The sequence below is a fragment of the Streptomyces flaveolus genome (genome assembly GCF_000716535.1).
In the GTDB taxonomy this organism is placed as follows: Bacteria; Actinomycetota; Actinomycetes; order Streptomycetales; family Streptomycetaceae; genus Streptomyces; species Streptomyces flaveolus_A.
In genome coordinates this window covers 1-47,551 of record NZ_JNWV01000052.1, presented here as the reverse complement: position 1 = coordinate 47,551, position 47,551 = coordinate 1, and the positions used below count along the sequence as shown (strand labels likewise).

Here is a 47,551-nt window from a genome sequence, read left to right as displayed (position 1 = left end):
CGCCTCCACCACGTCCACGTCCGCCGCCGACAACCGGGCGGACGCCAGCGCCTGCCGGATCACCCGCTGCTGCGACGGACCGTTCGGCGCGGTCAGACCATTGGACGCACCGTCCTGATTCACCGCGGAGCCACGCACCACCGCCAGCACCGGATGCCCGTTGCGCCGCGCGTCCGACAGCCGTTCCAGGACCAGGACGCCGGCGCCCTCGGACAGGGCCGTGCCGTCCGCCGCGTCGGCGAAGGACTTGGCGTGGCCGTCGGCGGCGAGGTTGCGCTGCCTGCTGAAGTCCACGAACGTGTCGACGGTCGACATCACGGACACACCGCCGGCCAGTGCCAGGGTGCACTCGCCCTGCCGCAGCGCCTGCGCGGCCAGGTGCAGCGCCACCAGGGACGACGAGCACGCCGTGTCGACGGTGAGCGTCGGGCCCTCCAGGCCGAGGGCGTAGGCGACCCGGCCGGAGGCCACACTGCCGAGGCTGCCGTTGCCGAGGTAGTCGCGCACGGACTCGGGGACGTGGCGGAGCCGGCTGCCGTAGTCGTGGTACATGACGCCGGCGAAGACGCCGGTGCGGCTGCCGCGCACGGAGTGCGGGTCGATTCCGGCCCGTTCCAGCGCCTCCCAGGACGTCTCCAGCAGCAGTCGCTGCTGCGGGTCCGTGGCCAGGGCCTCGCGCGGCCCGATGCCGAAGAAATCGGGGTCGAAGTCGGCCGCGTCGTACAGGAATCCGCCCGCCCGGGTGGAGGAGTGGCCGGCCTTGCCCGGTTCCGGGTCGTACAGGCCGTCCAGGTCCCAGCCGCGGTCGGTGGGGAAGGCTCCGATGCCGTCACCGCCGTCGGCGAGCAGCCGCCACAGCTCCTCGGGTGTGTCGACGCCGCCGGGGTAGCGGCAGGCCATGGCGACGATGGCGACCGGCTCGTCCGGTTTCCGCACGGATGCCTCGGCGGCCGTCTCGGCCCGGTCTCCGAGGAGTTCGCCCCGCAGGAGTCCCACGAGGGCGCCCGCGTCGGGGTAGTCGAAGACGAGGGTGGCGGGCAGGCGCAGGCCGACCGCGTTGCCGAGGCGGTTGCGCAGTTCCACGGCGGTCAGCGAGTCGAAGCCCAGCTCGCGGAAGGAGCGGCGCGGATCGAGCGTCATGTCACCGTCGTGGCCGAGGACGGCGGCGACGTGGGTGCGGACCAGTTCCGTGAGGGCCGCGTCGCGTTCGGCGGGGCCGAGGGCGGCCAGCCGGTCGGCGAACGACCCGGATTCCGCGCGGGAGGCCGCGGTACGGCGGGCGCGCGCGGGCACCAGGCCGCGCAGCACGGCCGGGACGTCGCCGGCGCGGCGCAGGACGGCCAGGCCCAGGCCGACCGGGAGCAGCAGCGGCTCGGCTGCGGCCAGGGCGGCGTCGAGCAGCCGCAGGCCCTCCTCGGTGGCCAGGGGGCGGACGCCCGCGCGGGCCATGCGGGCCACGTCGGCGTCGGTGAGGTGGGCGGTCAGCCCGGTGCGCTGCTCCCAGAATCCCCAGGCCAGCGAGTGCGCGGGCAGACCGTGGTGCCGGCGGTGGGCGGCCAGCGCGTCGAGGAAGGCGTTGGCGGCGGCGTAGCCGGACTGTCCGGCGCCGTCGACCGTGCCGGCGGCGGAGGAGAACAGCACGAACGCGGCGAGGCCGAGGTCGCGGGTCAGCTCGTGCAGGTGCCAGGCGGCGTCGGCCTTGGGGCGCAGTACGGCGTCCAGGCGCTCGGGCGTCTGGTCGGTCACCAGTCCGTCGTCGAGGACGCCGGCGAGGTGGACGACGGCGGTCAGCGGACGCTCGGCCGGTACGTCGGCGAGGAGCCGGGCCAGTTGGTCGCGGTCGGAGGCGTCGCAGCGGGCGACGACGATCTCCGCGTCCAGGTCGGCGAAGTCGTCGGCGGCGGTGCCGCCGCGCCCGGCCAGCACCAGGCGGCGCACGCCGTGCGCGGCGACCAGGTGCCGGGTGACGAGGGCACCGAGCACGCCGGTGCCGCCGGTGATCAGCACGGTGCCGTCGGGGTCGAGGGCGGGCGTCTGTCCTGCCGGGGTGGCGCGGGCGAGCCGGGGCACGTGCACGGTGCCGTCACGCAGGGCGAGTTGGGGCTCCTCGGTGGCCACGGCGAGGGCCACCGCGGCTTCGGCGTCGGCGCCGTCCACGAGCGCGAACCGGCCGGGGTGTTCGCCCTGCGCGGCCCTGACCAGGCCCCACACGGCGGCTCCCGCGAGATCGGTGACGTCCTCCTCCCCCACCGCGACGGCCCCCCGTGTGAGCACCAGCAGCCGTGCGGAGGCGGTGCGTTCGTCGGCCAGCCACCGCTGTACGGCGGCCAGCACCCGCTCGGTCGCCCGGCGCACCCCGGTGACCGGGTCGGTGTCACCGGCCGGCAGCGGGTCGGCGTCACCGGCCCGCAGCACCACCCAGGCGGGCACGGTGTCCAGCGCGACCGGGTCCTGTCCGTCCAGGACGACGTATCCGGGCGCGGGCGCCTCGGGGACGGGCAGCGCCGGCCAGTCCAGGCGGTACAGGTCGTCCGGGCGGGCGGCCGGGGTGAGGGCGGCCGGGTCGACGGGCCGGGAGACGAGGGCCTCGACCTCGGCGACCGGGGCGCCCGTGGGGTCGGCGAGCTGGAGGGTGAGCGTCTCTGCGCCCTGCAGCCGGACACGCAGGGCGGTGGCGCCGGCCGCGTACAGCGAGACACCGGTCCAGGCGAAGGGCAGCCGGGCGGTGGCCTGACCGTCGGTGGAGGGGCCGTCGGCCGGGGAGCCCTCGGCGGCGAGGCCGTCGGCGTGCAGGGCGGCGTCGAACAGGGCCGGGTGCAGGGCGAAACCCTCGCGCTCCACCGGTAGTTCGACCTCGGCGAAGGTCTCGTCGCCGCGCCGCCAGACCGCGCGCAGCCCCTGGAAGGCGGGCCCGTAGTCGTAGCCGAGGCCGGCCAGACGGTCGTAGGCGTCCTCGGCCGGTACCGGCTGGGCGCCCTGGGGCGGCCAGGCCGTCAGGTCGAAGGACGGCGGGGCCGTCTGCGGGGCGAGCAGGCCGGTGGCGTGCAGGGTCCAGGCCGTGTCGTCGGCGCCCTCGGGGCGGGAGTGGACGGTCAGCGCGCGGTGTCCGCCGTCGTCGGCGGCGGCCACGTGCAGCTGGAGCTGGACCGCGCCCCGTTCGGGCAAGGTCAGCGGTGCCTGGAGGGTCAGTTCGGCGAGGTGCCCGCAGCCGAGGTCGTGGCCCGCGCCGAGCGCCAGCTCGACCAGGGCGGTGCCGGGCAGCAGGGTGGTGCCGGACACGGCGTGGTCGGCCAGCCAGGGTGCGGTGGCGGTGGAGAGGCGGCCGGTGAACAGGGTGCCGCCCTCGGCGACCGGGACGGCGGCGCCCAGCAGCGGGTGGCCGGTGGTGTCCAGGCCGGCGGCGGTGACGTCACCGGTGGCCGCGGACCGGCCCAGCCAGTACCGCTCGCGCTGGAAGGCGTAGGTGGGCAGGTCGGCGGCGCGGACCGGCATGCCGTCGAACACGGCCGACCAGTCGACCGGGACGCCCGCGACGAAGGCCTCGCCCAGGGCGGTCAGGACACGCTCGGGGCCTCCGTCGTCGCGGCGCAGCGAGCCGAGACCGGTGACGTCGGCGCCCGCGGCGTCGGCGGTCTCCTCGATGCTGTGCAGCAGCACGGGGTGCGGGCTGCACTCCACGAACACCCCGTACCCCGCGTCGAGCAGCGTGCGGGTGGTGGGTTCGAACAGCACGCTCTGGCGCAGGTTGGTGTACCAGTAGCCGGCGTCCAGGCGGGTGGTGTCGAGCCGGGCGCCGGTGACGGTGGAGTAGAACGGCACCTCGGCGGGCCGGGCCTGGATGCCCGCCAGGTCGGCGAGCAGCCGCTCCCGGATCGACTCGACGTGCGCGCAGTGCGAGGCGTAGTCCACGGGGAGCCGCTTGGCGCGGTCGCCGCCGGCCACGACGGTCTCGCGGAGTTCGTCCAGGGCGTCGGCGTCGCCGGACAGCACCGCGGAGGAGGCGCCGTTGACGGCGGCCACCGCGACCCGGCCGTCGTAGGGCGCTATGAGCTCGCGCACCCGGGCCTCGGGCAGCGCCACCGACATCATGCCGCCACGGCCGGAGAGTTCGCGGGCGATGGCCTGGCTGCGCAGGGCGACGACGCGGGCGCCGTCGGCGAGGGAGAGCGCGCCGGCCACGCAGGCGGCGGCGATCTCGCCCTGGGAGTGGCCGATGACGGCGGCGGGCCGGACCCCGTGGGAGCGCCACACCTCGGCGAGCGACACCATGATCGCCCACAGCACGGGCTGGACGACGTCCACCCGCTCCAGCGGCTGCCGGGCCCGCACGGTCTCGACGAGGTCCCAGTCGGTGACGGGTGCGAGGGCGGCGGCGCAGTCGGCCATGCGCGCGGCGAACACGGGTGAGGTGTCGAGCAGGTCGGCGGCCATCCCGGCCCACTGGGAGCCCTGGCCGGGGAAGACGAAGGCGATCCGGGACTCCGCCGCCGGCCTGCCGCGCACCACGTTCGGCGCGGTGCCGCCCTCGGCGAGGGCGGTCAGGCCCGCGGTGAGGGCGGGCAGGTCGGCGCCGGTGACGACGGCCCGCTCGGTGAGTGCGGCACGGCCGGTGGCGAGGGTGTGGGCGACGTCGGGGACGGGGTCGGTGCCGGTGGTGAGGTGGTCCAGCAGGCTGCGGGCCTGGGCGGCGAGGCCCTGTTCGCCGTGGCCGGACAGCACCAGCGGCAGCGGTCCGGTCCAGGCGGGCTCCTGCGCGCGGGCCTCGGGGTCGGGCGCGGCCTCGACGATGACGTGGGCGTTGGTGCCGCTGATGCCGAAGGAGGAGACGGCGGCGCGGCGGGGCTCGCCGTCTGCGGGCCAGTCGCGGGCCTCCTTCAGCAGTTCGACGGCGCCCTCCTCCCAGTCGACCTGGGAGGTCGGCCGTTCGGCGTGCAGGGTCCTGGGCAGCCGGCCGTGCCGGATGGCCATCACCATCTTGATGACACCGGCGACACCGGCGGCGGCCTGGGTGTGCCCGATGTTGGACTTGACCGAGCCCAGCCACAGCGGTTCGGCGCGGCCCTGGCCGTAGGTGGCCAGCAGCGCCTGGGCCTCGATCGGGTCGCCCAGCGGGGTGCCGGTGCCGTGTGCCTCGACGGCGTGCACCTGGCGGGGTTCCAGGCGGGCGTCGGCGAGGGCGGCGCGGATGACCCGCTGCTGGGAGGGGCCGTTGGGGGCGGTGAGGCCGTTGGAGGCGCCGTCCTGGTTGACGGCGGAGCCGCGCACCACGGCGAGGACGCGGTGGCCGTTGCGCCGGGCGTCGCCGAGCCGTTCCAGCAGGAGCAGGCCGGCGCCCTCGCCCCAGCCGGTGCCGTCCGCGCCCTCCGCGAAGGACTTGCAGCGGCCGTCCAGCGCGAGCCCGCGCTGACGGGAGAAGTCGATGAAGGTGTCCGGGGTGGACATGACCGTGACGCCGCCCGCGAGAGCGAGGTCGCACTCGCCGGTGCGCAGTGCCTGCACCGCGAGGTGGAGGGCGACGAGCGAGGACGAGCAGGCGGTGTCGACGGTGACGGCGGGCCCTTCCAGGCCGAGGGTGTAGGACACGCGGCCGGAGGCGACGCTGCCCAGGTTGCCGTTGCCGAGGTAGCCCTCCACGCCCTCCGGCACCTCGGTGAGCCAGCTGCCGTAGTCGTGGTACATGACGCCCGCGTAGATGCCGGTGCGGCTGCCCTTGAGGGTGTGCGGGTCGATGCCGGCGCGTTCGAAGGCCTCCCAGGAGGTCTCCAGCAGCAGCCGCTGCTGCGGGTCCATGGCGATGGCCTCGCGCGGGCTGATGCCGAAGAAGCCGGGGTCGAACCGCGGCGCGTCGTACAGGAACCCGCCCTCGCGCACATGGGTCCTGCCGGGGGCGTCGGGGTCGGGGTCGTAGATGCCCTCGACGTCCCAGCCGCGGTCCCCGGGGAAGTCGCCGACGGCGTCCGTGCCGGTGTCGACCAGCTCCCACAGCTGTTCGGGGGTGGTGACGCCGCCGGGGTAGCGGCAGCTCATGGCGACGATCGCGACGGGCTCCCGCGCCTCGTCGGTGAGCTGGGCGTTCTGCCGGCGCAGCCGCTCGTTCTCGAGCAATGACTCGCGCAGCGCCTCGACGATCTGCTCGACGGATGTGTCCACGGTCGGTGTCGCTCCCTGTTGGTTCGGCGGCGCTGGTGACGCGGTGGAGGTGCGCCGGTACGGGGGCCCGGTGCCGGACGCGGCGCGTCGTCCGGCACCGGGGCGGGTCACTGGGTGCCGCTGCGGTCGAGCGCGGCGCGCACCAGGTCGGCGACGGCCATGGACTTGATGTCCAGGGCGCGGTCGGCGGGGGCGGGGGCCGGGGCCTGCTCGGACAGCTTCAACAGGCCGTCGAGCAGGCCGGCTTCCCGGATGCGGGCGACGGGGATGCGGGAGATCAGGGCGCGCAGTTCGTCGTCGCCGTGCGCGGCGGCCGGGGGCTCGGGGTCCGCGGTGTCCGGGAGGAGCCGTTCGAGGAGGTGGCCGGCGAGGGCCGCAGGGGTGGCGTAGTCGAAGATCAGCGTGGACGGCAGGCGCAGTCCGCAGACCGCGTTCAGCCGGTTGCGCAGTTCGACGGCGGCGAGCGAGTCGAAGCCGAGCTCGGTGAAGGCGCGGCGCGGTTCGACGGCGGCCGGTCCGGCGTGGCCGAGGACGGCGGCGACCTCGGTGCGGACCGCCTCCAGGACGGTGTGCTCGTGGTCGGCGGCGGGGAGTCCGGCCAGCCGCTCGCCCAGGGTGCGGGCCCGGTCGTCGCCGTCCGCGCGGGTGGTGAGGCCGGCGAGGGCCCGCAGCACGGCCGGGACGTCGTCGCCGCGCCGGCGCAGGGCCGCGGTGTCCAGCCGTACCGGTACCAGGGCGGGGCTGGCGGTGGCCACGGCGGCGTCGAACAGCTCCAGTGCCTCGTCCGGGTCGAGCGCGCCGATGCCGGAGCGTTCGATGCGCTGGACCCCGGCCTGGTCGAGGGCGGCGCCCATGCCGCCGCCGGACCACAGTCCCCAGGCGAGGGAGGTGGCGGGCAGGCCGAGCCCGGCGCGGTGGGCGGCCAGCGCGTCGAGGAAGACGTTGGCGGCGGCGTAGTTGCCCTGGCCGGAGGCGTCGAGGGTGCCGGCGGCCGAGGAGAACAGCACGAAGTGGGACAGCTCCCGGTCCAGGGTGAGCTCGTGCAGATGCCAGGCGGCGTCGGCCTTGGGCCGCAGCACGGTGTCCAGACGCTCCGGGGTCAGCGAGCCGACCAGGCCGTCGTCCAGGACGCCTGCGGTGTGGACGACGCTGTCGACGGGGTGTGCGGTGAGCAGGGCGGCGAGCGCGGCGCGGTCGGACACGTCGCAGGCGACGATCTCGGCCTCGGCGCCCCGTTCCGCCAGGTCCGCGCGCAGGGCGGCGGCGCCGGGCGCCTCGGGTCCGCGGCGGCTGGTGAGCACCAGGCGGGTGACGCCGTGCCGGGTGGCCAGGTGGCGGGCGACGAGCGCGCCGAGTCCGCCGGTGCCGCCGGTGACGAGGACGGTGCCCCACGGGCGGTCCTTCGCCGGGGAGTCGTCGGCGCGCGCCAGGCGCGGCGCGTGCGCGCGGCCGTCCCGCCAGCGGACCTCCGGCTCCCCGGTGTCGAGGAGGGCGGCGAGTGCGGCGCGGTCCGGTACGGGGCCGTCGGGGCCGGTCCGTACGACGAGGAGGATCCGGCCGGGGTCCTCGGCCTGCGCGGCCCGCACCAGGCCGTGCACGGCGGCGTCGGCGAGGCCGCCGCCGGTGAGGACCACCAGCACGGACCCGGCGTACCGGTCGTCGGCCGACCAGGCGCGCAGGGTCTGGAGGGTGCGGCCGAGCACGGTCCGCACGGCGCCGGGCAGTTGCTCTCCGTCGGCGCGCGGCGCGGTGACCGGCAGGATCACCACGTCGGGGACGGAGGCGCCGAGCGCGTCCAGGCCGGCGTGCACGGGGACGCCGAGACCCAGGTCGTCGTCGCCGAGCACCGCCCAGGTACGGCGGTCCGGGCGCCCGGCGGCCTCGGGCAGCGGTTCGTCGGTGACGGCGTAGAGGTGGCGCCGCCGCTGGGTGAGCCGGTCGGCGGTGACGGGCCGGGTGACGTACGACGCGACGGTGGCGAGGGGACGGCCCTCGCCGTCCGCGAGGTCGATGCGGGTGCCGTCGGTGCCGGGGGTGACGCGGACGCGGGCGGTGAGGCCGCCCTGGCCGTGCAGGGCGACGCCGGTCCAGGCGAAGGGCAGGGCGATGCCGTCGGTGCTCCCGTCCGGTTCGCCGTCCACGAGGGACGTGACGTGCAGGGCGGAGTCCAGCAGGGCCGGGTGCAGGGCGTGCCGGGCGGCGTCCTGCCGTGCGGAGTCGGGCAGTTCGAGTTCGGCGAGGAGCTGGTCGCCGTGCCGCCAGGCGGCCTTGACGCCCCGGAAGACCGGGCCGTAGTCGTAGCCCTCGGCGTGCAGGCGCGGGTAGAGGCCGGTGACGTCGAGCGGGGTGGCGCCGGGCGGTGGCCAGGCGCCGGGCGCGGGCGGGGGCGCGGTGGCGGGGCCGGTGAGGGTGCCGGTGGCGTGCCGGGTCCATCCCTCGTCCGCCGGGGCGTTCTCGGGGCGTGAGTGGATCTCGACGGTGCCGTCGGGGCCGGTGGCGACCTGGAGGTGTACGGCGGTGTCCACGGCCAGCACCAGCGGGGTCTGGAGGGTCAGTTCGTCCAGGACGGGGCGTCCGGTGAGGCGTCCGGCGTGCAGGGCGAGGTCGACCAGCGCGGCGCCGGGCACCAGGACCGTGCCCAGCACGGCGTGCTCGGCGAGGACGGGGTGGGTGGCGGTGGAGATCCGGCCGGTGAGCAGGGTGCCGCCGTCGCCGGGCAGGTCCAGGCGGGCGCTGACCAGCGGGTGGCCGGCGGCGGCGAGCCCGTGCCCGGCGGCGTCACCGACGGCGACGGCGGGCGTGGGCAGCCAGTACCGGCGGTGCTCGAAGGCGTAGGTGGGCAGCTCGACCCGGCGGCCCTCGTACGTCTGGTACAGCGCCGCCCAGTCGACGTCGAAGCCCCGGGTGTGCACGGCGGCCAGGGCGGCCAGCAGGCCGGGCAGCGGGTCGGTGTCCTTCCGGCCGGCCGGGACGAACGCGGTGTGCTGGGCGTCCGGCAGGCAGTCGGGGCCCAGGGCGGTCAGGACGGGTGCGGCACCCAGTTCGAGGAAGGTGTCGGCGCCCTTCGCGGCCAGCGTGGTGACGGCGTCGGCGAAGCGCACGGTCTGCCGCACGTGCCGTACCCAGTAGTCGGCGGAGCCGAGTTCGGCGGCGGTGGCCGGGGCGCCGGTGAGGGTGGAGACGATCGGCACGGCCGGTTCGGCGGCCTCGATGCCGGTCATGACCTCCCGGAACGCGGCCAGCATGGGCTCCATGCGGGGCGAGTGGAACGCGTGCGAGACGCGCAGTCTGCGGGTCGTCGTGAAGTGCGCGGCGACCTCGGTGACGGCGTCCTCGTCGCCGGAGACGACCACGGCGCGGGGACCGTTGACGGCGGCGACCCCGCACCGCCCGTCCAGCAGCACCGTCACCTCCTCCTCGGCGGCCTGTACGGCGATCATCGCGCCGCCCTCGGGCAGCGCCTGCATGAGCCGGCCCCGGGCGGCGACCGCGGTGACGGCGTCCGGCAGCGACCACACGCCGGCGACGTGCGCGGCGGCGAACTCGCCGACGGAGTGGCCGGCCAGCCAGTCGGGGCGCAGCCCGAAGGACTCCAGCAGCCGGTAGAGCGCGACCTGGGTGGTGAACAGCGCGGCCTGGGTGTAGGCGGTCTGCTCCAGGGTCTCGGGGTCGTCGCCGAACACGACCTCGGCCAGGGGCCGTTCGAGGTGCTTGTCGAAGAGGGCGGCGGCGCGGTCGAAGTGCTCGGCGTAGACCGGGAAGGCGTCGTACCAGTCGCGACCCATGCCGGGGCGCTGGGCGCCCTGACCGGAGAACAGGTAGGCCAGGGTGCCGTCGGTGGCGGAGCCGGTGACGAGCAGCCCGGGTGCCTCGGTGCCGTGGGCCAGGGCGTCCAGCGCGGCGGCGGCCTGGTCGTCGCCGGTGGTGAGGAGCACGGCGCGGTGCGGGTGGGTGCCGCGGGTGGTGGCCAGGGCCAGGCCGAGGTCGGCCGCGGTGGTGCCGGTCAGCTCGCGCAGGCGCCGGGCCTGGCCGCGCAGGGCCTCGGGCGAGCGGGCGGAGACGGGCAGGGCGAGCACCGGCGGGGCGGTGGCGGGGTCCGGCTCGGCGGGCTCCGGCTCGGGGAACTCCTCCAGGATCACATGGGCGTTGGTGCCGCTGATTCCGAAGGACGACACGCCGGCGCGGCGCGGCCGGTCGGGGGACGGCCACGGTCGCCGCTCGGTGAGCAGCCGCACCGCGCCCGCGTCCCAGTCGACCTGGGGGGACGGCGCGTCGACGTGCAGGGTCTTCGGCAGGACCCCGTTGCGCATCGCCATCACCATCTTGATGACACCGGCGACACCGGCGGCGGCCTGGGTGTGCCCCATGTTGGACTTGACGGAGCCCAGCCACAGCGGCTCGGCGCGGTCCTGCCCGTAGGCGACGAGCAGCGCCTGGGCCTCGATCGGGTCGCCGAGGGTGGTGCCCGTGCCGTGTGCCTCGACGGCGTCGACGTCGGATGGGCCGAGCCCGGCGGCGGCCAGCGCGGCGCGGATGACGCGCTGCTGGGAGGGGCCGTTGGGGGCGGTGAGGCCGTTGGAGGCGCCGTCGGAGTTGACGGCGGAGCCACGGACCAGGGCGAGCACGTGGTGGCCGTTGCGGCGCGCGTCGGAGAGCCGTTCGACGACGAGCACGCCGGCGCCCTCGCCCCAGCCGGTGCCGTCGGCCGCGGCGGCGAAGGACTTGCAGCGGCCGTCGGCGGCCAGCCCGCGCTGCCGGGCGAAGTCGATGAACGTGTCCGGCGTCGACATGACGGTCACGCCACCGACCAGGGCGAGGTCGCACTCTCCCTGCCGCAGCGCCTGGGCCGCCAGGTGCAGGGTGACCAGGGAGGAGGAGCAGGCGGTGTCGACGGTGACGGCCGGTCCCTCCAGGCCGAGGGCGTAGGCGACCCGGCCGGAGACGACGCTGCCTAGGCTGCCGTTGCCGAGGTAGGCGGCGAGGTCCTCGGGCACGTCGGCGAGCCAGGTGCCGTAGTCGTGGTACATGACGCCCGCGAACACGCCGGTGCGGGAGCCGCGCAGCCGGTGCGGGTCGATGGCGGAGCGTTCCAGGGCTTCCCAGGACACCTCCAGGAGCAGCCGCTGCTGCGGGTCCATGGCGGTGGCCTCGCGGGGGCTGATGCCGAAGAAGCCGGCGTCGAACTCGGCCGCGTCGTACAGGAAGGCACCCTCGCGGGTGTAGGTGCGGCCGGGGGTGCCCGGCTCGGGGTCGTACAGCGCCTCGGTGTCCCAGCCGCGGTCCGCCGGGAAGTCCCCGACCGCGTCGACGCCGTCGGCGACGAGCCGCCACAGGTCCTCCGGGGAGCGGACCCCACCGGGGTAGCGGCAGCTCATGCCGACGATGGCGATGGGGTCGTCGTCCGGTGCGGTGCGGGTGGCGACGGCGGGGGTGTCCTGCGGGCCGGTGCCGAAGAGAATGTCGCGGACGTACTCGGCGAGGGCGCGGGAAGTGGGGTGGTCGAAGACCAGGGTGGCGGGCAGCCGCAGCCCGGTGGCGGCACCCAGCCGGTTGCGCAGCTCCACGGCGGCCAGCGAGTCGAAGCCGAGGTCGGTGAAGGCCCGGCCGGGGTCGATGGCGGACGGCCCGTCGTGCCGGAGCACGGCCGCGACCTCGGTGCGCACCAGGTCCAGCAGGGCGCGGTCGCGGTCGGCGACGGGCAGCGCCGCGAGCCGTCCGTCCGTGGCCGTGGCGGGCGCGCCGCTCGCGGCGGCGCGGCGGGTGACCGGGCGGACCAGGCCGGTCAGCAGCGGCGGTGTGCCGTCGGGGCGGCGGCGTACGGCGGCGGCGTCGATCTCGACGGGCACGAGGTGCGGCGCGCGGGAGCGGACGGCTGCGTCGAACAGCTCCAGGGAGCGGGCGGCTGACAGGCCGGGGACGCCGTAGGCCGCGATGCGCTCCCGGGCGGCCTCGTCCAGTGCGGCGCCCATGCCGCTGTCGGTGTCCCACAGGCCCCAGGCGAGCGCGGTGGCGGGCAGACCGAGGGTGGCGCGGTGCTCGGCGAGGGCGTCGAGGTAGGCGTTGGCGGCGGCGTAGTTGCCCTGGCCGGGGCCGTCGAGGAGCGCGGCGAGGGAGGAGAACAGCACGAAGTGCGCGAGGTCGCGGTCCCGGGTCAGCTCGTGCAGGTGCCAGGCGCCCAGCGCCTTGGCGTGGAAGACCTCGTCCACCATCGCGTCGGTGAGGGTGTCCACGACCCCGTCGCGGACGGTGCCCGCCGCGTGGACGACGGAGTCGACGGGGTGCTCGTCGAGCAGGCGGCGCAGCGCCTCGCGGTCGCCCACGTCGCAGGCGGCCACGGTCACCTCGGCGCCGAGCGCGGTGAGTTCGGCGTGCAGCTCCGGGGCCGTGCCGCGGCGGCCGGCGAGCACCAGGCGGGTGACGCCGTGGGCGCGGACCAGGTGCCGGGCGAGCAGCGCGCCCAGCCCGCCGGTGCCGCCGGTGACGAGGACGGTGCCCCAGTCGGGGACGGCGTGGTCTCCGGAGGGCTGGGCGGTCAGTCTGGGCACGCTGAACGCGCCGTCGGCGAGGGACAGTTCGGGTTCGCTGCTGGCGAGGGCCTGGCGCAGGCCGGCCTCGCCGGGCAGCTCCTCGTGCTCGACGAGGACGTACCGGCCGGGGTTCTCCGCCTGGGCGGACCGGACGAGGCCGCGGACGGCCGCGTGGGCGGGGCTGCCGGGCGGGGTGACGACGACGAGCCGGGTGCCGGCCAGGCGCGCGTCCGTCTGCCAGGTGCGCAGCAGCCGCAGGACGTGGTGGACGTGGGCGCGCGCCGCGGTGGCTCCGGCGACCGCGGGGCCGGGCACGCGGTGCACGACGGCGTCCGGGGCGGGGCCGTCGAGCAGGGCGTCCACGGAGTCCGTGAGGACGGCGGTGCGCGGGGGCGGTGCGGTGGTCGCCGGTCGGGGGTACGGCGACCACCGCACCGCGTACAGGACGTCGCCCGCCGGTACGGGACGGGAGGCCAGGGCCTCGATGTCGGCCACCGGGGCGCCGGTGGCGTCGGCGAGGTGCAGGCCGATGGTGTCGCCGCCGGCGCGGGTGATCTTCACGCGGAGGGCGGCCGCGCCGGTGGCGTGCAGGGTGACGCCGGTCCAGGCGAACGGCACCAGGACCTCGGGGCGCGGCGGGGCGTCGAGGTCGGCGGCGTGCAGCGCGGCGTCGAGCAGCGCCGGGTGCAGACCGAACTCAGCGGCTCTGGTGGCCTCGTCGCCGGGCAGGGCGACCTCGGCGTAGACGTCGTCGCCGTGCCGCCAGGCGGCGCGCAGGCCCTGGAAGGCCGGTCCGTACCCGTAGCCCTGGTCGGCGAGGTCGGCGTAGACGCGGGCGGTGTCGAGCGGCCGTGCGTCCCGCGGTGGCCACACGGTCAGGTCGGCCGTGGCGGCGGAGGCGGTGGTGGTGAGGACTCCGGCGGCGTGCTGGGTCCAGGGGGCGGCTTCGTCGGCGCGGGTGTGGACCGTGACGGGGCGGCGGCCGGTCTCGTCGGGTTCGCCCACGGCGACCTGGACGGCGACGTCCTCGTCGGCGCGCAGCACGAGCGGGGCGCCGAGGGTCAGTTCCTCCAGGGTGTGCGCGCCGACGTGCTCGCCGGCGCGCAGGGCGAGTTCGACGAAGGCGGTGCCGGGGAACAGCACCCGCCCGGCGATGACGTGGTCGGCGAGCCAGGGCTGGGTCCGGGTGGACAGCCGTCCGGTGAGTACGACGCCCTCGGCGCCGACGGCGACCACGGCGGCCAGCAGCGGGTGGCCGGCCGGGAGCTGGCCGAGGCCGGCGGCGTCGGTGGCGGCGCGCTGCTCCAGCCAGAAGCGGCGGCGCTGGAACGGGTAGGGGGGCAGGTCGATCCGGCGCCCGCCGAGGCCGGTGAAGTGCCGCCGCCAGTCGACGGGGACGCCGCGGGCGTGGGCGGCGGCGAGCGCGCCGACGGCCGCGCGGGCCTCGGGCCGCTCGCGCCGCAGCACCGGCAGGAAGGCGGTGCCGGGTGCGTCGGTGCAGTCGGGGCCCAGCGCGGTCAGCACGGCGTCGGGGCCGACCTCCAGGAAGGTGCGGACCCCGGCGTCGGCGAGGGCGCGGACGGCGTCGTGGAAGCGGACCCGGGCGCGGACGTGCTCCACCCAGTACTCGGGGTCGCACAGCTCGGTGGTGACGGGCCCGCCGGTGACGGTGGAGACCACAGGAAGTTTGGGCTCGGCGAAGTCGAGGACGTTCACCACGCTCCGGAACTCGGCCAGCATCGGTTCCATCAGCGGCGAGTGGAAGGCGTGGCTGACCCGCAGCCGCTTGGTGTCGTGGCCGCGCGCGGCGAGTTCGGCGGCGATGCGCTCCACGTCGTCCGCGTCGCCGGAGACCACGACGGTGGCGGGCCCGTTGACGGCGGCGATACCGGTGCGCGGGGTGAGCAGCGGCGCCACCTCGTCCTCGGGGGCGCGTACGGCGACCATGGCGCCGCCCTCGGGGAGCCGCTGCATGAGCCGGCCGCGGGCGGCGACCAGGATCGTCGCGTCCTGGAGGGTGAGCACGCCTGCCACGTGCGCGGCGGCGATCTCGCCGACGGAGTGCCCGGCGAGCTGGTCCGGGGCGAGGCCCCAGCTCTCCAGGAGCCGGTGGAGGGCGACCTCCACGGCGAACAGGGCGGGCTGCGCGTACTCCGTGCGGTGCAGCAGCTCGGCCTCGGGGGTGCCGGGCGCGGCGAACAGGACGTCCGTCAGCGGCCGGTCGAGCTGGAGGTCGAAGTGGGCGCAGACGTCGTCCAGGGCGTCGGCGAACACCGGGTAGACGGCGGCCAGTTCGCGGCCCATGCCGATCCGCTGGCTGCCCTGCCCGGTGAACAGGAAGGCCAGCTCGCCGTCGACGCGCCCGCTGAGGGGCGTGACCCCGGAGGCCAAGTCCCGCAGCGCAGACCGCAGTTCGTCGCGGTCCGCGGCGACGAGGACGGCACGGTCGCCCAGGGCGGCCCGGGTGGTGGCCAGCGAGTGCGCGAGGTCCAGCGGGTCGGCCTCGTCCACGAGGGGCAGCAGATCGGCGGCACGGGCACGCAGGGCGGCTTCGCCGCGGGCAGACAGTGTGAAGGGCAGGGGGGTGCCGGGGGGCGGGGCGGGACGGGTGTCGGCGTCGGCGGTCTCGGGTGTGGACCCCTGGTGCACCGGAATGCCGGTCTCCGCGGACTCCGGCCGTCGGGAGGGGGCGCTGCCCGAGGGCTCCGGCGGACCGGAGTGACCGCCATCGGCGGGCGCCGGCACCGGAAGCCCGGAACCCGCGGTCTCCGGCCGCACCGGAAGCCCGCCGCCCGCACCCGCGTCCGTGTCGCCGTCCGCGCCCTCCGGCCGCGGAGCAAGCCCCGTGTCCGAACGCACCGAACGACCGCCGTCAGCGCCCTGTGACGGCGTCTGAAGGCCGCCACCGGCGACGCCGTCCTCGCTCCGCGACGGCACCGGCCGCGCCGGGAGACCGGCGTCCGCAGGATCCGGCTCCTCCAGGATGACGTGGGCGTTGGTTCCACTGACGCCGAACGACGACACGCCCGCTCGCCGGGGCCGGCCGGAGTGCGGCCAGGCGCGTTCCTCGGTGACGAGTTCCACGGCGCCGGAGGACCAGTTGACGTTCGGGGTGGGGGCGTCGACGTGCAGGGTCGCCGGTACGCGGCCGTGCCGCATGGCGAGGATCGTCTTGATCATGCCGGCGGCACCGGCAGCGGCCTGGGTGTGCCCGAGGTTGGACTTGACCGAGCCGAGCAGCAGCGGGGCGCCGTCGGGCCGGCCCCGGCCGTAGGTGGCGAGGAGCGCGGTCGCCTCGATGGGGTCGCCGAGCCGGGTGCCGGTGCCGTGCGCCTCGACCACGTCGACGTCGGCGGCGGTGAGGCCGGCGTCGGCGAGTGCCCGGCGGATCAGCCGCTGCTGGGAGGCGCCGTTGGGTGCGGTGAGCCCGTTCGAGGCGCCGTCCTGGTTCACGGCCGAGCCGCGCACGAGGGCCAGGACGCGGTGCCCGTTGCGGCGGGCGTCGCTCAGCCGCTCCAGGACGAGCACGCCGACGCCCTCGGCGAATCCGGTGCCGTCCGCGGCGGCGGCGAACGCCTTGCAGCGGCCGTCGGGCGCGAGGCCGCGCTGCCGGCTGAAGGCCGTGAACACACCCGGGCCGCCCATGACGGCGACACCGCCGGCGAGCGCCAGCGAGGACTCGCCCTGGCGCAGCGAACGGCACGCCAGGTGGACGGCGACCAGGGAGGCGGAGCACGCGGTGTCGACGGTGACGGCCGGTCCCTCGGCGCCCAGCACGTAGGCGACCCGGCCGGAGATGACACTGTTCGCGTTACCGGCGAGCAGATAGGCGTCGAGCCCGTCGGGGGCGTCGTGCAGGCGCGGCCCGTACTCCTGCACCTCGGCGCCGAAGAACATGCCGGCCGAGGTGCCGCGCAGCCCCGTGGGGTCGATGCCTGCGTCCTCCAGGGCCTGCCAGGACGTCTCCAGGACGAGCCGCTGCTGCGGGTCCATGCCGAGCGCCTCGCGCGGGCTGATGCCGAAGAAGTCGGCGTCGAACTCGGTGGCGGTGTCGAGGAATCCGCCGCTGCGCACGTAGGCGCTGCCGGGCACCTCGGGGTCCTCGTCGAAGAGGGCGTCCAGGTCCCAGCCGCGGTCCTGCGGGAAGCCGGACAGCACCTCGCCGCCCTCGGTGAGCAGCCGCCACAGGTCGGCGGGCGAGGAGATGCCGCCGGGGAAGCGGCAGCCGATGCCGACGACCGCGACGGGCTCGTCGGCCCTGCCGTCGGCGGCCGGCTCGTCGGGGGCGTCCGTCGTGCCGTGCGCCTCGGCGAGCAGCCGGGCCGCCAGGTCGTGCACGGTCGGGCAGTCGTAGGCGAGACCGACCGGCAGGTCGAGGCCGGTCCGCTCGGTCAGCCGCCGGTGCAGGTCGACGGCGGCGAGCGAGTCGAGTCCCTGCGCGGCGAACGGGGCGGCCGGGTCGAGGGCGTCCAGCGTGCCCGGCCGGGCCGCTTCGATCGCCTCGGTCACGGCGGTGCGCACCAGTTCGGTCACCAGCCTGCGGTGCTGGGACGGTACGGCCGTGGCGAGCCGTCGTGCCAGAGCTGAGTCGGTTCCGGGCCCGTTCATCCACGCATCTCCACTTTCGGCCGACACCGGTTTTCCTCACCTTTTTCCACACCGTAGTGACGGCCTCGGAAAGGCCACACCCTTAAGCACCCCTAGGGGCCGGCAGATCGAGCGGCCATGTGTCCTCGGGGTGGTGCCGGTCGAACGAACGGCGTACATAGGACAGCGAGTCGAGCAGTTCCGCGGAGGTGACGGACCGGGCCGGGCGCACGTCGGCGACACCGTGCAGCGGCATCTTTCCGATGTCGGCCCAGCACAGCCGGCCGTCCGCGGCGATGTAACTCCGGCTGAATCCGGCGTTGTCCGGATGCAGACAGTAGGGAACGTCGAGATATCCCTTGGCGAATGCCGCGAGCAGCGCGGCGCCGAGGTCGTCGTCCAGCTCCAGCACGGCTTTCACCAGCGCCGACGCCTCGGCGTAGGTCTGGGTGGCGGTGCCGTCGAGCGGGGCGCGCGGCGTGCGCGCGGCGACGGCCGCGGCGTGTTCGAGGGCGGCGACGTTCTCGGCGACCGACGGAATGCGGCGGGATTCCGCGACGGTTTTCACGATGAGTCGTTCGGAGCCGCTGGCGACGGCGAGTTCGGCGGCTTTTCCGAGCAACCGGTAGGCGCCTTCCTCGGTTTCCGGGAACAGCCCCATATAGGCGTAGACGACGACGTGCCATTCAGTGTCCGGCAGCAGGCGCGCGCACAGGCTGCGCAACGCGGCCACCGCTTCGGCGTCCTGGCGCGGGTCGGTCTGCTGCGCGTAACTCACCGAAATGCTCCGGATGCCGTGCCGGCGGAAGAACAGCGCCTCCAGCACGCTGACGGCGACGAGCAGGGCGGGCGGGCAGAGCTGGCCGAGGACACAGCCGCCGAAGGTCTCCAGGTGCGGTTCGGCGCCCGACTCCCGCCGCGCGGCGAGCAGTTCGCAGGAGACGGCCCAGTGGGCGACGGACTCGCGCAGCGGGACCCGGCCGTAGGGCAGGCAGTAGGAGACCGGTCCGCCCTCGGAGGCGTCGAGCCCGACGGCCGTCAGTGCCCGGAAGATGTCCTCCGGCGCGGCCGAGCCGTGCCGGACCTGGACGGGGAAGTCGGGGCCGTGGATCCCGTCGAGGACGTTCAGGGTGGTGGTCGTCTCGTGGCTCACGATCGGGTAGCCGTTGAGGGCGACGCCCTCCAGGACGGCCAGTTCGGCCGACTCCAGGTCGCCGACCCGGGTGTAGCTGTCCAGGGTGATCGTGCCGACAGTGGTCGCCGCGGCGCTCCGGGTGGCGAGCAGCCCGGCCCGCATCCGTTCCGGGCTGCTCATCCCCATCCGGGGCTGGACCACCAGGTGGCCGGCGTCGTGAGCCCGGCGCACGAACGCGCCGAACCCGACGCCGGTCACACCAGGGCCCGCTGCGGCAGCGTGTCGAGCATCCGCCGGAAGGCGGCGACGCCCTCGGCGCTGTCGTCGAACACCGCGTCGTAGCCGGCGGCGCGCAGCGCGGCCACCTCGTCGCCGCCGCAGGGGCCGGCGATGCCGAGCTTGCCGCCGATGACGGCGGGCACACCGGCGAGCCCGGGCTGTTCGCGCAGCCGGGTGACGGTCCGCATGCCGTCGTGGTAGCCGTGGCCGTTGACGCTGCTGATCACGATGAGGGCGGGCCGGTGCGCGAGGGCTTCGGCGATGAGCAGGTCCTCGGGGACGCAGGGGCCGAGGTTGACCACGCGGTGCCCGTGCTCCTCCAGGAGGAGCTGGAGGTAGACGAGGTTCCAGGTGTGGGAGTCGGAGATGCCGCCGGCCACGAGGACGGGCTGGTCGCCGGGGGCGGGGGCGGTCGGGAAGGGGCTCATCACAGGGCCTGTCCGTGGTCGTAGGTGCGGGAGTGCTGGATGCGGGAGACGGAGACGAGGGCGTCACCGCGGACGACGATCTCGGCGGGTGCGGGCCGGCCGAGGAACATCAGCAGGCTGGCCGTGGGGCCGTAGGCGCCGGCGTTGGGCACGGTGAGCAGGTCGCCGGGGGCCAGCTCGGGCAGCGGGACGTTCCGGCCCAGCAGGTCGCCCGGGGTGCACAGGGGCCCGGCGAGGCTCGCGGGCGTGCCGTCCGCGCCGGCGGACTCGTGCGGCTCGACGGACACCGGCAGGATGCGGCCGAGTCCGGACATGCCGCCGAAGGTGTTGATGCCGGCGTCGAGGACGAGGTAGCGGGTGTCGCGGCTGTCCTTGACGTTGACGACGGAGGTGAGCAGGGTGCCGCTGTCGGCGACCAGGTAGCGGCCCGACTCGCAGGCGATCCGCGGGGCGCCGTCCCGCCAGCCGGGGAAGTGCTCGTCCAGGGTTTCGGCGAGGGCGTCGCGGAGCCCGCCGTAGACGGGCCGCTCGCCCTGTACGGCGTAGGGCGCGGCGAACCCGCCGCCGATGTCGAGGACGCGGAAGGTGACGCCGAGGGCGTCCTGGAGGGCGGCGGCGGTGGCGACGGTGTGGCGGAACTCGGCGACCAGGCTGGCCTCGTCCTTGGCGTTGCTCAGCGGGAAGAAGTGGAGTCCGGCGATGCTGGTGCCGGGTACCTCGCGCAGTGCGGCGGCGAGGCCGGGCAGGGTCTCGCTGTCGAAGCCGAACTGTGAGGGGACGCCGGTCATGCGGATGCTGGTGGCGGCGGCGCCGGTGGCGTTGTTGACGCGGATCAGGCAGTCGGCGGTGAGGCCGAGCTTCAGCGCTGCCTCACCGACGCGGCGGAGGTCGCCGTAGGACTCGGTGGAGAACAGGCGGACGCCGCGCGTGAGCGCCTCGGTCAGTTCGCCGGTGGTCTTGCCGGGTCCGGTGTAGAGGATCCGGTCGCCGGGGAAGCCGGCCCGCAGGGCGGCGTCGAGTTCGCCGACGGAGCTGATCTCGGCGCGGCAGCCTCTGGTGCCACCGGACCGCAGCTCGCGCAGCAGTTCGGGGTGCGGGTTGGCCTTGGCGGCGTAGAACACCTCGACCTCGTCGGGCAGTGCGGCGAACAGGTCGTCGCGGGCCGCCGCCACCCGGTCCAGGTCGTAGACGTAGGACGGGGTGCCGAAGCGTTCGGCCAGCTCGGTGGGGCCGGTCACGGGGTGGTTCCTTCCAGGAGGCGGGCGAGCTGCTTGCGGTCGTGCTTGCCGTGCGGGGTCAGCGGCAGCTCGGCCATGACGCGGCTCACGCCGGGCACCTTGGCGGGCTCCAGCCGCAGGGACAGCTCCTTCAGCAGGGCGTGCGGGTCGATGTCGCCCTCGGCGAACACCGCGAGGTCGCGGCCGGGGGCGGGGGGCAGCACGGCGGCGGCGCGGACGCCGGGGATGTCGGTGGCGGCGCTCTCGATCTCGGTGGTGCTCATGCGCACGCCCTTGTGCTTGAACATGTCGTCGCGGCGGCCCTCGTAGTACAGGAAGCCGTCCTCGTCGACATGGCCGAAGTCGCCCGTGTGCAGCCGCAGTCCGCCGCCGGGGGCGGGGCGGAAGGCGCGTGCGGTCTGTTCCGGCGCGCGCCAGTAGCCGGGCATGACGTGCGGGCCCTCGACCACGATCTCGCCGGTCTGCCAGGGCGGCAGCGCGTTGCCCTCGTCGTCCACGACGAAGGCGCGGGTGCCGGGCAGCGGGCGGCCGACGGAGTCCGGTTTGGCGTCCTGGTGCGCGGGCGGCAGCACGGAGACGCGCTTGCACTCGGTCTGCCCGAACTGGATGACCACCTCCGCGCCGGGGAACGCGGTGCGCAGTCCGTCGGCGGTGGACTTCGGCAGCGCGGCACCGGTGTTGGTGAACATGCGCACCCGGGACTCGCGGCCGGGTTCGCGTTCGGCGAGGGCGCAGATCATGGTGGCCAGGGACGGCACGATGGGCACGATGGTGGCGCCGGTCTCCCGGATGCGGCGCAGCAGCACCAGGTCGGACTCGCCGTCGGCGAGCACGATCTCGCAGCGGCTGGCCGCGGTGAGCAGCACCTTGTACAGGCCGTAGTCCCAGGAGATGGGGAAGCGGCAGAACACCACGTCGTCGGGGCGGTAGCCGAGTTCGAGGTTGATGGCCTCGGTGGCGAAGACCATCCGGCCGTGCGGGCAGATCACCGCCTTGGGGGCGGCGGTGGAGCCGGAGGTGTAGACGAGGACGGCGATGTCCTCGGGGTCGACGTCCGCTCCGCCGGAGCGGGCCCCCCGCACCCGCAGCGCGGTGATCTCCCGCCACGCCTCGCCGAGGCCGAGGACCGGCACGCCGCCGGCGAGGGCGGCGATCCGGTCGACGGCGGGGTCGCTGACGACGACCAGCGCGGGGTCGGCGTTCCCGGCGACCGACCGCAGGTGGTAGTCCTTCATGCCGGTGTTGACGGGGACCAGGACGGCGCCCCGGCGCGCGGTGCCGTACAGCAGCGCGACCAGTTCGCGGGTGCTGGGCAGTTGGACGAGGACCCGGTCGCCGTGGCCGATGCCGCGCTCTTCCAGCCAGGCGTCGACGGCGTGGCTGTGGGCGGCGAGTTCCCGGTAGGTCCAGCGGCCCGTGCCGTCGGTGACCGCCGGGGCGTCGGGGCGCTCGGCGGTGGCCTCGTCGAGCAGGTCGTGGACCCGGGCGTCGGTACGGGCCTGGGCTGTGGGTTGACCGTTCACTGCGACTCCTGCCGCCTCTCGTGTGTGCGTCCCGCCCCGGTGGCCTGCCGCATGGCCGTGGCCCGGGAGGCGAGCTTCCTGCGGTCGGTCTTGCGGTTGGAGTTGAGCGGGAGCGCGTCCAGGTGGTGGAAGGCGCGCGGGACGACCGCGGCCGGCAGCAGCTCCCGCAGGTGCCGGGCGAGCCGGGCGGGCGGTACGGGTTCGCCGGTGTGGAAGACGGCCAGTTCCACCGTGCCGTCCACGGGCACCGCCACGGTGACGGCGTCCTCCACGCCGGGGCAGGTGCGCGCGGCGGCGTCCACCTCGGCGAGTTCCATCCGCACCCCGTGCACCTGGACCTGGGCGTCCTGGCGGCCCAGGTACAGCCAGCCGCCGTCACCGGCGCGCCGGACCCGGTCGCCGGTGCGGTAGAAGCGGTGGCCGTCGTGTTCCAGGAACCGTCCGGTGTCGTCGGCCGGGTCGAGGTAGCCGGGGGTCAACTGGGGTCCGGCGACGCACAGTTCGCCCTCGTCCCCGGCCGTGGGCGTGCCGGAGGGGTCCAGCAGCAGCGTCTCGTGGCCGGGATGGACGGCGCCGATGGGCACCATGTCGTTCAGGTACCGGCCGGGCGTCCAGCGGTGCGCGGTGACGGTGATGGTGAGTTCGGTCGGGCCGTACAGGTTCTCCAGGGTCGCGCCCGGCGCGGCGGCGACCCAGTCCTCGGCGTCCTTGCAGCTGAGCGCCTCCCCCGCGAAGAAGCTCCACCGCAGCGACGGCAGCGCGCCCGGCCCGAGCCCGCCGGTGCGGCGCACCAGGGTGATCGCGCTGGGCGTGGAGAACCACACGGTCATCCGCTGCTCGGCCACGAACTCCGGCAGGTGCGCGTACGCCCGTGCCGGGACCGGGACGACGGCGGCGCCGGCGCCCCAGGCGCAGAACAGGTCGAACATCGCGCAGTCGAAGTTGAGGTCGAAGGTCTGCGAGAAGACGTCGTGCGGTCCGAAGTCGTAGCGCTCGTCGAGCAGGCCGAAGTAGTGCGCGGTGTTGGCGTGGGTGACCGGTACGCCCTTGGGCCGGCCGGTGGAGCCGGAGGTGAACAGCACGTAGGCGATGTCGGAGGGCCGGGCCGGCATGGGCGCCTTCAGGGCGCTGTCCGGGTCGACGGCGAGCGCCGGCAGGGGGTGCCCGCCGGGTGCGAACAGCGCCGGCAGGGTGACACCGGCCTCGTGCAGCGCGGTCAGGGCTGGCAGGGCGTCGTCGTCGGCGAGCAGCGCGCCGACCCCGGCGGCCTCGATCATCTGCCGGGTGCGGGCGGCGGGGAAGGCCGGCTGGAGGGGTACGACGGTGACGCCGCTGTAGAGGCCGGCCAGCAGGGCCGCGTACGCCGTGGGTCCCTTGCCGGCCAGTACGCCCACGGCGGGCTGCCGCTCGGGGAGCCCGGCCAGCAGCGAGCCGGCCAGGAGCAGGGCACGTTCGTGCAGTTCGCGGTAGGTGAGCTCGACGCCGTCGGCGCGCAGCGCGGGCCGGTCCGGGGCGAGGGCCAGGCCGCGGGCGAACCGGCCGGACAGCGTGCCGTCCATGGTGGGGTCCACGGTGGCCGTCCCGTCAGCTCGCGGTGCTCTGCAGCATGCTCCGCACGGTGTCCCACAGCACGCCGGCGGTGCGGAAGGTGTCCATGGTCAGCGCGCTGTCGCGGAAGCGGACCTGGTAGTCCTCCTCCAGGGTGCCGAGGAGCTGGACGGTGCCCAGCGAGTCCAGGCCGAGGTCCTTCAGGTCGGATTCCGGCGTCAGCTCCTCCTGCGGCGGAAGGAACGGCAGGAAGGGGCGGAGTATCTGTTCGAACCGGTCGTCCCACATGGGGGCCTCCAACGTGTCGGGCGGGGTCAGGCGGCGCGCGAGCGGCGCCGGGGGGTCATCGCCAGCCGCGGCTGCGCGGCGACGACGTCGAACTGGCGGGTCGTGCGGGGAACCCGGCCGAAGAGGCTGTCGGGCCCGGCGACGCACAGGCGGCTGACGCCGGCGTCCTTGAGGGCCGTGGTGACGCTCGGCCAGTCCATCGGGTGGTCGAAGCCGTCGAGCAGCATGGTGCGCAGTTCCTCGCCGGTGTGCAGCAGCCTGCCGTCCTGGTCCGCGACGACGGGCAGCTTCGGGTCGGCGAAGGTGTAGCGGGACACCACCTCGCGTGCGGCCTTGTCGCGCAGCGACCGGAACGCGGATGCGTGCATGGGCGGCCGCATGGTGTACAGCGGGAGGCTGCCGATGGCGCGCAGCCGCTCCCGCATCCACTCCACGCGGCTCTCGGACAGGGAGACCATGTAGAAGCCGTCGTCGACGTGGCAGGAGATCTCGTGCCACTCCCCCGCCGCGTCGAGGTCGGCGAGGATCGCGTCGAGTCCGTCGCGCGGGGCGCGCACGAAGGACAGGGTGACCTTGTCCCGGTGCTCCTCGGCGAAGTACTCCTCCAGGCAGCGGGCGATCCCGGCGGTCAGCCGGACCGCGTCGGGCAGCTCCAGGGCGCCGGTCCAGGCGAGGGCGGCCTTCTCGCCGAAGCTGGGCCCGGCGACGATGTCGGGTTCCACGCCGAGGTGGTCCCGGGCCCAGTGGGCGCAGGCCAGGCAGTTGACGAAGAAGGCGACCTGGGCGGCCTCGGAGTAGTCGCCGGGGGAGGTCCGGAAGGCGTCCACGAGGGAGTAGCCGAGCGCCTCGTCGGCGACGGCGACCAGGTCCCGGGCGAAGGGGTTGGCCACCATGAACCTGCCGACCTCGGCGAACGGGACGGGGCCCATGCCGGGGAAGACGAGCGCGGTGTCGTGTGCCATGGCGGGATTCCCGCCCCCTTTCACGGACTCGTGGATGTCAGCGGCTCTTGTGGACGTCGGCGGGACTCGCTGGACGTCACAGGCTCTTGAGGAAGTCGGTCATCACCGCGAAGAACCGTTCCGGTTCCTCCAGGTGCGGAAGGTGGCTGGACTCCTCGAAGATCTCCCAGCGCGCTCCGGGGATCGCGTCGTGGTACGGCCGCACGACGGCCGGCGTGGCCTCGTCGTGGCGACCGCTGATCAGCAGGGTCGGCGTGCGCACCCGGTGCAGGTCGCCGACGATCGACCAGTCCTTGAGCGAGCCGATGACATGGAACTCGTTGGGCCCGTTCATGGCGTAGTAGACGGTCGGGTCGTTGTAGATCTCCATGAAGGAGGACAGGAAGTCGCGGGGCCAGGGCGTCACACGGCACACATGCCGGTCGTAGAAGACCCGCATGGCGGCGAGGTACTCCTCGCTGTCGTAGGTGCCGGCGGCCTCGTGCCGCAGCAGGGTCTCCTGCACGTCCGGCGGCAGCCCGGCGCGCAGTCGGGCCATCTCCTGAAGCCATGTCGGGTACGAGGCGGGCGCGTTGGCGATGACCAGTCCGCGCAGACCGGCCGGGGCGGTCATGGCGTGCCGGGCGCACAGGGGGCCACCCCAGGACTGGCCGAACAGGACGTAGTCGTCGCCGATCCCCAACTGCCAGACCAGATTGGCGAGTTCGCTCTCGAACAGCTCGACGGTCCAGAACTCGGGTCCCTTGTCGGGCAGATGGGTGGAACCGCCGTTGCCGAGCTGGTCGTAGTGGACGACGGGCCAGCCGTCCTCGGCGAGCCGGGCCAGCGGCAGCAGGTAGTCGTGGGTGCTGCCGGGGCCACCGTGCACGGCGACGACCGCCGGCCGTCCCGCGCCGAGTTCACCGGTCACCCGGTACCAGGTCCGGTACTCCCCGAAGGGGACGGTGCCCTTCGCACTGGGATCCGGGGACACGCTGATCACCTCTGCTCGGCTGCGGGACGCGGCGGCGGCCGGGGACGGGACGCCGGCCGGGACCGGGGAGGCCGGGGCGGTGGGGATCCGTGCCCCCGTCCGGTCCGCCGTGCCTCTGCCCGTGTTCCGCAGCCGACGCTAACCGCCGCCGCGCCGCCGCCAGACCCCTAACCGCCCCTAGGCGGGGTCCGGCCGGGAGGGCGGCACCTAGGGGTCGTGGCAGGCAGGGGGTGACGCAGGGAGCCGAAGAGAGGAATGCACGGCCGCGCATGAAAGCGCGAAGGATAATACGGCAGCCGGAGGTTTTCCGGGACCCGCGTGCGCGAATTCCGGCAGGTTGCGGAGATTTCGAAGAGGTCGGGAAATCAAGTAAAGGACTGTCCCCCCGTCCGGTCGTCCGCCTTTGCGTCATCCTTTGCGTCTGCCGCGCGCTCGGCCGGCGGTTCCGGCGGGGTGGACGGCATTCTCCGCAGGAGCGGACGGCATCCCAGGAGAAGGAGACCGGCCGGGGCCCGGGGGGTGTCGGGTCGGGACAGCAGTGTCCTCGATCAGGACGCCGCCCAGCGCCGTGGCCCCCCACGCAGCGACGCGTAGCCGCCGGTGATCCGGCCCAGCATGCCGGCCGTCGACAGCACCGCACCGGTGCTGTCGACGGCCGGCATCAGTGGCACCAGCGGCCACCGGGGCACCACCGCGACGGCCAGGCAACCGAGCGCCGAGACGGCCACCGACACCACCAGGCTGCGTCCGGTGCCCAGCCGTGCCGCCGTCCAGGGCGGCCACCCTGGCCCCCGCCAGGCTGCCGACGGCCGCCGCCACGAGCAGCAGTCTGTAGCCGTGGGCCGGCAGGCCGAGGCGTCGCTCGACGTACACCACGAGCACGCGTCCTCGGCGCTCCGTCCCTCCGCTCGCCGCGCGGGCAACCCAGTGAGCAGCAGCCCGAGCCGAGGAACGACACCGCGTCCACCGCGAACGGAAGCGGCTGCCACACCGCCCACGGCGCGGCACCCGCCGGCTGGCCCAGGAAGCCGGTGCCGGTGATCTGCGCGGCGACGATCCGGGCGTTGGCCCGTTCCAGCTCCCGGTCCGCGGCCGGGGACGGCACGATCGCCTGGGCCGCGCTGTCGAAGAAGACCTCGGCGACGCCGGTGAGGAAGGCGAGCAGTACGAGCACCGGCAGGGGCACCCGCCCGGCCACCATGTACGCGCACAACAGCTATGGCACCGCGCAGCGCACCCGCCACGATCAGGGGTTGACGAGGGGTGGGAGGAGCCAGGCCGCGCACCGCACGCCGTCGCCCACGGAGCTGATCGCGTCGGCGGCGACCAGCCGGCCGAGCGGCGCTGTGCGAAGGCGAACGAGGCGAAGGGCACAGCACGCCATGCCCCGGTACCCGGTCCACCGCCGAATCCACGTACACCGAACCGACTTTATGCTTTCTTTCCCCGGCCACCGATGAAAAGGAGCCGCGGTCGCGAACAACGGTTGACACCCAATTGCCGTGCGTGCCACATTCGTTGAGCGCCACGTCACAGAGTCTGCATTCGAGCAGGGACACCGGCATGCGACAGCCCAGTATTGTGACGCTGGCCCGGCATCCCGTCTTCGCCGATGCCGCCAGCATTCTCGACCGGTTATACGAGACGTACGATTTCCTCTTGGAGTGCGTCGCCCCCGATTCCTGGCCCGCCGCGCCGGACGGACGCCGGATCGCTCGCGACACCGCCCTCGAACCCACCGTCAGACACGGCCTGGACCAGGCCGTGCGACGCATCCGGCGCACCGAGGACTGCCGGGACGAACTGGCCGTCCTCGCGCACAGACTCGGCTCCACGAAGTATTCCGCTCAGCGGGCGACACTCGCCGCGGAGGCGGAGCGAGCCGGGGTCCGGCACGTGATCGAGGCCCCCGGCGCCCGCGTGGAACTCCTCACCGACCCGGCGCTGCCCGCGCGGACCCACCAGGACTTCTCCGCGCTCTTCCGCCGGCACCTGAGCGCCGGTGAGGGCGCGGACCACCTCGCCCCGCTCGGCCCCGAGGAGACCGCGAACGCCCGCGACGCCGTACGGCTGATGCTCGACACCGCACCGGACCTGTGCACGGGGCTGTTCCGGCACGCCCGGTACGTCGTCGCCGTCGACGGCCCCGACGCGTTCGACAGCGCCTCCACCCGCGAGATCCCGGGCGTGGCGTTCGTCGCGCGGCGCTGCATGCGCACCCCCGAGCGGTTCGCCGAGGCGCTGGTGCACGAGTTCGTGCACCTGCGGCTGTACGACCTGCAGATGACCCGGTCGGTGTTCGCGCCGGACTACGACACCGCGACCGCGCCCACCGTGTCACCGGAGTGGCACCGGCACTCGCCGGTCCCGCGCTGGCCCGTCGACCGGGCCCTCGCCGCCGCCCACGTGTACGTGCACCTGTCCGCGTGGTTCGAGGAGCGGGCCCGTGTCTGTCCGGACCCCGATCTCGCGCGGTCCGCGGAGACGGCCGCCTTCCGGGCCGCCAGCCTGCTCGACAAGGTCGCCCGGCGGGCGGAGGCCTGTCTCGGTCCGGCCGGCATGGACTTCCTGGGCTGGCTGGCGCGGGAGCACGGGCGGAGAACCGCCCCGGCCCCGGCGGCCACCGGCACGCGCCTGCCGTCGTAACCGGGCAAGGCCGTCAGGTCACTCTGCCGGCACACCCCTGCCAAGGGCGCACGACCGCGCGCCCGACGCCTCGCCACCGTGCCGACCAGGACGGAGACCCATGGAACTCGTGCTGCATCAGCCCCTCAAGAGCTGGCTGCAAGTCACCCAGTCGTGCAACCTCGAGTGCCGCCAGTGCTACGGCGACTGCGACGCCCGGCCGCGCGGGGACGAACTCAGCCGGGCCGAATTCGCCGCCCTCATCCGCGAGATGGCCGACTCAGGGCTCATCGAGGTGTTCGTGGAGGGCGGGGAGCCCCTCAACCGGCCCGACACCCTGGACGTGCTGGCCGAACTGACCCCGCACGTGATGACGCGTCTGCGCACCAACGCGACGCTGCTGACCCCCGAGGTCGCCCGCCGGCTCAAAGAAATCGGCGTCGGCGAGGTGTACGTCGACGTCATGGGGGCGACGGCCGCCACGCACGACTGGCACGTCAGGGTGCCGGGCAGCTTCGACCGGACGATCGAGGGTCTGAGGAACGCCCAGGCTGCCGGGCTCCCCGTGTCCCTCCTTGTCATCATGACCCGGCGCAACGTGGCGGAACTCCAGCAGGTGCTCGACATGGCCGCCGAGCTGCGCGTGCCCCGCGTCGGCGTGCTGCGGCTGTACCCCCTGGGCCGGGCCCGCACCCACTGGAAGGACCTCGCGCTGCGCCTGCCGGACCAGATGGCGGCGCTGGACGCCCTGCGGGTGCCCGAGTCCGTGCACCTGATGACGTCGTGGCATCCCAAGGACGGCAACTGCTGCTGGCAGAACGCCGGTGTGGACGCCACCGGCCGCTCCGTCGGCTGCGCCTACCTGCGGGACTACGCCGACTACGGCAACGTCCGCGAGGTCAGCTTCCTGGACACCTGGAACGACCCGGTGTACGTGCGCAACCGCGCCGGCCACGTCGACGGGGGCTGCGACGGCTGCGAGGAGACACAGGGCTCCTCCGGCGGGTGCCGGTCCACGGCCTATGCCTTCACCGGCCGCTGGGACGCCCCCGACCCGTTTTGCACCGAGACGAACGGAGGGACCGATGTCTCCCAGCTCCCCGACGACCTTGACGAGCGCCGTGTCCGCCCCGCCGTACCGGCGACGAGCCGACTGCTTTGAGAAGAGCTCCTCGGCCAGGTTCCGCCCGATCCCGGAGTGGAACTGCATGATCGCCTACACCCCGCACAAGCCCGCCATCCACTACCTCAACCCCGTGGCCTGGGTGGTTGTCGAGCTGTGCGACGGATCGTCCGGATCGCAGATCTACGCCGCGTTCAAGGAACTCGACAAAGGCCGGATCGGTGAACCGGAACTCAAGGAGGCGTTCGAGTCGGCCATGGACCAGCTCGTGGACGGCGGGCTGGTCGACGTGACCCGGCCGATTCGGCCCCTGGACGGGAGGGAGGTGAACCCATGACGAAGAAGACGGACCTGGAGCAGCTCATGGCCGCCGCCGGCGCGACCGGTGAGGGCCCCGCTGTGGAGGTGGTGCAGCCGGAAGTGCGTACCGGCGCGCAGTACGCCCTGCTGCCGTCGATGAAGGCCAGGCGCCCGGACACGTCCGACGCCGCGCCGCAGACGGAGGAGGAGGGCCGGCAGTGACACCGGACGTCCGGTGTCACGCCGGCCGGCACCCGGGTACGGCCCGGGTGCCGGCCGGCTCCGGGACCGGAGGCGGACGGCACAGCCGCCCGGTCCTCAGGACAGAAGGGGAACGGCACAGCCGCCCGGACCCCAGGACCGACGGGGAAGAAGATGCGGAAGAAGACCGTCCTGGTGAACCCGCCCCTGTGGAACGCCTACGCCCCGCACCTGGCCGTCCCGCTGCTCCTGGGCGACCTCAGGGCACGCGGGTACGAGGCCGTCGCCTACGACCTGAGCATCGAGTGCGTCGACTGGATGCTGTCGCCGGCCGCCCTGACCGAGCTGCGGGACAAGGCGCGCCGGCGCCGGACGGCCGGCCTGCGCGACGAGTGGGCACGGCAGCGGGCGCTGCTGGTCGCGCCGTCCGCGATCGCCGGCGTCGAGGAGGCGAAGGCGCGCTGGAAGTCGCCGGACACGCTGCGGGAGCCCGAACTGTTCCACGCCGCGCGGCGCACCCTGCGCGACGCCCTGTGGCTGATCTCCGGGGCGTTCCCGGACTGCGAGTTCGACCTGGTCTCGAACACCTCCCGGTACTCCGCCGATTCCACGGCGCAGGTGCTGGCCGCGGCCACCGACCCGGACGGCAACCCGTACCGCTGGGCATTCGACCGCATGCTCGACCGCGCTCTCTTCCTCGATCCGTCCGTCGGGGTCGTCGGGCTGAGCATGTCCGCCGACACCCAGCTCGTCGCCGGGGTCACGTTCCTGCACATGCTCCGGGAGGCACGGCCGGACGTCCATGTGGTCCTGGGCGGGAACTACGCGACCCGGCTGGTGGACCGCTGGGACCGCCGGCACCCGCTGTTCGACCTCGTCGACACCGTGGTGACGGGCGAGGGCGAGGGCGCCCTCGCGGCCGTCGTCGACGCACTGGACGGGCACCGCGCCGGCGCGGGCGACTTCCGGGAGGAGATCCCGGGCGCCGTCTGGGACGACCACGGCATCCTGCGGCGCACCCCGCGGCAGAGCGCCGACATCTCCGCCGCCGCCCCGCCCGCCTACGGCGACCTGCCCCTGCACAAGTACCTCGCCCCCGGCCCGGTCCTGCCCGTCTTCGCCTCCCGCAGCTGCCCTTGGGAGTGCGCCTTCTGTTCGATCCCCTTCGCCAGCAACTCCTTCCGGCAGCGTCCCGCCGAGGCGGTGGCCGATGAGATCCGGGCGCTGCGGGCCGAATTCGGCAGCCCCTACTTCATGTTCGTGGACGAGATCATGAGCCTGCGGACGCTGCGGAGCGTCGCCGAGGCGCTGGTCCGGACGTCCGCGGACATCCGCTGGTACGGCGAGACCCGGTTCGCGCGCGGCCTGGACGAGGAACTGGCCCGGCTGCTGTACGACTCGGGCTGCCGCCGGATGAACTTCGGCCTGGAAACGGCCAGTCAGCGCGTCCTCGACCTCATGCGCAAGGGCACCAGGATCGAGGACGCCTGCGGGAACATCGAGGCCATGCTCGGTGCGGGCGTCCCCCTCCACCTCTTCGTCATCCACGGCTTCCCCGGGGAGACGGCCGAGGAGGCGGCGCGGACGGTGGCGTTCGCCGAGGCGGTGCGCCGCCTGTCGGCGGACACCTACGGCGTCCCGCACACGACGTGGGGCGGGTCCCCGTTCGTTCTCGACGTGCACTCGCCCGTGGGTACGGACCCCGACGCCTTCGGCGTCCGCGTCCAACCCCCCGATCCAGACGACGACTTGAGCCTGTGGCGGAACTACACGGTGGGCGCCGGGATGTCCCAGGAGGACAGTGCGCGGGTCGCCGAGACGGCGGCGGGCTCCGTCAGCGACACGAACGTCTGGTTCCGTGCCGCGCGCGATCCACTGGCCCGGGAGATCGAGGAGTTCACCTTCCTGCGGGCCTGTGTGGCGGCCCCACCGCCCGGGACGCCCTCCGTCCCGCTGTTCGACTGGCCGCCGCCGGAACCGGACGCCCCGCTGAGGCTGGCACCCGAGGTGACATTCGCGCGGGTTCCCTGGCCGGCCACCGAGACGGACACCGCGCCGGCGGTGGCGCTCTACCAGCCGGTGCACGACAGGTTCCTCCAGCTCAACTGCCGGGAGGCGGACTGGACCGAGACGGACGGCCTGACGTGGCGTGAGCTGGAGGCGTGGTTGGCCCAACACGCGTGCCACTACCTGGGGGCGGACACGGCCGCCACGGCGGCGCTCCTCGTGCGCCACGGGTTCCTGGTGCCCACCCGGCGGCGTCCGGGGTCGTCGGGCGGCAGGCTCCGCGCCGAGATCGGCATCGCGGTGGACAGCCGTGACGGCGTCCACTGCCTCACCAACCCCGTCACCGGGGTGACGGTCCGGCTGCGCGGCTCGGCCGTCGACACCTGGCGGCGTTGGTCGAGCGGCGAGGAGCCGACGACGAGCCCGGACGTCAGCGACGCGCTGGCGCGCTACGGGTTCCTGTACCGCGGCGACAGCGCCGCCGTATCCTCACGGGCCGTGCACGCGATCGAGGAACAGGTGGTGTGAGCAGTGGAGGAGATCCTGATCACGGGACCGGACCGGCTGACCGTCCGGGCCCTGCGGCCCGAGGACGAGGCCGACGCGGCACGGGTGCTGAGCGCCTGCGACGACTACCTCGTCAGCGCCACCGGCGCCACGGCCATGCCCGCGGACGTGCAGAGCCTGTACTACTCCCTGCCGGAGGGAGCGGAGTTCGAGCAGAAACACCTGCTGGTGCTGGTCCACGAGGACGCCCTGGTGGGCCTGGTCGACGCCGTCCAGGACCATCCCGAGCCGGACACCTGCTCGCTGGGGCTCTTCCTGCTCACCCCGCGGGCCCGCCGGCGGGGACTCGGCACACATGCGGCACGGCTGCTGTTGCGGGAGGCCGCGGCCCGGGGGATCCGGCGTGTCACCGCGACCTGCCCGGAGAGCTGGGAGCCGGGCCTGGCGTTCCTGACCGCTCTGGGCTTCGAGATCCACGCGCCGGAGGCGGAACCGTCCGACACCCTCGGGAACCGGCTGCGCCGCCCGGCGGAGCAGCGGCTCTGCACGGCCGTACGCCACCTCGGGGAGGCCGACGGTGCCGACGGCGCGGCCCGCCTCTCCCGGGACCGGACCTCATGACGGCCGTGCCGCCCGTCCTCGCCGTCGGACCCGGAGGCGTCGAGGAGGACATCGCCGAGGCGTACGCGCGGGTCCGCGCCTTCGACGCGGACGGCCGGGGGCCCGGGGCCGGTGATCCGCACGCCGAGTTCGCGGCCCTGCGCCGGCGCGGTGGGGTGCACCGGTCCACACTGGAGCGGGTGTTCACCGGGGCGGACGGAAACGGAGCGGACGGATCCGGTGCGGAGCCGGTCGCCGCCTGGCATGTGGTGACGTACGAGGCCGCCGAGCAGGTCCTGCGCGACGAGCACGTCTTCTCGTCCTCCGCGTACGACGACAACATGGGCCGGGTGGTGGGACGGTCGTTCCTCCAGATGGACGGGCACGAGCACCGGGTGTGGCGGAGCGTCCTCCACGGCGCCTTCCACCGGCAGGCCGTCTCGGGCCGGCGGGCCCGGATCCGCCGGGCCGTCGCGGACCGGCTGCGGCACCTCGCCCGCGAGGGCGGCGGCGACCTGGTCTCCGAGGTCGCCTTCCCGCTGGCGCTCACGACGATCGCGGACATGGTGGGCTTCCCGCCCGGAACCCGCGTCGGCACCCTGTACACCTGGGCGGTCGGACTGCTCGACGACGCCGACGGGAAGATCGCCACCGGGCTGGCGGAATGGCTCGGCACACCGTCGGCCTGGCCGCCGGACAGCGTCGTGGGACTGCTGCTGCGCCACGACGACCCGGCGTTGGGCACCGGGCCCGAACTGCTGCCCGTGGTGCGCCTGTTGCTCTCCACCGGCACGGAGCCCCCGTTCCGTTCCCTCGCCACCTTGATGTACGTCGTCCTCGGCGAACGGGCGGTTTCGGACGCCGTGCGCCGGGACGCCTCCCTGGCCCCCGCCGTCGTCCAGGAGTGCTGGCGGTGGGAGTGCCCGCTGACGTGGGTGCTGCGCCGGTGCGCCGCGGACACCGAGCTGTGCGGTGAGCGGCTGCGCCGCGGCGACCTGGTCTGCGTGAACCTGGCGTCCGCCAACCGGGACGAGCGGCGGTGGGACCGCGCCGACCGGTTCGACCCCCACCGGGAGCCGCGGCCGCACCTGGCCCTCGGCACCGGCCCGCACATCTGCCTGGGCCGGCATCTCGCCGCCCTGGAGGCGGAAGAACTCCTCGACGCCCTGCTGGAGGCCACCGCGACCCCGTGGCACCCGGGCCTCGCCTTGGACACCGACGGCGTGACAGGCCGCGGCTTCCGGTCACCGAGGCGGCTGACCGTGCGGTGGTGACGGGCTCTCCGCGCGGCGGACGGCCTACGGGCCGGCCCGGGGGGCGTGGCAGCGGCCCCTAGGGGCGTCTAGGGGTTGGGACCCCGGCCGTGGCTGCCTAGCGTGCGAGGGACGGCTGACAGCGCCGTACCGGCGCCGGGCCCGGACCCGCTCCGACACCGGCGCGGCCCGCTCCCTCCGTGCGATGAGGACATGATGACTGCACCTGCCGAACCGGCCGACGAGGCCGCGCTGCCCGAGTTCCCGATGCGGCGGGCCTGTCCCTTCAGCCCGCCGGCCGCCTACGCCGAGCTGCGCGAGACCGAGCCGGTCTCCCGGGCGCGGCTGAAGGTCAACGGCAAGCCCGCCTGGCTGATCACCCGCCACGACCTGTACAAGAAGCTCCTGGGCGACTCCCGGGTCAGCGCCAACCTGAAGCTGCCCGGTTATCCGCTCCAGGTGCCGGTGCCGGAGGAGACGCTCCAGTCGGTGCCGCTGACCTTCCTCTCCATGGACCCGCCGGACCACACCGTCCAACGACGCATGCTGGCACCGGAGTTCAGCGTCCGGCGGATGCGCGAGCTGCGCGCCCGGGTGCAGCAGATCGTGGACGAGCAGATCGACCAGATGCTCGCCAAGGGCGCCGACGGTCCGGTCGACCTGGTCACCGCGCTCGCGCTGCCGGTGCCGTCCCTCGTCATCTGCGAACTGCTCGGCGTCCCCTACGAGGACCACGGCCGGTTCGAGGAGTGGGCGTGGGCCATCATGAACCACGACATCAGCGACGAGGACCGGGGCCGCGCGCACTACGAGCTGGACCGGTACGTGGACGGGCTGGTCACCGCCAAGGAGAGCGAGCCCGGCGACGACATGATCAGCCGGCTGATCGAGTTCAACCGGCAGACGCCGGCGGTGGAGCACTCCGACATCGTCAGCATGTCCAAGCTGATGCTGGTCACCGGCCACGAGACCACCGCCAACATGATCGCGCTGGGTGTGCTGGCCCTGCTGGAGCACCCCGACCAGCTCGCCGCCCTCCGCGCGGAGCCGGAGCTGATGCCGAAGGCGGTGGAGGAGCTGCTGCGCCTCTTCTCCATCTCCGACGCGGGCACCGCCCGGGTCGCCCTGGAGGACATCGAGCTGGGCGGGGTGACCATCCGGGCCGGTGAGGGCGTCCTGCCGCTGAACAACGCGGCCAACCACGACGAGCGGGTGTTCCCCGACCCCGACCGCCTCGACGTGCGGCGCGAGGCCCGCAGCCACCTGGCGTTCGGTTACGGCGTCCACCAGTGCATCGGACAGAACCTGGCGCGCATGGAGCTGGACGTCGTCTACTCGACGCTGCTGCGGCGCGTGCCGACGCTGCGCCTGGCCGCCCCGGTCGAGGAGCTGCGGTTCAAGGACGACGCCATCGTCTACGGCCTGTACGAGCTGCCCGTCACCTGGTGACGCCCCGCCACCGCCCCCGTACCCCGCTTCCGTCACCGACACGTTCCGAAAGGCAGCCATGACCCAGTCCGCCGACGCCGTACCCGAGACGGGGTCGCCGCTCCCGCGGTTCCCGATGCGGCGCACCTGCCCGTTCAGCGAACCGCACGAGTACGCCGGGATGCGCGCGAACGCCCCCGTCTCGCGTGCCGCGTTGAAGGTGAACGGCAAGCCGACCTGGCTGGTCACCCGGCACGAGGACGTCCGGCAGGTGCTGGGCGACAGCCGGGTGAGCTCCAACCTGAAACTGCCGGGCTACCCGCACCAGTTCCACATCCCCGAGGAGATGCTGGCGCAGGTCCGGCTGATGATGCTCAACATGGACCCGCCGGATCACAGCGCCCAACGGCGCATGCTCATCCCTGAGTTCACCGCGCGTCGGGTGAAGGAGATGCGCCCGCGCATCCAGCAGATCGTGGACGAGCACGTGGACGCGATGCTGGCCGGGGGCGGCCCGGTGGACCTGGTCACCGCGCTCGCGCTGCCGGTGCCGTCGCTCGTCATCTGCGAACTGCTCGGCGTCCCCTACGAGGACCACGCCCAGTTCGAGGAGTGGTCGGCGGCGATGATGAACCACGACCTGAGCCCGGCGGAGTACGGGGCCGCGGTGCAGGCCCTGGACATGTACCTCGACAAGCTCGTCACCCTCAAGGAGAACGAGCCGGGCGACGACCTCATCAGCCGCTTCCTGGAGAAGAACCGCACCGAGCAGGTCGCCGACCACACCGACGTGGTGACCATGGCCCGGCTGATGCTGGTCGGCGGCCATGAGACCACGGCGAACATGATCGCCCTCGGTGTCCTGGCCCTGCTCCGGCACCCCGAGCAGATGGCGGCGTTGCGGGACGACCCCGCGCTCCTTCCGAACGCCATCGAGGAGTTGCTGCGCGTCTTCTCCATCTCCGACTCCGGCACGGCGCGGGTCGCGGTGGAGGACATCGAGGTCGGCGGCGTCACCATCCGGGCCGGCGAGGGCATCCTCGCCCTGAACAACGCCGCCAACCACGACGAGTCCGTCTTCCCGGACCCGGGCACCCTCGACATCCGCCGCAAGGAGGCCCGCAGCCATCTCGCCTTCGGCTACGGCATCCACCAGTGCATCGGCGCCAACCTGGCCCGTGTGGAGCTGGAGACGGTCTACGGCACACTGCTGCGCCGCATCCCCGGCCTGCGGCTGGCGGCCCAGCAGGACGAGCTGCGTTTTAAGGACGACGCCATGGTGTACGGCGTCTACGAACTCCCCGTCACCTGGTGACGGCCGACCCGGACGGAGTCCCCCTCATGCGTGTCACCGCCGACCGCGACCGGTGCGTGGGCTCCGGCCAGTGCGCGATGCTCAGCCCCGAGGTGTTCGACCAGGACGACGACGGTCTCGTCCTCGTCCTGCGGGAGGCCCCGGGCGCCGATCTCCACGAGGAGGTCCACCGGGCCGCCGACCTGTGCCCGGCGCAGTCGCTCCGCGTGCACGACTGAACTCCTGTCGGCCGGCATGGTCGCGGGCCTCGGCGGTGGCTTGGCCACCACCGAGGCCCGCGTCGCGTCGACGGACGCTCGTTCAAGGGGGGGGCCGGGGCCCGGCCAGGGACTCGGCCTGGTCGAGGAAGCGGGGCAGCCACTGCTCGTACGAGACACCCGCCAGGAAACCCACTGCCGCTTCCGCGTCCTTGCCGACCACCGTGTGCAACGGGGTGCCGGGGTCGTCGGCAGCGGCGACGACGGCCTCGGCCGCCTCCGCGCAGTCGGCGGCGCCTTCCGCGACGCGGCCGAGGAACCGGGCCAGCCAGGCGTGGTCCGCGCGGTACGGGTCGTCCTCGGACGGCTGCCCGTCGGTCGCGCCGGCGAGGGACTTGCCCTGGATGCGGGAGGCGAAGCTGCCCGGTTCCAGGCACACCACACGGATGCCGAAGGGCCGGGCCTCCGCGTACAGGGCCTCGCTGAGCGCGCCCAGGGCGGCCTTGCTCGCCGCGTAGAAACCTCCGTGCGGCACGGCGAACGTCCGCCCGGCGAGGGACGAGACGTTGATGACGACCCCGCTGCCACGGGCACGCATCCCGGGCAGCACGGCGCGGGTGACGCGCAGCGGACCCCAGAGGTTGGTCTCCATCAGCGTGCGCGCCTGGTCGAGCGGCATGGTCTCGACGGGTCCGGTCCGGTCGGTGCCCGCGTTGTTGACCAGCACGTCGACGGGTCCGTGCCGGTCCTGCACCGCGGTGACGGCGGCGGTGACGGACGCGTCGTCGGTGACGTCCAGCCGGGGGACGTCGAGGGTGAGGTCCTCGGCGCGGGCGCGCCGGAGCAGTTCGCCGGCGCCGGCGGGGTCGCGGACGCAGGCGTGGACGCGGTCCCCGAGCCGTGCGAACGCCAGCGCCGTCTCCAGGCCGATGCCGCTGCTGCACCCGGTGATCAGGACCGACGTCACGGCCGTACCGCCCACTTGGCGAGCAGTCCGAGGACGTCCTGGGCGTGCGCCGTCAGGTAGAAGTGGCCGCCCGGGTACACGTGGAACTCGGATGCCGTGTCGGTGTGGCGCGACCAGGCGCGGGCCTCGTCCACGGTGACCTTGGGGTCGTCGTCCCCGACCAGGCTGACGATGGGGCAGGTCAGGTTCGGGCCGGGCTCGTAGGTGTAGGTCTCGGCCGCCCGGTAGTCGGCGCGGATCGCGGGCAGGGCCATGCGGACGAGTTCCTCGTCGTCGAGGATCGTCGCGTCCGTGCCGCTCAACCGGCGCATCTCCTCGACGAGTCCGTCGTCGTCGCGCAGGTGGACCGTCTCGTGCCGCGGGCAGGAGGGGGCCCGGCGGGCGGAGGCGAACAGTGCGCGCGGGACGATGCCGTGGTCGCGTTCCAGCCGGCGGGCGACCTCGAAGCCGAGGGTGGCGCCCATGCTGTGGCCGAAGAGGACCAGTGGACGGTCCGCCCACGGCAGCAGGACGGCGGTGACCTGGTCGGCGAGTTCGCCGATGCTGGTGGCGCACGGCTCGTTGCGGCGGTCCTGACGCCCCGGGTACTGCACGGCGAGGACATCCACGGAGGCCGGCATGCTCGCCGACACCGGGTGGTAGAAGGTCGCCGAGCCGCCCGCGTGGGGCAGGCACACCAGTCTGGCCGCCGCGTCCGGGCGGGGATGGTAGCGGCGGATCCAGAGACGGTCCTGCTCGGTGAGGGTGGTCATGGGGGCGGGCGTTCCCTTCCTGGGCTGCGGCGCGGGGCGCGGGGGGCGGTGCCCCTGCAGTCTCACGCCCGGCACGGGGGCGGACCACCCCTACCCGCCCCAACCGGCGTGCTCAGGCGTTGAGATAGGCCAGCACGGCGAGCACCCGGCGGTTGCTGTCGCTCGACGGCGGCAGCATCAGCTTGGTGAAGATGTTGGAGATGTGCTTCGCCGCGGCGCCCTCGGTGACGGTCAGCCGCTGGGCGATCGCCGTGTTCGAGCAGCCCTCCGCCATCAGCTCCAGCACCTCCCGCTCGCGGGCGGTGAGCGCGGCCAGCGGCTCGTCCCGGGAGTGACTGGTCATGAGCTGGGCGACCACGGCGGTGTCCATGGCCGTCCCGCCGGCCGCGACCCGGCGTACGGCGTCGATGAACTGCTCGTCGTCCAGCACGCTGTCCTTGAGCAGGTAGCCGATGCCGCCGGTGCCGTCGGCGAGCAGTTCGCGGGCGTACATCTGCTCGACGTGCTGGGAGAGGACGAGGATCGGCAGGCCGGGCTGCTCCCGGCGGGCGCGCAGGGCGGCCTGGAGGCCCTCGGTGGTGAAGGTGGGCGGCAGCCGTACGTCGACGATGGCGATGTCGGGCCGGTGCTCGGTGATCGCGGCGGCGAGGTCCGTGCCGTTGTCGACGGCGGCGGCCACCTCGAAGTCGTACGCCTCCAGCAGTTGGATGATCCCCTGCCTCAGGAGGAAGAGGTCTTCGGCGAGGACAACGCGCACGGCAACTCCATCTTCATCACGGTCGGACCGCCCGGTGGACTGTCGATCTCCAGGACCCCGTCAAAGGATGCCAGCCGCCGCCGGATGCCCGCGAGGCCGCTCCCGGCCGACGCGTCGGCGCCGCCGCGGCCGTCGTCGGTGACCCGGGCGTGCAGCATGCCCTCCTCGCACCAGGCGACGATCTCCACGCGCTGCGCCTCGGCGTGCTTGAGGGCGTTGGTGAGCAGCTCGGACACCGCGAAGTACACGGCGGACTCGACCGGGTCGGGCAGTCTGTCCGGCAGGTCCACCACCACGGTGACGTGGAGCGGGCTGGCCAGGCCCAGGGCGCGCAGGGCGTCGGGCAGACCCCGCTCGGCGAGGACCGGCGGGTGGATGCCGTGGACCAGGTCGCGCAGTTCGCGCAGGGCCTGCACCGAGGAGGTGCGGGCCTGCCGCAGCAGCCGCCGGGCCTCCTCCGGGTCCTGGCTCATCTTCCGGTCCACGGCGCCCAGTTGCAGGCCGAGGCTGACGAGCCGGGCCTGGGCGCCGTCGTGCAGGTCGCGTTCGATGCGGCGCAGTTCGGCGGCCTGGATGTCGAGGGCGCCGGAGCGGGTCTCGGACAGGTGCTGGACCCGGGAGGCCAGTTGGGACTGGCGGGTGGGGCCGAGCAGGAAGCGGACGAAGTAGGCGTAGCCCTTGAGCACCAGCGGGCCGAGGAGGATCCAGGCGGTGAGCACGACGAGCGCGAGCAGGGCCGCGGCGAGCGCGGCCGGCCAGCTCTCGACGGTGACGAAGGAGTACCAGCGGCCGTGTCCGTCGTCCGCGAGGGGCTGCCACAGGCCGCAGGCGAGGAACAGCCCCTCCCCCGCGTAGTAGAGCAGCGCGGCCGGGACGAAGCCGGCGAGGCCGACGACGCAGTTGAGGAGCAGCCACAGCAGGTCCCGCCAGGTCGCGGGGTCGGCGAGGATCCACTTGCAGCGCCGCGTCCAGCCGACGATGTCCCTCTCGATCTCCTCCGGCTCGGGCCGGTAGGGCCGCTCCACCGGGATGCCGGAGCGCGCCGCGGCCCGCCGGTTGAGGTCGCACAGCCACCGCACGGCCCGGGTCAGGTAGGGCAGCGCGAGGAAGCCGATGCCGATGAGGCAGAGGACGATGAAGTAGGTGGTGGTGACGAAGAGGACGATCGACACCAGCGCTCCGGAGGCGATGGCCACGCCGACCAGGGTGTCCAGGGTGGCGCGGGCGAGTCGGCCGCGCCACGTGACCGGCACAGTCTTCATGTCGTCATGTTCCCATCCCCGGCCGTCCGTCACTGAGGGGCCGCCCCCGCTCGGGGGAAGCGGGGACGGCCCGGCCAGGGGGTGACTCACGCGGCCTTCACCGTTTCCACGGCGGGGCTGCGCATTCCGCGCCAGGACGGCAGCAGCGTGGCGCCGAACACCAGCAGCAGCGAGCCGCCGACGATGGCGAGGTAGATGCCGATGGATCCGGAGGGCAGGTAGGAGTCGCTCTTGACGAGGCTGTAGGGGACGATGGTCGTCGCGGAGGCGACGGTGCCGAGGACGGTGGCGACGACGCCGATCAGCAGGCCCTCGACGCTCAGCATGCCCAGCACCTGGGCGCGGGTCGCGCCGGTGAGCCGCTGGAGGCCGAACTCCGGGCGCCGTTTCCGGGTGACGGACACCAGGGTGTTGACGACGGTGATCGCGGCGTACCCGACGATCATGGCGACGATGGTGTAGTTGGCGGACACCAGGATCTGCTGGATCTGGTTGTTCCGGCCGGCCAGCGAGGAGCTGTCGTCCAGTTCGGTGCCGGGCACCCGGGCGGCCAGCGCGGCGAGGCGTTCGTGGACGTCGGCGCCGCCGCCGCGCGCACTGCGGACGAGGATCTGGTGCGGCAGCCCGTCACCGGTGTGCGGGGCGAGGGTGGCCGCGGGCAGCGTCAGGTACTCCTGTTTGGGGTTGTCGGTGTAGAGGGCCACGACGGTGGGGCGTACGGCGGTGCCGTCCCCGAGGTGCATCGGCAGCCGGTCGCCGACCTTCACGCCGTACTCCCGGGCCTTCTTGTCGGACAGGGCCACGGTGTCGCCGCGCAGGCCGGTGAGGGACCCGGCGACGACGGGCAGATCGAGGCTCTGCCGCACGCCGTCGGCGGAGACCCCGCGCAGGTCGACCTGGTCCGGGTCGCCGGTCCGGTCCACGAAGCCGCGGCTGGTGACGAACTCGGAGGCCGCGGCCACCCCGGGCGTGGCACGCACCCGGTCGACGACACCGGGCGCGAATCCGCCCGTCGTGGAGTCGAGGACGTAGTCGGCGAGGATGTTGCGGTCGTAGGAGGTCCGGGAGACGTGGTCCTCGGTGGACTGCATGTACAGGGTGCCGGTGGCGATGCCGATGAGCAGGACGATCGGCGCGACCGCGCCCGCCATGCGGACGTTGGCGGTGGCGGCGTTGCGCAGCGCGAGCTGACCCGAGAGCCCGGAGAAGGCCCGGACCGGCAGGCGGAGCAGCGCCACCATGACCTTGGTGATGCCGGGGGCGAGCAGGGCGAGGCCGATGCAGAACAGCACGGAGGCGGGACCGGCGGTGCTGGCGAGCGTGGGGCCGTCCTCCATCACGGTGGCGGTGGCGACGGCCAGGCCGATGCCGTTGGCCAGGAAGAACAGCGCGAGCAGCAGCCGGGGGACGCTGAACCAGCGGGTGCCTGCGGTGGATTCGGCCAGTGCGGCGACCGGTTCGGTGCGGGCGGCGCGCCGTCCGGCGAAGCGGGTGGCGCCGGCCGCGGCGAGCACGGTGACGACGGCGCCGACGGCCATCGGGATCCATCCGGCGTGGTAGACGATCGCCGACGACACCACGCCGCTCGCGGTCAGCACCCCGAACAGCAGGCGTCCGATGGCGTAGCCGGGCAGCAGCGCGAGCAGGACGGAGCCCACGGAGAGCACGGCCGTCTCGGTGAGGATCATGCGGCGGAGCTGCTGCGGGGTGGAGCCGACGGCGCGCAGCAGGGCCATCTCTCGGGCGCGCTGCTGGAGGGAGAGGCCGAGGGTGGACGCGACGCCGAACATCACGATGAGGACGACGGAGGAACCGAAGACGGCCGCGAGGATGACGACGGTGCGCTTGCTGGAGAGGGTGCCGGGCAGTTCGGCCAGTCCCCGGCGTTCCCCGGTCAGCACCTCGGCACGGTCGCCGACCTCGGCGCGCACCGCGTCAGCGACCGCGGCGGTCCGTGTGCCGGGGGCGGGCAGCACGCCGATGGAGTCGATCCGGCCCCCGGCGAGGGTGCGGGCCTCGTCGTCCGTGAAGAACACGGCGGCGTCGGGGTCGCGGTCGCCGCGCTGTTCGGCGATGCCGCTGACCTGGAACCGCCGGACGGTGCCCTGGACGACGATGTCGACGTCGGACCCCGGGCGCGCGCCGGCGCGCCGGGCGAGGTCCGCGTCGAGGACGACCTCGCCGCCGGCGACGGGGGTTTTACCGGCGGCGAGGGTATAGGGGGTGAGCCGGGCGGAGGCCCAGCCGTGGCCGTACGAGGCGGACTTGCCGGTCACCGGCTTGCCGTCCTTGAGGACGGTGGCCGGGACCGACACGTCGCCGACGGCCGTGCGGACACCCTGGACCCGGGCGACCTCGCCGACGAGGCCGGGGTCGATGCGGTGACGTTCGGTCAGGGCGGTGAAGTCGTAGGTCTGCTCTCCGGTGACGACGACCGGTGCGCCGTTCAGGCGCTGGGGTTCGGCCGCCATGCGGACGCCCGTCTCCATCAGGCCGCCGCAGCCGATGACGATCGCGGCGCCGAGGAACATGGCGAGGAAGGTCGCGACGAAGCTCGTCCTGCGGAACTTCAGGGTGCGCAGTGCCAGGCGCCACATCAGTACCGCCCTCCCGAGGGCTGCGCGGCGCCCTGCCGGTGGGTGTCGTCCTCCCAGGCGCCGAGCCGGGTCATCCGGGCGGCGACGGCGTCGGCCGTCGGCCGGAGCAGTTCGCCGGCGAAGGCGCCGTCGGCTAGGAAGACCACGCGGTCGGCGTAGGAGGCGGCCACCGGGTCGTGGGTGACCATGACCAGCGTCTGGCGGGCGGTGTCGACGGACTCGCGCAGGAGGGCGAGCACGGAGGCGGCGGTGCGGGTGTCGAGGGCACCGGTGGGCTCGTCGGCGAAGACCACGGCGGGGCGGGTCACCAGGGCGCGGGCGATGGCGACGCGCTGCTGCTGGCCGCCGGAGAGCTGGGACGGCAGGTGGCCGAGCCGCTCGGCGAGGCCGACGCGCTGCACGACGTTGCGGATCAGGCTCTTGTCCGGCCGCTGTCCGGCCAGTTGCAGCGGCAGGGTGATGTTCTGCATGACCGTCAGCGCGGGCAGCAGGTTGAAGGACTGGAAGATGAAGCCGATCCGGTCGCGGCGCAGCTTGGTCAACTGGGTGTCGTCCAGGCCGGCGAGGTCGGTGCCGCCGACGGTGACCGTGCCGGAGGTGGGCTGGACCAGTCCCGCGGCGCAGTGCAGGAAGGTGCTCTTGCCGGATCCGGACGGTCCCATGACGGCGGTGAAGGTGCCGTCGGCGAACCTCATGGTGAGCCCGCGGAGCGCGGCCACCTGGCTGTCTCCTCGGCCATAGGTCTTCGACACGGCGTCCAGCCGTACCGCCTCCGCCCGGCGGAGGTCGTGTGAAGTGTGCACGGGGGCTCCCCTACGAGATTTCGCTTCTCACGCGGTGTCTGCGGACCAGATTAGGAACGCCGGGCCCGCGGCACATTGGCATTGTCCGGCCGGTTCGAGGTAGAGGTTTCTCTACCTCGAACCGGCAGGTTTCGACGGGTGTCCGCCATCTTTGTGCAGCGGTGTCATCACCCTTGTCCGCATATTTGACTCCCCTTCGAAAGGGCCGGTTGCCACCCGTGTCCCGGGGCTTGTCCGCGGGTACCGTCGAAACCGTCCGCAGAAATCCACGAAAGATGGGAAGTCCCATGGCCACGAGGCCTGACCACGAACTGACCGCGAAGGTCCGGCCCGACGGATATCTGGAGCTGTTCTCCCAGCGCACCGGGAAGCGGCACCGATGCGGCCCACGCGGCACGACGATGTGGCTGGCGCTCCAGCGGAGCGGCTGGCAGCCGGAATCGGCCGCGGATGAAATCGCCGTGCAATTAGGTGTCGATCCGGCCAGTATCCGATGCGATATCCACGCATGGTTGGCGCATTTCCGCGAGGCCGGCGAGTGAAGAAGAAACGGGGCGCGGGCAGCCTTTCGGCCGCCCCGCCCCCTTCTCTTTCGGCCGCCCCCGCTTTCAGTTCCCGGTGGCGGTGAGCCACGACTCGACCGCCTCGGCGGTGGCCTCCGCGCGGTCCTCCAGGATCGTGAAGTGCGTGCCGGGCACGTCGACCGGCTCGTGCTCCGTGGGCCAGCTCGCCCGCCAGTCGTCCGCGCCGGTGGCGAAGGACTCCGTGGGCCGTACGAACAGCACGGGCGCCGTCAGGGCGCCGGGCAGGCAGTGCTGGATGAGCTCGCTGTAGCGGCTCATGGCGGCGAGCCGGGCGGTCCCGAAGCCCCCGAGGGACGACTCCCGGTCCAGCATGCCGTCGAACATCTGCCGCCACAGGTCGTCCTTGCCGTGGTCCCCGGGCAGATAGGTGTCCAGCAGCACCACACCGGCGGCCGGCTGTCCCGCCTTCTCCATGATCTCGGCCGCCGCGTGGGCGAACTGGCCGCCCGAGGAGTAGCCGACGAGCACGTACGGCCGCTCGTCCGCGCAGGCCCGGCGGATGCCCTCGACGACCACCTCCACCACGGCGTCCACGGTACGCGGCAGCGCCTCGCCGGGGCCGAAGCCGGGCACCGCGGGCACCACGACGTCCCGGCGGCCGTGGAAGTGCCGGGCGAAGCGGGCGTACTGGTGGGCGCCGCCGAGCGCCATCGGCGAGGGCAGGCAGACCAGCCGTGGGGCGGCGGCGCCGGTGGCCAGCCGCACCGGGTCGGCGACGGCGCCGTGTTCGGCCAGGGAGGAGAAGCCGGGGAGGATGTCGGCGACGGTGCGCAGGAGGTCGATGGCCCGGTCCATCCGTCCGTCGGCCGCCGCGCGCCGCACCAGCCCGCCGACCGATTCGAGGTCGCCGGCGCCGGCCGGACCGGGAGCGCCCCCGGCCAGGTGCGCGCGCAGGGCGGCGGCGAGGGCGGCCGGGGTGCGGTGGTCGAAGACGGCACCGGCCGGCAGGGTGCTGCCCAGGGCTGCGCCGAGCGCCCCGCGGAGTTCGGCCGCGGAGACGGAGTCCATGCCGATCTCCAGGAAGACGGCGTCGGGCTCGACGGCCTCCGGTCCCGGGTGCCCGAGGATCGCGGCGGTCTGGGCCCGGATCACCTCGGTCAGCAGCGCCTCCTGCTCGGCCGGCGGGGCACCGGCGAGCCGCTGCCCGAGCGGCTCGGCGTCCACGGGGCCGGCGGCCGGCGCGGACAGCGCGGACCCGGCCGTCGGCCCCGCCGTGAGGGCCACGTCCGCGTTCAGCCAGTACCGCTCGTGCCGGAACGCGTAGGTGGGCAGGTCGGCGCGGGCCGTACCGGGGAAGAGCGCCGCCCAGTCGGGGGCGAGGCCGTCGGTGTGCAGACGGGCGAGACCCGACATGAGGGTCACGGGCTCGCTGCCGTGGCGCCGGCCGAGGGCGACGAGGACGGCGCCGTCGGTGTCCGGGCACTCACGGACGAGGCCGGTCAGCACGGCGTCGGGGCCCACTTCCACGAAGCGGCCGACTCCCGAGGCGGTGAGGGCCGCGACGGCGTCGGCGAACCGGACCGTCTCCCGCACGTGCCGCACCCAGTAGCCGGGGTCGCACAGCCGCTCGCCGTCGACAGGGCGGCCGGTGAGGCTGGACACCAAGGGGACGCGCGGCTGATGGTAGGTCAGTTCGCGTGCGACCGACTGGAATTCGTCGAGCATGCCGTCCATCAGGGGCGAGTGGAAGGCGTGCGAGACGGCGAGCCGCTTGGTCTTCGCGAAGCCCTCGGCGGCGGCGAGCACCGCCTCCTCCTCCCCCGAGAGCACCACGGAGGTCGGTCCGTTGACGGCGGCGAGGCCGACGCGGTCGTCCAGCAGCGGCCGTACCTGCTCCTCGGTGGCCTGTACGGCGACCATCGCGCCGCCCTCCGGCAGCGCCTGCATGAGCCGGCCCCGGGCGGCGACCAGGGCGCAGGCGTCGTCCAGGTCGAGAACACCGGCCACATGGGCGGCGGCGAGTTCGCCGACGGAGTGCCCGGCCAGCACGTCGGGCCGCACGCCGAAGGACTCCAGCAGCCGGAACAGGGCCACCTCGAAGGCGAACAGCGCCGACTGCGCGTACCGCGTGCGGTGCACGGCGTCGGCGTCGTCACCGGCCAGCACCCCGGCGAGGTCCAGGCCGAGCCGGGCGTCGATCGCGTCGAAGGCGTCGGCGAACACCGGGTAGTGGGCGCGCAGTTCGAGGCCCATGCCGAGGCGCTGGGCGCCCTGGCCGGTGAACAGGAACGCCGTACGGGTGCCGCTCCGCGCCCTGCCGGTGACGGCCGTCGGGGCGGGGGTGCCGTCGGCGAGGGCGCGTAGTCCGGCCAGGAGCCGGTCCCGGTCGGTGCCGGTGACGGCCGCGCGGTGGTCGAAAGCGGTGCGCCGGGTGCCGAGGGCACGGGCGACCGCGGCCGGGTGCAGCTCGGGCCGGTCCGCCAGGAAGGCGTGCAGGCGCTCGGCCTGCACGGGCAGGGCCGCTGCCGAGCGGGCGGACAGGGGCCACACGACCGCCGGGGCGTCCGGTTCGGCCTCCGCCGGGTCCTCTGCTGGCGCCTCCTCGATGATGGCGTGGGCGTTGGTGCCGCTGATGCCGAAGGAGGACACACCGGCCCGGCGCGGACGGTCGGTCCGGGGCCAGGGCTGTTCCTCC

At 74.2% G+C, this 47,551-nt stretch carries 29 protein-coding genes; 11 read left to right on the top strand and 18 right to left on the bottom strand.

Annotated elements, in window-relative coordinates; all coding sequences use genetic code 11:
- From OO52_RS40695 to OO52_RS40645, 11 genes are all read right to left on the bottom strand, one after another.
- Positions 1-6,150 (bottom strand): type I polyketide synthase (locus OO52_RS40695; protein WP_030656359.1); only part of this gene is annotated, 6,150 nt, incomplete at its 3' end.
- Positions 6,151-6,257: 107 nt separating this feature from the next.
- Positions 6,258-17,285 (bottom strand): type I polyketide synthase, encoded by an 11,028-nt coding sequence (locus OO52_RS40690; protein ID WP_030656358.1) that lies wholly within the window; start codon positions 17,283-17,285, stop codon positions 6,258-6,260.
- A gap of 82 nt (positions 17,286-17,367) precedes the next feature.
- Positions 17,368-18,657, bottom strand: coding sequence for a methylaspartate mutase (locus tag OO52_RS40685; protein WP_030656357.1), 1,290 nt, complete (start codon positions 18,655-18,657; stop codon positions 17,368-17,370).
- Complete coding sequence (locus OO52_RS40680) at positions 18,654-19,106, bottom strand: cobalamin B12-binding domain-containing protein (protein ID WP_030656356.1); 453 nt, start codon at positions 19,104-19,106, stop codon at positions 18,654-18,656. Before OO52_RS40680 ends, OO52_RS40685 begins: the two co-directional genes overlap by 4 nt.
- Positions 19,106-20,344 carry a decarboxylase gene (locus tag OO52_RS40675; protein WP_030656354.1) on the bottom strand — a complete coding sequence of 413 codons (1,239 nt, stop codon included), beginning with the start codon at positions 20,342-20,344 and terminating at the stop codon, positions 19,106-19,108. Before OO52_RS40675 ends, OO52_RS40680 begins: the two co-directional genes overlap by 1 nt.
- A complete protein-coding gene (locus tag OO52_RS40670; RefSeq protein WP_030656352.1) occupies positions 20,341-21,867 on the bottom strand; it encodes an AMP-binding protein in 1,527 nt (508 codons plus the stop codon). Before OO52_RS40670 ends, OO52_RS40675 begins: the two co-directional genes overlap by 4 nt.
- Positions 21,864-23,426, bottom strand: coding sequence for an amino acid adenylation domain-containing protein (locus OO52_RS40665; RefSeq protein ID WP_030656349.1), 1,563 nt, complete (start codon positions 23,424-23,426; stop codon positions 21,864-21,866). Before OO52_RS40665 ends, OO52_RS40670 begins: the two co-directional genes overlap by 4 nt.
- A 25-nt stretch (positions 23,427-23,451) precedes the next feature.
- Positions 23,452-23,703, bottom strand: coding sequence for a phosphopantetheine-binding protein (locus OO52_RS40660; protein ID WP_030656347.1), 252 nt, complete (start codon positions 23,701-23,703; stop codon positions 23,452-23,454).
- A 26-nt stretch (positions 23,704-23,729) separates the two neighbouring features.
- A complete protein-coding gene (locus tag OO52_RS40655; RefSeq protein WP_030656345.1) occupies positions 23,730-24,665 on the bottom strand; it encodes an ACP S-malonyltransferase in 936 nt (311 codons plus the stop codon).
- A 76-nt stretch (positions 24,666-24,741) separates the two neighbouring features.
- On the bottom strand, positions 24,742-25,638 hold the full coding sequence (locus OO52_RS40650) for a proline iminopeptidase-family hydrolase (protein ID WP_030656343.1): 897 nt from the start codon (positions 25,636-25,638) through the stop codon (positions 24,742-24,744).
- A gap of 548 nt (positions 25,639-26,186) precedes the next feature.
- Positions 26,187-26,366, bottom strand: coding sequence for a hypothetical protein (locus OO52_RS40645; RefSeq protein ID WP_158712622.1), 180 nt, complete (start codon positions 26,364-26,366; stop codon positions 26,187-26,189).
- Between the two features lie 835 nt (positions 26,367-27,201).
- On the opposite strand from OO52_RS40645, the gene OO52_RS50280 reads away from it, so the two are divergent.
- The 10 genes from OO52_RS50280 to OO52_RS40590 all read left to right on the top strand — a co-directional run bounded on the left by OO52_RS50280 (position 27,202) and on the right by OO52_RS40590 (position 37,215).
- Positions 27,202-28,284, top strand: coding sequence for an aKG-HExxH-type peptide beta-hydroxylase (locus OO52_RS50280; RefSeq protein WP_106972153.1), 1,083 nt, complete (start codon positions 27,202-27,204; stop codon positions 28,282-28,284).
- A gap of 100 nt (positions 28,285-28,384) precedes the next feature.
- On the top strand, positions 28,385-29,425 hold the full coding sequence (locus tag OO52_RS40630; protein WP_030656330.1) for a radical SAM protein: 1,041 nt from the start codon (positions 28,385-28,387) through the stop codon (positions 29,423-29,425).
- Between the two features lie 46 nt (positions 29,426-29,471).
- Positions 29,472-29,723, top strand: a complete 252-nt coding sequence (locus OO52_RS40625) for a hypothetical protein (RefSeq protein ID WP_030656328.1) — start codon at positions 29,472-29,474, stop codon at positions 29,721-29,723.
- Positions 29,720-29,908, top strand: a complete 189-nt coding sequence (locus tag OO52_RS40620; RefSeq protein ID WP_030656326.1) for a hypothetical protein — start codon at positions 29,720-29,722, stop codon at positions 29,906-29,908. Before OO52_RS40625 ends, OO52_RS40620 begins: the two co-directional genes overlap by 4 nt.
- A gap of 153 nt (positions 29,909-30,061) precedes the next feature.
- The gene (locus tag OO52_RS40615; protein ID WP_030656324.1) at positions 30,062-32,422 is read left to right on the top strand and encodes a B12-binding domain-containing radical SAM protein; all 2,361 of its coding nucleotides are present in this window, start codon (positions 30,062-30,064) and stop codon (positions 32,420-32,422) included.
- 3 nt (positions 32,423-32,425) lie between these two features.
- The gene (locus OO52_RS40610) at positions 32,426-33,022 is read left to right on the top strand and encodes a GNAT family N-acetyltransferase (RefSeq protein WP_063738847.1); all 597 of its coding nucleotides are present in this window, start codon (positions 32,426-32,428) and stop codon (positions 33,020-33,022) included.
- Complete coding sequence (locus OO52_RS40605) at positions 33,019-34,275, top strand: cytochrome P450 (RefSeq protein WP_030656320.1); 1,257 nt, start codon at positions 33,019-33,021, stop codon at positions 34,273-34,275. The genes OO52_RS40610 and OO52_RS40605 overlap by 4 nt, the downstream gene beginning before the upstream one ends.
- Positions 34,276-34,470: 195 nt before the next feature.
- The gene (locus tag OO52_RS40600; protein WP_030656318.1) at positions 34,471-35,703 is read left to right on the top strand and encodes a cytochrome P450; all 1,233 of its coding nucleotides are present in this window, start codon (positions 34,471-34,473) and stop codon (positions 35,701-35,703) included.
- Between the two features lie 58 nt (positions 35,704-35,761).
- Positions 35,762-36,997: a cytochrome P450 gene (locus tag OO52_RS40595; protein ID WP_030656316.1), complete on the top strand. Its 1,236-nt coding sequence runs from the start codon at positions 35,762-35,764 to the stop codon at positions 36,995-36,997.
- 26 nt (positions 36,998-37,023) lie between these two features.
- Positions 37,024-37,215, top strand: coding sequence for a ferredoxin (locus OO52_RS40590; protein WP_030656313.1), 192 nt, complete (start codon positions 37,024-37,026; stop codon positions 37,213-37,215).
- 82 nt (positions 37,216-37,297) lie between these two features.
- Here the strand turns inward: OO52_RS40590 and OO52_RS40585 are convergent, their stop codons facing one another.
- The 6 genes from OO52_RS40585 to OO52_RS40560 form a co-directional block, all read right to left on the bottom strand.
- On the bottom strand, positions 37,298-38,161 hold the full coding sequence (locus OO52_RS40585) for an SDR family oxidoreductase (RefSeq protein ID WP_030656311.1): 864 nt from the start codon (positions 38,159-38,161) through the stop codon (positions 37,298-37,300).
- Positions 38,158-38,913, bottom strand: a complete 756-nt coding sequence (locus OO52_RS40580) for a thioesterase II family protein (RefSeq protein ID WP_030656309.1) — start codon at positions 38,911-38,913, stop codon at positions 38,158-38,160. The genes OO52_RS40585 and OO52_RS40580 overlap by 4 nt, the downstream gene beginning before the upstream one ends.
- Positions 38,914-39,025: 112 nt before the next feature.
- On the bottom strand, positions 39,026-39,670 hold the full coding sequence (locus tag OO52_RS40575; protein ID WP_030656307.1) for a response regulator transcription factor: 645 nt from the start codon (positions 39,668-39,670) through the stop codon (positions 39,026-39,028).
- Positions 39,634-40,932: a sensor histidine kinase gene (locus OO52_RS40570; protein ID WP_030656305.1), complete on the bottom strand. Its 1,299-nt coding sequence runs from the start codon at positions 40,930-40,932 to the stop codon at positions 39,634-39,636. The genes OO52_RS40575 and OO52_RS40570 overlap by 37 nt, the downstream gene beginning before the upstream one ends.
- Before the next feature lie 86 nt (positions 40,933-41,018).
- On the bottom strand, positions 41,019-43,529 hold the full coding sequence (locus tag OO52_RS40565) for an FtsX-like permease family protein (protein ID WP_030656303.1): 2,511 nt from the start codon (positions 43,527-43,529) through the stop codon (positions 41,019-41,021).
- Positions 43,529-44,332 (bottom strand): ABC transporter ATP-binding protein, encoded by an 804-nt coding sequence (locus OO52_RS40560; RefSeq protein WP_030656301.1) that lies wholly within the window; start codon positions 44,330-44,332, stop codon positions 43,529-43,531. The genes OO52_RS40565 and OO52_RS40560 overlap by 1 nt, the downstream gene beginning before the upstream one ends.
- A 287-nt stretch (positions 44,333-44,619) precedes the next feature.
- On the opposite strand from OO52_RS40560, the gene OO52_RS40555 reads away from it, so the two are divergent.
- The gene (locus OO52_RS40555; protein ID WP_030656299.1) at positions 44,620-44,874 is read left to right on the top strand and encodes a hypothetical protein; all 255 of its coding nucleotides are present in this window, start codon (positions 44,620-44,622) and stop codon (positions 44,872-44,874) included.
- Positions 44,875-44,940: 66 nt separating this feature from the next.
- On the opposite strand, the gene OO52_RS40550 is transcribed toward OO52_RS40555, so the two are convergent.
- A partial coding sequence (locus OO52_RS40550) for an alpha/beta fold hydrolase (RefSeq protein WP_030656297.1) occupies positions 44,941-47,551 on the bottom strand: 2,611 nt, incomplete at its 5' end.

Bases quoted from the DNA above. Each gene is read 5' to 3' on its own strand.
- OO52_RS40555 (WP_030656299.1), top strand. From the start codon at position 44,620: ATGGCCACGAGGCCTGACCACGAACTGACCGCGAAGGTCCGGCCCGAC.
- OO52_RS40615 (WP_030656324.1), top strand. From the start codon at position 30,062: ATGCGGAAGAAGACCGTCCTGGTGAACCCGCCCCTGTGGAACGCCTAC.
- OO52_RS40630 (WP_030656330.1), top strand. From the start codon at position 28,385: ATGGAACTCGTGCTGCATCAGCCCCTCAAGAGCTGGCTGCAAGTCACC.
- OO52_RS40655 (WP_030656345.1), bottom strand. From the start codon at position 24,665: ATGGCACACGACACCGCGCTCGTCTTCCCCGGCATGGGCCCCGTCCCG.
- OO52_RS40590 (WP_030656313.1), top strand. From the start codon at position 37,024: ATGCGTGTCACCGCCGACCGCGACCGGTGCGTGGGCTCCGGCCAGTGC.
- OO52_RS40570 (WP_030656305.1), bottom strand. From the start codon at position 40,932: ATGAAGACTGTGCCGGTCACGTGGCGCGGCCGACTCGCCCGCGCCACC.
- OO52_RS40680 (WP_030656356.1), bottom strand. From the start codon at position 19,106: ATGAGCCCCTTCCCGACCGCCCCCGCCCCCGGCGACCAGCCCGTCCTC.
- OO52_RS40620 (WP_030656326.1), top strand. From the start codon at position 29,720: ATGACGAAGAAGACGGACCTGGAGCAGCTCATGGCCGCCGCCGGCGCG.
- OO52_RS50280 (WP_106972153.1), top strand. From the start codon at position 27,202: ATGCGACAGCCCAGTATTGTGACGCTGGCCCGGCATCCCGTCTTCGCC.
- OO52_RS40660 (WP_030656347.1), bottom strand. From the start codon at position 23,703: ATGTGGGACGACCGGTTCGAACAGATACTCCGCCCCTTCCTGCCGTTC.
- OO52_RS40665 (WP_030656349.1), bottom strand. From the start codon at position 23,426: ATGGACGGCACGCTGTCCGGCCGGTTCGCCCGCGGCCTGGCCCTCGCC.
- OO52_RS40565 (WP_030656303.1), bottom strand. From the start codon at position 43,529: ATGTGGCGCCTGGCACTGCGCACCCTGAAGTTCCGCAGGACGAGCTTC.
- OO52_RS40605 (WP_030656320.1), top strand. From the start codon at position 33,019: ATGACGGCCGTGCCGCCCGTCCTCGCCGTCGGACCCGGAGGCGTCGAG.
- OO52_RS40580 (WP_030656309.1), bottom strand. From the start codon at position 38,913: ATGACCACCCTCACCGAGCAGGACCGTCTCTGGATCCGCCGCTACCAT.
- OO52_RS40595 (WP_030656316.1), top strand. From the start codon at position 35,762: ATGACCCAGTCCGCCGACGCCGTACCCGAGACGGGGTCGCCGCTCCCG.
- OO52_RS40600 (WP_030656318.1), top strand. From the start codon at position 34,471: ATGACTGCACCTGCCGAACCGGCCGACGAGGCCGCGCTGCCCGAGTTC.
- OO52_RS40690 (WP_030656358.1), bottom strand. From the start codon at position 17,285: ATGAACGGGCCCGGAACCGACTCAGCTCTGGCACGACGGCTCGCCACG.
- OO52_RS40625 (WP_030656328.1), top strand. From the start codon at position 29,472: ATGATCGCCTACACCCCGCACAAGCCCGCCATCCACTACCTCAACCCC.